We start from the raw sequence: 57,671 nt of genomic DNA on the forward strand, positions 1-57,671 counted from the left end.
AAATTGAAGATGTGTTGTAAAAAATCGAAAAAGTTATTTGTTTAAATATTCATTTAGCAATCGATTGTTGGTATTGAAGTATTTTTTTGGAGATTGATGCATAAATAATTTAAAATCTTTTGTAAAATGAGATCTGTCGTAGTAATTGTACATGAGAATTAAATCGTTTAAATCAATTTCCTGACTTTCATACCTTCTCATTAACTTTAAAAACCGATACAGTCGCGTGTATTTTCCAGGAGTTAAACCCACAATTTTTTTGAATTGATTTTCTAATGTTTTTTGCGAAATTTTTATTTCGTCTAAGATCTCTCGAATGTTTAAAAGGCCATCTTTTTGTTTGATGATTTCTATAGCTTTATCAATTTCATCAGTATTTTTATTACTGTATAAATTGATATTTTTAAACACATCATTTAGATTTTGAACTATAGCTTCTGAAGAATCTGAGTTTTTAATTATCGGTTTTAAGATCAGATATAAGTCATTATTATACTGAGACAGTTGAAGGTGTTTATTGTAAAGTTCTGAAATGTCAGTATTTAAAATTTTAAACAGAGCAGTTGGATGGAAACTAATTCCGAAAGAGTGGGAAGCTTTTAATGTTAAAAATTGATACGATCTGAAAAATTGACCACTAATTACAAGATCAGTTAAAGGGGTTTCCGTTTTGTGTGTTATCGTTTTTTGTTCACCATAAAACACACATGTTATATGTGTATTGCCGATAGGAAGCACAGTAGATTCAAATGGAACGCTTTCATTACTGAATTTCAATTCATAGTATTCTTCTATGATATTTGAAACTGGACTATGGTCAAAATAGTTGAGAGTCATTAATATGCTATTTGTAGGTAAAATAACACATTATTTTTGATTATAAATACTTTATTATTAGAAAATTAGTTATTTTCTATCCACTTTCTGGCATTTACAAAAGCTTCAAGCCATGGTGAAGCCAGATCCTTTCTCTTTTTTGGATAGTTGGCCCAATTCCACTGAAATGTTGAACGCTCAATATGTGGCATAGTCACTAAATGGCGACCAGTTTTGTCACATAGCATAGCCGTGTTAAAATCGGAACCATTCGGATTTGCAGGATAGTCAGCATAACCATATTTTGCTACAATGTTGTATTTGTTTTCTTCATAAGGCAAACTAAATTTACCTTCACCATGCGAAATCCAGACACCTAACGTGCTTCCGGCTAGTGTTGAGAGCATAATGGAGTTGTTGTCTTCAATAGTAACAGAGGTAAAACTACTCTCGTGTTTATGAGAATCATTATGAATCATTTTGCCATGCGTCTCGTGTTCTGGATTAATAAGATCTAACTCCATCCACAACTGACAACCATTGCATATACCAACCGATAAGGTGTCTTTTCTTTCAAAGAAATTCTTAATGGCTTTATTGGCATTTTCATTGTATTTAATAGCTCCAGCCCAACCTTTAGCTGAACCTAAAACATCACTATTTGAAAAACCACCAACTGCACCAAGGAATTTAATATCTTCTAGAGTTTCGCGACCAGAAATTAAATCGGTCATGTGAACATCTTTAACATCAAATCCTGCGAGATACATAGCATTTGCCATTTCACGCTCAGAGTTACTACCTTTTTCACGTAAAATTGCAGCTTTAGGTCTTGGTTTGCTATTATCAATTTCTGGAAGTTTTCCTGTAAAATGTTTTGGAAACTTATAAGTTAACGGTTGAATCGCATAATTTTCAAATCGTGTTTTTGCTAAACCATGGGCAGTCTGTTTCTGATCGAGCAGGTAAGAGGTTTTAAACCACATGTCTCTTAATCTGGAAATGGTCATGGTAAATACTTCATTGTCGTTAATAATGCTAAGTACATCGCTTGAAGTGACTTTACCTATGTTGAAAAATTCAATATTTGCTTCTGAAAGAATTGCTTCTACAGACTTATCTTTAGACTGAAAAACCAGACCTGAATTTTCAGCAAATAGTATTTTGAAAGAATCTTTTTCTTTCAAGTTGGAAAGATCCAATTCGGCTCCTAAATTAGTTTCAGCAAAACAAAGTTCCAGTAAGGTTGTTATTAAACCGCCTGAAGCCACGTCATGTCCAGCAACAATTTTATCGTCTTTTATGAGTTTCTGAATGGTATTGAAAACGGTTTTAACATATGAAGCGCTTTGCACGTTAGGAACTTCATTTCCTATGGTGTTTAAAATCTGAGCGAAAGAACTTCCACCTAATTTAAAAGCATCTTGAGAAAGATTAATGTAGTAGATGTCTCCTGCATTTTTTTGAAGTACAGGCTCAACAACTTTAGTAATATCGTTACAATTTGCAGCTGCAGAAATGATCACAGTTCCAGGTGCAATGACTTCACCATCAGGATACTTTTGCTTCATAGATAAGGAATCTTTCCCTGTAGGAACATTGATGCCCAAATCGATAGCGAATTCTGAAATCGCCTGAACCGCTTCATATAAGCGAGCATCTTCACCTTCGTTTTTGCAGGGCCACATCCAGTTGGCAGATAGTGAAACTGACTGTAAATTATCTTTTAATGGTGCCCAAATGATATTTGTTAATGCTTCAGTAATGCTATTTCTGCTTCCTGCTTTCGGATTTACTAATCCGGAAATAGGTGAGTGACCAATTGATGTCGCAATACCTTCTTTTCCTTTATAATCTAAAGCCATAACACCAACATTGTTGAGTGGTAATTGTAAGGCTCCAGCACATTGTTGCTTAGCAACTTTACCACCAACACAACGATCTACCTTATTTGTGAGCCAGTCTTTGCAAGCCACAGCTTCAAGCTGCAGGAGTTGGTCTAAGTAGTTGTAGAAATTATTAGAATCATAGGTAATTGCAACATAATCTCTGGTAACCGTTTTATCGGTCATTATAGTTTTTGGAGAACTTCCAAACATATCACCCAAAGCTAAATCCATGGGTTTATGACCATTAGTTTTAGATTCAAATGTAAATCGAAAGTCACCAGTAACTTCACCAACATCGTAAATAGGAGCACGTTCTCTATCAGCAATATCGTGTAAGATTTGTAAATGCTCTTTAGCTATAACCAATCCCATACGTTCTTGAGATTCGTTGCCAATAATTTCTTTATCAGAAAGTGTTGGATCTCCAACAGGTAATTTATCTAAATCTATATGTCCACCAGTATCTTCTACCAATTCACTTAAACAATTTAAGTGACCACCAGCACCATGATCATGAATGGAAACAATATGATTTTCATCACTTTCAACCATACCACGAACCGCATTTGCAGCACGTTTTTGCATTTCAGGATTAGAACGTTGCACAGCGTTGAGTTCAATTCCTGAAGCAAATTCACCAGTATCTGCTGAAGATACTGCAGCTCCACCCATTCCGATGCGATAGTTTTCTCCACCTAAAATCACCACTTTATCTCCAGGTTTAGGTGTGTCTTTTAGAGCTTGATCGGCTTTTCCGTAACCAATGCCACCAGCTTGCATGATAACTTTGTCGTAGCCTAGTTTTCTGTTTTTCTCTTCATGTTCGAAGGTTAAAACTGATCCGCAGATTAAGGGCTGACCAAATTTGTTTCCAAAGTCTGACGCTCCATTTGAGGCTTTGATTAAAATATCGATTGGTGTTTGATACAACCATTTACGAGCTTCGAATTTTTGCTCCCAAGGTCTGTCGTTTTCTAATCTTGAATAAGCAGTCATATAAACTGCAGTTCCAGCTAATGGTAAGGATCCTTTTCCTCCAGCCAATCGGTCACGTATTTCTCCACCTGAACCAGTTGCTGCTCCATTAAAAGGCTCAACTGTTGTTGGGAAATTGTGGGTTTCGGCTTTAAGTGAAATGACAGATTCAAATTCTTTAGTTGTATAATAATCAGGAATATCTGCACGTTTAGGAGCAAATTGTTCTACTGTCGGACCTTTTATAAAAGCGACATTATCTTTATATGCTGAAACAATATCGTTAGGATGTTGCTTCGATGTTTCTTTGATCATTTTGAAAAGCGAGGTAGGCTTCTCTTCGCCGTCGATAACAAAGGTTCCGTTGAAAATTTTATGACGACAATGCTCCGAATTCACCTGGGAAAATCCAAAAACTTCAGAGTCGGTTAACGGTCGGCCGATTTTTTTTGAAACACCTTCCAGATATTCAATTTCTTCATCATTTAAAGCTAGCCCTTCCTGTTGATTGTAAGCTGAAATATCTTCAATATTAAGAATCGCTTCAGGTTTGATTTCAATGGTAAAAGTGTTTTGATGTAAGCCTTTAAATTTTTCAGAAATCATAGGATCATAATCCTCGAAATCTTCAGTAACGTTGACAAACTCTTCAATTCTTACAATATTTAGAATTCCCATGTTTTGGGTGATTTCAACAGCATTAGTGCTCCATGGTGTGATCATTGCAGCTCTTGGTCCAACAAAAAAAGCATCGAGAGATGCTTGTTCTATTTTAGGCTGGTTGCCAAAAAGCCATACCAGTTTTGAGATGGCTTCAGTTGATAATTCTTTTGTGACTTGAACAGCAAATACCTTACTGTTTTGGTTTCCGAAGAAATGAATCATTATGTCTTAGTTTGTGTTGTGTTTTGTAAACTACAAATTTACTTTTTTTCGACGTATTTAGAGCATATTATTGCCTTGAATATTCTGAGTTATTCACGTTGTTATTAACTAAAAAAGACCAGAGTAATTAAATTATTCTGGCCTTTTTAAATCAAATATTTAAAACTTAATTTTTAATAAGTTTTTTGCTGATAGTGCTATTACCTTGTGTTACGCGTAATATGTAAATGCCATCAGTTAACTGTTCTGTGTTTAAGGTTGAAGAGTTATGTATAGTTTTAGAGATAACACGTTTACCTAATACATTATAGACTTCAATTTGTGTTTCTTTTGAAGAATTAAGATCAATATGTAATATATTATTTACCGGATTTGGATACACCTTAAATGCATTTAAATCAACTTCATCTAGACTTAAAGTTTGTGTATGCTCACCTAGGTCGTCACAGTTAGCCGCAATATCCCATTCGTTTACGATGTCAAAAGTTGTTGTTGGTCGATCTACTGTAGGTTTTCTGACTAAAATCGTGTTTTCAGCATAAACAGCTGAGTTTCCTAATTCACCAATGATATCAAGAAGCACATCATTTTTAAATAAACCAATAGCATCATTTCCATTAAAAGATGTCATATCGTTATTTAGATAGTTGTACTCGGCAGAACAATCATTTGCACCACCATTAGCAACTACATATACATCTCCATTTGTGATTGTTGCTCCATTTGGAAAAGGAAATCCTGAAGTCCAAACTCCAGAACCATTAGCACTTAGCTTGATTGTGTACACTGAAAGACTTACGGCTGAGCCAGTAAAATTAGCAATCTCTAATGCTTTGTTACTACCACTTCCTTCTAAATATTCAGAAAAGAAAATATCAATATCACCTCCTGAACTTCCGTTGTTGGTTGTAGTTTCGCAATCCTGGTTACTAAAATCTGATTCATTTCCAGAAGCGTCTTTAGCTTTAACTGTAAAGCAATAGTTTGTATCTGCTGTTAATCCTGTAGCTGTAAATGAAGTTCCAGTAGTATTAAAAGTATTAGTTCCATCAACATAAATATCATATGATGCTACAGCTATATTATCGGTTGAAGCCGTCCATGTTAAATCGATACTGTTATCTGTTGGGTTAGAAGCTACTAAGTTTGTTGGATCTGTAGGCGCTTCAGTATCTGGAGTGGTGTCCCAAATTAAAGCCACATACTCTGGATGATCTACAAACGGGTTTCTGTTATTTTGATGGTTGTAAAAAATGTTATTGTTTCGATCGATTTCTTTTTGCGACACAGGATCCATTTGATGCCATGTAATTAAGATGTTTAGAAACGGATCTGCTAATCCTTTATTAGGATCATTAACAAACATTGGATATGATGACCATCCTGGCACTTGATCTTCATAACGCGTAACAAAGTAAAAATAGATGCGAGCAATATCTCCTTTAAATTCATCTATAGGTTCAAAAACCGTGTTAGAATATCCTGCAGAATAGCCACTATTTAAATTGTTACCAAGTTTTGAGCCATTTTGAGTCGGATTTGTAATTCCTGACTGATTAGCCAATTGGCTATCATTAACACGGCCAAACGGGAAGTTTCCTCTGAATCCGTTAACACGACCATCAGCAGGAATTAAATGATGCGCATCGCTATACATTGGAGCTTGTGAACTAAACACCGATTGTGGAATCACATGTTCTTTGTTGTAACAATCCCCTTCACTATTGTAATTACCACATTCATCAGATCCAGGCGTAAAAGTGTATGGGTCTGAACCCGTTGGATTTTCAGAATACATGTCTAAAATGGTATTGTCACCATTTGTTTCGTAATAATAATCTCTTTCATAAGTTGAATTGAAATTATCTAATGCATTATAACTTTGTGGATTGTGCTCTTCTTCAACAGTATTACTTATCTCAGGATCATCAATGTCATTGATGATTTTTTTAAGTTGTGTTTTTAAGGTGTAACCTGTTCCAGTTGCATAATCGTAATATCCTGCAGGAATTTGTGCCGAAACAGTTAATGTAAAAAGTGTTATTAATATAGTGTAAAAATGCTTCATTGTTGTATTATTTTTTCTTTTCAAGCAATGCCATATAAAATCCGTCGAATCCAGATTTGTGGGCAAAAACGTTATTTTCTTTTACAAAGGTAAATTCTTTTCCGTGTTCAGATGTTAAAAAAGTGTCAACTTGTTTTCTGTTTTCTGAAGGTAATACCGAACATGTAGCATAAACCAATTTGCCACCAGGTTTTACAATGCGAGAATATTGTTGTAAAATCTCTTGCTGTGTCTTTTTAATATCTTCAATAAATTCAGGTTGCAGTTTCCATTTGGCATCAGGATTTCGTCTTAAAACCCCTAATCCGGAGCAAGGTGCATCAATTAAAACGCGATCTGCTTTATCATATAATTTTTTGATGACTTTAGTCGATTCGATGGCTCTGGTTTCAATGTTAAACGCACCATTTCGTTTCGCTCTACGTTTCAACTCATTGAGTTTGTTTCCGTAGATATCTAAAGCAATGACCTGACCTTTATTATCCATTAGAGAAGCCAAGTGCAATGTTTTTCCTCCAGCTCCAGCGCAAGTATCTACAACACGCATTCCTGGTTGCACATCTAAAAATTCAGCAACTAATTGAGACGATGCATCCTGAACTTCAAAATGGCCATTTTTAAACGCTTCCGTTTGAAAGACATTAGCACGTTCTATTAATCGTAAGGCATTTGGATAGCCTTTGATGGCTTCGGTTTCTAAACCAAGATCAAAGAGTTCAGATTGTAATTTTTCTTTAGTCGTTTTTAAGGTGTTTACTCTTAAAATAACATCAGCCTGTTCATTTAAAGCTGAAATTTCTTTCGACCAAACAGATTCTCCAAGCTCTTTAACTCCGAGCTCATCCATCCAGTCTGCAATAGACTCTTTATACTTTCTAGTTTTAGATAATTCGTCAAAACGACCTTTAATTTTTCGAGTAGGAGTCGATTCAAAATAGCTCCAATCTGGTAATTTAATGCCTCTTAATGTTGCCCAAACCGCGAAAATTCGCCAAATATTATCTCGATCATAAGGCGCTTTTACTTCCGCAATTTCTGAGTATAAGCGTTTCCATCTAACGATGTCATATGTAGTTTCTGCAACAAAGGCTCTGTCGCGACTTCCCCAACGTTTATCACGTTTAAGGAGTTGTTGTATGACTTTATCTGCATATTTTCCTTCATTGAAGATTAAGGTTAATCCATCAATAACAGCAAAACATAAATTTCTGTGTAAACGCATTATAAAAAATTAAGCATGCAAAGGTACATTAAAAGTTGAAATATTGAAGTGTTTCTAAGAAAGTGTTACCTTTTGAAAAAATAAAACCTAGCGCAAGTTTTTATTTTTAAACGCATCTAAATTTAACAACGTAAAATTTAGTTATTTTTTTTTGACAGACAACGAATTCATAGAAGCACTAAAAAGTAAGAGTCGAGCCTCGTACAGTAAATTAATTGATGACTATCAGCATAAGGTTTATGCAACCTGTTTGTCGTTTATTCCTAATAAAGAAGATGCTGAAGACATTGCTCAAGAAGTTTTTGTTGAGGTGTTTAATTCAATTTCTAAATTTAAAGGTGATTCTGCACTTTCGACATGGATTTACAGAATCACAACCAATAAATGCTTAGAATTTATAAGAAAACGTAACACTAAAAAACGTTTTGCTTTTTTACAATCGCTCACAGGAGAGGGATTTGAAATTGACAGGTCTAAATATTTTACCGAAATGAATCATCCTGGAATTATTTTAGAGAATAAGGAAAAAAATGAAACACTTTTTCTCGCTATAAATGGTTTGCCAGAAGCCCAACGTTTGGTTTTTACCTTGCATAAAGTCGATGGTAAAAGTTATCAGGAAGTCTCTGATATTACAGAAAAAAGTCTGTCATCAGTAGAATCCTTAATGTTTAGGGCAAAAAAGAATTTACAAAATACATTAGAAAATTATTATAAAAATGAACAGTAGCGCAAGTTTTTTAAAACTTATGCATCTAAATAATTAGTTATGAAATCTAATATTAAAATTAATAAAAAAGTTCAGGATACGTTTGATTCAATTGAATCAATACAAGACGTAAAAGCATCGCCTTTTTTTAAGGATAAAACCTTAGATTGTTTATTTGTTAAACAGGAAGAAACACAAAAATATTGGTCATGGTTTACACCTCAATTACAGTTAGTGACATTAACCTTTGTAATTGTTTTGAATGCATTTGCATTTACTAAGTTAAAAGAAACAACGTATAATGAGAATATAAACCAGTTTGCTGAAACTTACGGTTTAACTCCAACTACTGAAACCTCATTATTTAATTAAGTCATGAAGAAGAATACAATTTTATACGTCTTGCTTATCTTTCTTATTATAGTTAATGGTTTTTTCTTGTTCAATTACCTGAAAGGTGGAAACGATAATAAGAGAATAGAGCCAAAAAGAAATAGAGATTTTATTGTTAAAGAGCTCAATTTCGATGCAACACAGTTAGAGCAATTTAATGTAAAAAGTGAAGAACATCATGAAACCATGAAGCGTTTATCTGATGAAATAAAAGATCTTAAAGATAATTTATTTCCTAACTTATTTGATGAAACTATAAATGAGTCGGTCATAGATTCTTTGATGTCATTAATTTGTGTCAAAGAAAAAGAACAAGAAAAAGAAATATTTTATCATTTTAGAGCGATACAAGAAATTGCAAATGATAAGCAAAAAGAAAAATTTAAAACCATATTAATGGATGCTTTACGTCAAAACGATCATGGAAAAAGACCTCCACCTCCCAATGGTAAAGATGATCACAGACGGCCACCACGACGTGATTAATTTAAAAAAGAGACAATGACCTTCATCTTAACTGAAGGTCTTATTTTTTGTTTTATTTAACACTGTCAGGCACAAGTTATTTCAGTTTTCTACATCTAAATAAACATAACAATAAAATAATAAATGATGAAAAGTAGCCTATTTAAAACACTAGTGATTGTATTTGGAATGACAATATGTATGTCAACTAGTTCCTATGCACAAGCAAATGGTAAGGTTCATAAAAAACCACCAACATTTGAACAGCTTCTAAAAGAAATGGATGCTAATGAAGATAGTAAGCTTTCTAAAGATGAAGTCAAAGGTCCACTAAAAGACGAATTTGATAAAGTCGATACAGATGAGGATGGATTTATTACTGAAGAAGAATTTAAAAAAGCACCTAAACCTAAAAGAAAAGAGCGTAATTAAAATAAATCGTATGAGAACTACATTTAAAATAGCTTTTATCATTTTTACAGTACTACTCACTGCTAGTTTGCATGCTCAAGGTTCTCGAGGTGGTGGACAAAGAGGAGGAAGAGGTCAAGGTGGAAATCAACAAAGAAATAACAAACCTGATGCTACAGAAGTTTTTTCAAAATTAGACACTAACAATGATGGTGTTATTGATAAAGACGAAGCTTCAGCTGATGAGAGGGGAAAAATTGCTGAAGTTTTTGAAGAAATTGATACAAATAGTGATGAAGTAATAGATTTAGACGAGTTAAAGGCATCACTAAACGATAGAAAAAAGCCTAAGAAAATATTTGCAGAAAAAGTTCTTAAAGAAGTTGATGATAATGAAGATGGTAGTTTAAATGAATTAGAAATTGCAGCCAAAAATAAACGAGATTTAATTGAAAACTTTCAAAAAATAGATGCAAATCAAGATAGTGAACTTGATTTGGAAGAATTAAAAACGTTTTATAATAATATTGCCTCATCTAAGCGTAAAAAAAGAGATAATTAAGATAATTTGATTGGTTAGTAGTTTTGTTAAAAAGGCTTTGTGAGAAATTGCAAAGCTTTTTTTTATAAAAATTACAATCAAGCACAAGTTATTTTTTAAAAGCGCATCTAAAGACATAAGATTAATATATCAAACATAAATCGATGAAAAATTATTTTAAAATTTTAATGGCATTTGTATTAGTTGCTATCGCTTTTTTTGCTTGTAGTAATGACGATAATTCTGGAAATGATGGTGATGGAGTAACCACTAATCAAGCACCTTCAAGTTTTGCAGTTAGTGTAACTTCAATTACCGAAACAACAGCAAGTATTAACTGGACGGAAGCTACAGATGCTGACGGAGATACAGTGACTTATACAGTGACGTTACAAGGCTCTGAATTAGCTTCATCTTTATCGGTTTTAACGTTAGATGTAACGGCTTTAACGCCTTCAACTAATTATTCTGGAACTGTTGTTTCTTCTGATGGGAATGGTGGAAGTAGTTCAGCGCCTTTTAGTTTTTCAACGGCTTCAACAACATCATCATTGCATCTTGCTTTTGCAGAGTTTGATACCGACAATACAGACATTATGTTAAGTGGTTCTAATGTGGTTATTGAAAGTAACGGATTGCCCAATCATACGTCTCCATATTGGTCAAATACAACAGAGCGTACTGCTGTTGATCCAATGGGAAATACTTTGGTAACTCCTGCAGCTGCTGTAAATCACCCTTTATTTGTAGAGCCAACTGTTACATCTTATGAAATGATGGCACCTGGAAATATTGATGATTTCGTCGGAAGTTATACGCTTACAGTTTCTGCTAATCCACAATTGGCTGCAACATCTACTTCTACAGGATTGGGACCTATTGGTATAGCTGTTTCTGGATCGATGATTTATAATGATGAAGAAGGACCAAATATTCCCTTAAATAGTGCTGTTGGATCTCTTGATTATACAGCTGCACATACAGGACCGCAAAGTTATCACTATCATTTAGAAACTAAAGCGTGGTCTAATGATGATGATGCATTAATAGGAATTATTGCTGACGGTTTTTTTCTTTATGGAAGAAAATGCAACTCTAATAATGACTATCCTACAGATTTAGATGTTTCAGGAGGTCATACAAGTACAACGCAACATAGTGAAGGTGCTTCAGAATATCATTATCATATTCAAAATGAACCCTTTTTAAATCAGTTTTACATTTTATTTCCAGGCGATTATCAAGGCACTCCAAGTAATATTCAGTAAAACAGCACTACTTGTGAGTCTGTTGATAATGTCTTCTTGTCAAAAGGAAGAGCAGAAGACTATGGCTTACACTGAAGTTTTTAATCCTTCTGAAAATGAACGGGTAATTGATAAGAGCGAGTTAGAGCTGAAAGCCAATTTGGGGTTGATGTATTATCAAAATCAACGCTTTAGTGGAACTTCAGTAAAATACTATTCTGAAAACCTGAAAGCAGAAGTTATTGAATATGCCGAAGGTAAACGACATGGACATTACAAAAAATGGTTTCCTGATGGTACATTAAGTTTTGAAGCTTATTATGTTAACGGACTCCAACATGGAAAAGTACAATCATGGTGGAATAATGGCAATTTGCGTTCGGAAACTTATTATACAAATGGAGTTGTTAATGGCATTCAGAAACAATGGTATAAATCTGGAAGTAAGTTTAAGGAAATGACTATTGTCAATGGGAAAGAAGAAGGCTTACAAAGAGCCTGGCGTGAAAATGGAAAAATTTATAATAATTACGAAGCAAAAAACGGACGAATTTTCGGATTAAAACGTGCAAATCTATGTTATCAGCTTGAAGATGAAAATGTACAATATTAAATACATCGTTGGTTTGAGTCTAATTCTTAGTTGTTTGAGCTGTAGGGACAATTCAGCTTCAAAAAAGACCAGTAGAGTAGCTGCACTACCATTTTATAAAGAAGCCACATTTACACCGCATTGGTTAGATGTAGATAGTGAAGAAGCTGATATCATGCATAGAATACCAAGTTTTAATTTAGTAAATCAGCTAGGACAAGAAGTAACTGAAGAAACTTTCAAAAATAAAATTTACATAGCTGATTTTTTCTTTACGACCTGCCCAGGTATTTGTCCGAAAATGACAGCAAATATGATGGTCTTGCAAGAAGAATTTCTTGAAGATGATGATGTGTTGTTGCTTTCGCATTCGGTAACTCCTGAAACGGATTCAGTGTCTGCATTAAAGCGTTATGCCGAAACGAAAGGCATTATTAACAGTAAATGGCATTTGGTAACAGGAGATAGAAAGCAAATTTATGACCTTGGACGACAAGCTTATTTTGCAGAAGAAGATTTAGGTATTGATAAAACAGAAGCTGATTTTTTGCATACTGAAAATTTTGTCCTTATAGATAAAAACAGACACATACGTGGCATTTATAACGGATTAAATAAAACGTCTGTTCAACAATTAATAGCAGACATAAAAACATTACAAAAAGAAAATTAAATCAAATTATTAATCAAATGAAAAAAACAATTACAATTTTATTAGTATCACTATTTACTAGTAGTATTTATGCACAAGATTTGTATGATATTAATACTATTCAAACCATTGAGATCGTATTTGCTCAAAGCAATTGGGATGCACTTTTAGATGCAGAAAAAGCTGGTGACAATAATTATACTGAAGCAACTTCAGTAACTATTAACGGAACCGTTTTTAATCAAGTAGGCGTGAAGTACAAAGGAAATAGTTCTTACAATGCCAATCAAACCAAAAACCCGTTTCATATTGAATTAGATACCTATGTAGATCAAAACTATGAAGGAACGACAGATTTAAAATTATCTAACGTTATTTTCGACCCATCATTTGTTCGTGAAACTGTTGCTTATGATATTGTACGAAACTACATGCATGCACCACGCTCTAATTATGCTAATGTTTATGTTAACGGAACTCTTATTGGGCTATACACCAATGTAGAATCTATTTCTAAAAAGTTTGTCAATAATCATTTTGGATCAAACGACAATGCTTTTTTTAGTTGTAGTCCTCCAGATGGTGCTGGACCACAATCTACTAATTTGCCTAATTTGGTGTATTTAGGAACCAATAGTTCAAGCTATGATGATGCTTATGAAATTAAATCTGATGACGACACAGATCCAACAATAGCTGAAGCACATTGGGATGATTTAATCGAGTTAACATACATTCTTAACAATGATATTGCAAATATAGAAACTGTTCTAGATGTCGATAGAGCTCTATGGATGTTAGCTTTTGATAATGTTTTGGTGAATTTAGACAGCTATATCGGACAGTTTAAACAAAACTACTATTTGTACAAAGGTGATAACGGACGCTTTAGTCCTGTTGTTTGGGATTTAAACATGTCTTTTGGTACATTTTCTATGACAGGGTCAAGTGGAGGAGGACCAGGTCCAGGAGGAGGAAACTTAAACACGACAACTCAAAAAGCGCAAATGGATCACTTATTACATGATACCGATAACAATTTTCCTTTAATGTCTAAACTATTAGCGGTTCCCAGATATAAGAAAATGTATTTAGCGCACTACAAAACGATTTTAACAGAGCAAATCACAAACTCTAATTACCTAACTTTAGCTAATGATTATCAAAATATTGTAGATCTTTCGGTACAAGCTGACACGAATAAATTTTATACGTACGCTCAATTTGTTGGAAACATCAATACAGATTATAGCTTAGGTATGAATACAGCTTCTGGTTTAACAAACTTAATGAATGCAAGAGGAAGTTATCTTTCAGCTTTATCTGATTTCACGGTTACACAACCTTCAATAAGTAATGTTTCAGAATCTAATTCTACTCCGGAAATTGGCACTACAATCAGTATTACAAGTAACGTGGATAACACCAATACTGACGCTGTGTTTTTAGGATTCAGAAGTGATCAGCATGAGCCATTTACTAAAATACTTATGTTTGATGATGGAAATCATAATGATGGAAGTGCTAATGATGGTGTTTATGGTGTAGATTTAGCAATTACCGATGTTTATACGCAATACTATATTTATGCTGAAAACAATAATATTGGAGCGTTTTCACCTGCCAGAGCAGAGCATGAATTCTATGAAATAGATGCAACTTATGCTACTCTAAACGTCGGAGATTTAGTCATTAATGAAATTATGGCATCTAACACCACTACTGCAGTAGATCAGGATGGAGAATATGATGACTGGCTAGAACTATACAATAACTCATCTCAAACCGTTAGCTTGGATAATTTATACTTATCAGATGATCCAACCGACTTACTGGCTTGGCAATTTCCTTCCGGAATTACCATTGCGCCAAATGAATACCTAATTGTTTGGTGTGATAAAGATGAAGATCAGGTAGGATTGCATGCAGACCTTAAATTTTCGGCTGGAGGTGAAAGTGCTATTTTATCATATGCAGACGGAACTATTATAGAAGATATCACATTTGGAGAACAAATTGAAGATATGGGTTATGCACGCGTGCCTAATGGAACAGGAGATTTTGTGATTCAAGCACCAACGTTTGGAACCAATAACGAATCATTATCGGTTGAAGAATATCAATTTGGTAATAGTTTAAAATTATATCCTAATCCAACACATGGAATTTTTGTTATTGAAAACTCTAAATTTAATATCGATTCTGTAGCGATTTACAATATTCAAGGGCAATTATTATTTCAAAATAGCTTTCAAAATGCAAATCAGATAGAATTAGATTTATCGTCATATTCTAAAGGAATTTACATGGTAAATATTAATAAAAGTGAAGTGTTGAAAGTGGTAAAAAATTAATTTTTTTAGATGAAATAATAGAATTATTGATTAATAGTTTTTTCATTAAACTGAAAAACTCCTTGATATATCATCTTGGAGTTTTTCTATTAAATAACATTTGTTTGAAGCGTATAAACTTAATTCTTTTTAAAATTCTCTCGTCGCTTTTTCAATTCCTCAAGCATACTTCTTTTAAATTGATCTTCAACAACTTTTAAGAGAATGATTTTTTTTGCAGGAATGACTGTCAATAAGCTCTCAACTAAATCGGCTCTGAGTTCATGCTGTTCTTTTTCAAAAGCCAATAAATCTTGTAAAGCAATTTGGGCTTCGCTTTCAGAAATTGTTTCTAAGTTAATATTCCTGCGCTTTTCGCGACCATTTATCCGAAGCATTTCCATCTCATTTTCATGCGCATTGTATATAGGCCAGAACTTTTGAGCTTCTGTTTCGGTGAGTTCTAACTTTTCAGTAATTAGCGCAACTTTTAATGCTTTGATGCGTTCTTTACGTTCGCCTTTTTGCGCAAAAGAACTAAACGTCAAGGTCACAAATAATAAGGTTATAAATATTTTTTTCATGGTGTTCATTCTATGATTAAGTCTTCAATTGTCACGTGATTTAAAAGATAATCTTCAATGGAAGCTTCCGATATTTCTGTGTTTATTAAATTAAACGAATTGAGTTCGTCCTCGGTTAAAAGTGCTGCTAATTCGTAACTGGTGTAATCGCTATCTTCTAAATAATTTTCTATAGAAGCGGTTTCAACATCATTAATAGTTATGGTTTCCGAAGTATAAAATACATTAAGCATCAACACTAAGGAAGCAGCGATTCCAGCGACATAGTAAAAGGTGCGTCTCGATCTTAAATTAATGACTGGTGTGTCATTTTCTAAGCGATTTAGAATGTCTTGATCTACAGTATCAAAGTATTTGTCAGGAACCACAAAACCAGCTTTATCAACCTTATTTTTTAGGGAAGTTTCATTAAGGATTTGCTCTTCCACTGTTGAAAAGTAATCCTTTGGAGTTGTAAATCCTGAAGTTTTAATATGTTCTAATTTGCTCTTTTTCATTTTTTTAAATCCGTCTTAAACGAAAATCTCTTTTAATATAAGACTATTTTTCTACTGAAACGTTTAATCTTTTGTCAAAATAGCTTCTATTTTCTTTACAGCAATATGGTAAGATGCTTTTAATGCACCTTCACTGGTTTCTAAAATCTCAGCCATTTCTTTATATTTTATATCTTCAAAATATCGCATATTAAATACGAGTTGTTGTTTTTCTGGTAAAGTTGCAATCGCTTTTTGCAGTTGAAGTTTTATATCTTCACCTTCAAAATAAACATCGGCTTTTAAATTATTGATGGCCTGATTTTGATAGTCTTCAGAAGATAGCTGCATACGTTTAGAATTCTTATTAATGAAGGTAATCGATTCGTTAGTTGCAATGCGATACATCCAAGAATATAATTTGCTATCACCTTTAAAGTTATGAATGCTTTTGTAAATTTTGATGAAGGTATTCTGAAGCACATCGTCTGCATCATCATGCGATTTCACAATATGGCGAATATGCCAATACAAGCGTTCTTTATAAAGTTGTAGTAACTCTTTAAATGCAACGTCTTTAGTTTCTTCGGAATTTAATCGCTTAATAAAGTCTTCCTCTTCTTTCAAGAATTCATTTTTTATTTAGACCTATGAAAATAGTAAAAGTTTAATGAAAAAATATTTATAAATTAATTAGTTGATATATAAATAGTTATGAGGTTTTTAATCGATTAAGTGTATTAAAAATACGATGAAATACATATTTTTCTTGTTTGTACCAATTATTTATTCTATGTTTGCTTCAGCTTAACCTACAAATATATTACCAGTGTCCCCAAATCTGGTAATAGAAATGAAAAGGACGCAACTTATGTTGCGTCCTTTTCTGATTTGTACAATAGAGTTATATATTTACTCGAAACTTTGCATATCAACAAGTTTCTTATAAACTCCATTTTTGGCTATGAGTTCATTGTGAGTGCCTTGTTCAGCGATTTCACCTTTTTGCATCACAATGATTTCGTCAGCATTTTGAATTGTTGAAAGTCTGTGAGCAATAACAATAGATGTTCTGTTTTTCATCATTTTATCTAACGCATCCTGAACCAAGCGTTCGCTTTCTGTATCAAGGGCAGAAGTTGCTTCATCTAAAATCATAATTGGAGGATTCTTTAAAACAGCTCTAGCGATACTAAGTCGTTGTTTTTGTCCACCTGAAAGTTTAGTTCCAGCGTCTCCAATGTTATATTCGATACCACCTTTTAAGTCTTTTACAAACTCCCAAGCATTGGCTACTTTGAGTGCTTCAATAATTTCGTCGTCTGTTGCCACGATTTCGCCTAATAACATATTATTTTTAATGGTGTCATTAAAGAGAATGGCATCCTGAGTCACAATACCTAACTGACTTCTAAGAGATTTAATTTTTAAATCTTTAATGTTAATTCCGTCAATCGATATTGTTCCTTTATTCACATCGTAAAATCGCGTTATCAAATTAGCAATCGTACTTTTACCACTACCAGATTGTCCGACGAGAGCTACAGATTTTCCCTTTGGAATTTTTAGCGTAAAATTTTTCAAGACAAAATCATCTTTGTATTTAAAGGATATGTTATCAAATAAAACAAGATCATTAAAATCTGTTTTAGCAATGGCATCTGGCTTATCTCTTAACGGATTTTCAGTATCAAGAATTTCCTGAATTCGTTCAGCAGCAGAACTTCCTTGTTTAATATTATATAAACCTCTAGAAATTGCTTTAGCTGGAGTAAGTACATTATAAGCTAATCCCATGTAAATTAAAAAACTACTGCTGTCTAACTCAAGGTTAGGATCATTACTCAATACTAAATTGCCTCCATACCATAATAGCACTGCAATGACTAATATGCCTAAAAATTCACTCATCGGTGAGGCTAAATTCTGGCGATTTAATAACTTATTTGAAAAATGATAAAATCGAGACGTCGAATCACTAAATCGTTCGTAAAATTTGTCTTCAGCATTGAATCCTTTAATGATTCGTAAACCCGTTAATGTTTCTTCGAGCGCAGATAATAAAACGCCTTGTTCTTTTTGGACACGATCAGATTTCCGTTTTAAGCTTTTACCAATTTTAGAAATAATAATACCAGTTAATGGAATAAATATAAAAACAAAGAGCGTCAGTTTTGTACTGATGATCAGCATTGCTGTTATGGTGAAAATAATGGTTAATGGTTCTCTTACAATTAGTTCTAAGACAGGTAGAAAGGAATATTGCAAAGTAGAAACATCATTGGTCACTCTTGCCATGATATCACCTTTACGCTGTTCTGAGAAATAGGACAATGGTAAATCTACTGTCTTCTTATATACAGCATTTCTAATGTCTCTAATGACACCATTTCTCAAAAACACTAAAAAGTAATTGGCTAAATAGCCTGAAATATTTTTCAATAAAAACATAAAAATAATCAAGCCAATCACAAAAAGAAGCGCTTTAGAATTGTCGCCACCAGTAAAATTATTCATTTGAAAGGCTAAATAATCTTCCACATAACCACCAATCTCCATAATGCCAGACCATGTAGGTTTTTGAGAAGGAGGTACTTTGCCATTACCAAAAATGACATCAAGCATAGGTTTTAAGGCTATAAATGATAAGGTGCCGAATAATGCAAAAAACACATTAGAAATGATGTGCCCTAAGGCATAAGATTTATACGGTTTTGCATACCGCAGTATATTTACAAAGTGACCCATTAATTTAGTTTCATATCTTTTAATATGGCATCAATTCTAGTTTCCAATTTTTGTTCCGTTAATTGAAAAGCTGCCATATTGGCTAATGAGGTATTTACGCTGATATAGAATTTTATTTTAGGTTCAGTACCACTAGGACGCAATGCAATTTTACTTCCATCTTCAGTATAGTATATTAAAACATTAGATTTTGGAATATCAATTACTGACTCTTTTCCTGTGGTAAAATCTTTAATAATTGAGAGCTGATAATCTTCAACTCGAATAACCTTAGAACCGTTAACTTCTTCTAAAGGATTTTCGCGAGCATCAACCATCATTTGTTTAATTTCCTGTGCGCCTTCAATACCTTTTTTGGTAAGAGATACCAATCGTTCTTTGTAAAAACCATGCTCGATATACAATTCAATTAATTCTTTGTAAACTGAAATACCTTTTTCTTTAGCCTGCGCTGCAATTTCGCAAGCAAGCAGTGTAGAAGTTACAGCATCTTTATCTCTCACAAAATCACCAACCATGAATCCGAAACTTTCTTCGCCACCACCTATAAAATCCATAGTTGGAAAGTCTTTAATCATTTTAGCAATCCATTTAAAACCGGTCAGACCAATTTTACATTCTACATGATAAGCTTTGGTTAGAACAGACATCATTGGCGTAGATACAATAGTAGAACCTACGAATTGATTTCCATTAATTTTGTTGTTCTTTTGCCATTGTTTTAATAGAAAATTAGTCATTAGAATCATGGTTTGATTACCATTAAGAATAACTAATTCGCCTTCGAGGTTTCTAACTACGACTCCTAAACGATCACAATCCGGATCAGTACCAATTACAATATCACCATCTACTCTTTCGGCAAGTTCAATAGCCATTTTTAGCGCTTCAGGTTCTTCTGGATTTGGTGATTTTACAGTTGGAAAATCTCCATTAGGTTCGCGTTGTTCTTCAACAATATGAACCTTGGTATAACCAGCTCGTTTTAAAGTTTCTGGAATAGCTGTAATAGAGGTTCCATGTAAAGACGTGAAAACAATATTCAGATTTTTCTTTGCTTCAGCTGAGGTGTTGAAACTTCCGTTTTTTATAGATTCATTGATGAATACATCGTCAATATCTTTTCCTATATATTGGATTAAACTTTCGTTTGCTTCAAATTTAATTTCAGAATAGTCTAAACGATTAATCTCAGCAATAATTTCAGCATCTTGTGGAGGCACTAATTGTCCGCCATCTTGCCAATAGACTTTATATCCATTGTATTCTGGAGGATTATGAGAAGCTGTTAAAACAATGCCACAATGGCAATTTAAATGTTTTAATGCGAACGATAATTCTGGTGTTGGACGCAAATCTTCAAAAAGAAACACTTTAATTCCGTTAGCTGAAAACACATCAGCAACCACTTTAGCTAAGGTTTTACTATTATGTCTGCAATCGAAAGCAATAGCAACTTTAATCTCTTCAGAAGGAAATTGCTGGTGTAAATAATTACTCAGGCCTTGTGTGTTTTTACCAAGTGTGAATTTATTGATTCTGTTGGTTCCAATACCCATGACGCCTCGCATTCCACCAGTTCCAAACTCCAGATCTTTGTAAAAGCTTTCCTGTAGTTCTTTAGTATCGTTAGCGATTAGGTTTTTTATGTACGTTTTGGTGTCATTATCGAAAGTAGGTGTTAACCAGGAGTTTACACGTTCTAAAAGTTGAGGATCTATGTGTTTCATGATTTAAAATGTATGCTGCAAAAGTAAGAATTTCAAAATGTGTTCTTTGCAAATTTGATATTAAATTTGGTATTGTATTACAAGTTTAACTCTTGTTTAATCAAGTAGCGATGTTTGTTTTCTTTTGTTCTCAAAATAATTTCTCCTAAGAAACCTGCAACGAAAAATTGTGTACCAATAATCATTGTAGATAACGCAATGTAAAATTGAGGTCGTTGGGTGATGAGCCTTCCACTTGGATTTAAGAATAATTTATCAATACCAAGATATAGGGCAAAGGCAAAACCAATGGCAAACATTAATACACCCAAAGCACCAAAGAGATGCATTGGTCGTTTGCCGAATCTTGAAATAAACCAGATGGTTATCAAATCTAAAAATCCATTGATAAAGCGATCCATGCCAAATTTTGTTTCCCCATATTTTCTTGCTTGATGCTTTACAATTTTCTCTCCAATATTTGAAAACCCTGCATTTTTAGCCAATACAGGAATGTAGCGATGCATCTCGCCACTCACTTCAATGTTTTTAACCACTTTGTTGTTATAGGCTTTTAAACCACAATTAAAATCGTTAAGTTTAACCCCAGATGTTTTTCTTGCTGCCCAATTGAACAGTTTGGAAGGCATATTTTTTGAGAGAAATGAATCGTATCTTTTTTTCTTCCATCCAGAAACTAAGTCATATTTTTCAACCATAATCATGTGGTAGAGCTCTGGAATTTCTTCAGGATTGTCTTGTAAATCGGCATCCATAGTAATGACAACATCACCTTGAGCTTTAGCAAAACCTGCATGTAATGCTTGCGATTTTCCGAAGTTTTTCAGAAAACGAATTCCTTTCACATGCTCATTTTTTTGAGAGAGCTGCATGATTGTCAACCAAGAATCATCTGTACTACCATCATCTATAAAGATGATTTCATACGAAAAACGATTGGACTGCATAACGTTTGCAATCCAATCGTGTAATTCATTTAATGAGTCTTGTTCGTTAAGTAGTGGTATGACTACTGATATATTCATTAAGTAGATTTAAATATTCAATATTCAAAAGTACTGAATTTTTTTAAGCTTCGTTTGGATCTTTTTTCTTCATGATAAGCGCAACTAATAATCCGATAACAGTAAAAAATATAAGGCTTTGAGCTAAAGACCGTAATTGTGTGCCAAAAGCAAATGTATCCTGTTTTTCCATTTCAGCAAGCGTTAGATTAACTTGTTCACTTGGCGCTCCCATACGTTCCATTAATGCTTGGGTTTTAGTTATCACTTGCTCTTTCAAATATTCTGCAGAATCCGGATCAATAAAATTGAAAAGTATCACAGTAACAGCAGTACTAATAGTTACTCCAATTGCGATTGGTATAAAATAAGCAGTGAAGGCTTGTTTGAAACTCATGAAACCTCCTAACAGACTTTTAGCTTTTGCACTCGAAATAACTCCAAAAGCAATAATTACAATTGGCATGATGAGAAGATTTACCCAAAAGTTAACCAAGAGTTCTATATTAAAAGCGTAGAAAATCACAGTATATAAAACGAGACCTAAGGCCAGGTATAATCCATAGTTTACTGATGATGATTTTAATGTTTTTTCCATAATTGAGTTAATTGTTTAGTTGATATGATTGGTTAGTATTGGTTTACTTAAATTTGTTACAACAATTAGAGGAATAAAAAAAGAAATAAATTATTGGTAATTTACAAAAATTACTTAAATTTGCACCTCCAAAATAGTAAGGATTTTAAAGAATAAAGAGATGAAAAAAGGAATACATCCAGAAAATTATAGACTTGTAGCATTTAAAGATATGTCAAATGACGATGTGTTTTTAACAAAGTCAACAGCAGAAACAAATGAAACTATTGAAGTTGATGGTGTTGAATATCCAGTGGTTAAATTGGAAATTTCAAGAACATCTCATCCATTTTACACTGGTAAATCTAAATTAGTAGATACTGCTGGTCGTATTGACAAGTTCAAAAACAAATACGCTAAATTTAAAAAATAAGCGTTATAAAATTATATATTGAAAGCCTTCAGGATTTATCTCGAAGGCTTTTTTGTTATCTACAATTGCGTTACATTTGAAATAACTTATAATTTCAATCACAATCATGAACTACATTCTTTTTGATGGTCCTTCACGAAATAATTTATTACCATTTACATTCACAAGACCAGTTGCCGAAATACGAGTTGGGATTTTAACCATAAGAGAAAAATGGGAAAAGCATTTAGAAGCAACTACAACAACTTTAACCGAAGAATATCTTTCTGAAAGGTATCCTATGGTGGAAATGGATTTAAATGTGATGATTAATGCATCTTATTTGCCTAATAAAGAGTTGGTAGATAGAATTAAAAGTCTTGAAGAAAATCAGGCTATTTTTAAAGATGAGGATGTCATTGCATTCTATTCTAAAGACACTCAGGACGAAGTCAACTTTGAGACCTATGAAGCGATCGAATTTGATAACGACCTTATCAAGATAGCGCATACTTGGGATATTTTTTCCAAGAATGGTGATGCTATTCAGGAGGATTTTGAATTATTAACTCATAATCGTACATCGCAACCTATTCCAAATTCAAATAACTGTATTAATGCTGAAAACATTTTTGTTGAAGAAGGTGCAAAACTTGAGTTTACTACGCTAAACGCCAGTTCTGGACCTATCTATATAGGAAAAGATGCTGAAATTATGGAAGGAAGTTTAGTTCGTGGTCCTTTTGCTCTTTGCGAGTATGCAACTTTAAAATTAGGCGCTAAAATTTATGGACCAACCACTGTTGGACCTCATAGTAAAGTGGGAGGTGAAGTGAATAATTCCGTTATTTTCGGATTTTCAAATAAAGGTCACGATGGCTTTTTAGGAAATTCAGTCTTAGGCGAATGGTGTAACCTTGGCGCAGATACAAACAATTCTAACCTGAAAAATAATTATGCAGAAGTACGTCTTTGGAATTATGAAACTCAAGGGTTTGCAAAAACAGGATTGCAGTTTTGTGGATTGATGATGGGAGATCATAGTAAGTGTGGTATCAATACCATGTTCAATACTGGTACAGTTGTTGGTGTGAGTGCCAATATATTTGGAAGCGGTTTTCCTAGAAATTTTGTGCCTAGTTTTAGTTGGGGCGGAAGTTCAGGATTTACAACCTATCTTACAAAAAAAGCATTTGAAGTTGCTGAAGTAGTGATGTCAAGACGAGCTATTGAGTTTTCTGATGTTGATAAAGCTATCCTTGAGCATGTTTTTGAAGAAACAAAACAATGGCGAAAAAAAGACGAATAAACTTAAATAAGATGAAACCATACCTACTTACATTGGCTTTAGTTATTGCAACTTCAGTTAACTCCCAAAATGAAACCTATACCTTGAAGAACATTTCTCTTAATGATGAATTAAGCCAATATGGAGTTGTTCATGTTAATGATGGTATTGTGTATTATTCAAGATATAAGGTCAATAGTTTTGGTTCTGTAGAACGTAATAGTGGTAACCAACAAATTTTTACAGTCTATCATGGTGAAATGAATGAAAGTGGAGATATCATTAACACCAAAGAATTTAAGTCATCAGATCGATTTGTATTTAATAGTTCGACAGCTGGTTTTAGTAAAGATGGCAAATATATGTATGTGACCACCAATGAAAAAAAACGTGGTGATGTTTATAAATACGATGATAAAACAAGAAATCTTCGAATAGAGCGAGGTGAGTATGTTGAAGGAAAAGGCTATATGAATTTTAAGCCTTTGCATTTTTGTGATGAACGGTATTCGTATGGGCATCCTTCCGTAAGTCCAGATGGAAAATATTTGTATTTTACATCAAACATCCCAAGTGCTAAAGGTCCGACAGATATTTTCAGAGTTGAAATTTTAGGAAACGATAAATACGGAAAACCTGAAAATCTAGGCGTAAAATTAAACTCACCAAGAAAGGAAATGTTTCCGTTTATAAGTGCTGATAACACACTATATTTCTCTTCAGATCGCGCGAAAGGTATAGGTGGATTAGATTTATACAGAGCAGAAATGCAGCTAGATGGTACATTTGGAACACCAGAATTAATGCCAGCTCCAATCAACAGCGAAGCAGATGATATGTGTTTTGAATTGCTACCTGATGGAAAATCGGGTTACTTTTCTTCTAATAGAGAAGGCGGAAAAGGTGAAGATGATATTTACTACTTTACAATTAATAACTAAAAAATTAGTCTTTAATTTTCTTTACACGCTTTAAATCTAACAGGTTAATAGGATTAATACCTAAACCTGACACCTCTTTTCTGGTAAATCTTACCACTTCATCATAAAATAAAGGCACAACAGGTGTTTTAGCCATAACCAGACTATCCATTTTGGTGTATAATCGTTCACGTTTTTTGGTGTCTGTAATGGTAAATGCTTCTTCATACCATTGATCAAATACTTCACTCTTAAAATGGGTGTAATTCGGACCGTTAGGTGCAAAGTTTTTACTGTAATACAATGATAAATAGTTTTCGGCATCAGGATAATCTGCAACCCAACTTGCCCTAAATAGATTAAGTTTTCCGTTTGCCTTAGCGTCTTTTAGCGTTGCCGCAGGAATGACATCTACATTAACAGTAATGCCAATCTTTTGAAGTTCTCTTTGAATAAATTCACAAAAACTCAAATAATTACTGGTTGTTGTTATGGTTATTTCTGGAGTTGCAATACCAGTTTCAGTTTGAAATTCCTGGACCAGTTGTTTGGCTTTTTCTGGTTGAAAACTAAAACCAATAGCATCATCATATCCAGGAAGCCCTTTTGGAATAAAACCACCATGGGCAGGAATCCCAATGCCATTTCGCAAATAGGTCATCATTTTTTGACGATCAAATCCGTAATTAATGGCTTTTCTGAGTAGATCAGATTGTATTTCAGGTAATTCAGTTTCCATAAAAAATGCCAGATATTCGGTATTTAGATATGGACCACGAATCATGTTGATTTGAGTTTCATATTGTGATCTTAAGTTTCCATTTGCAGTTAATAGTTCATCTTTGTAGGAGGCGTCTAAGCCAGAAACAAAATCGATATTTCCTTGTGCAAATTGTAAAAATTCACTTTGTTTATCAGGTAAAAACGTAATGGCTACAGCTTCAAGATAAGGCAATTGATTACCGTTGGAATCACTCTCAAAATAGTTGTCGTTCTTTCTAAAAATAAGCTTAAGATTTTCTTCCCATCGTTTAAATTTAAAAGGTCCAGTTCCTATAGGATGAGATCTGAAATCTGACTTGTAATGTTCCACAATTTCCCTCGGAACAACAGAGCAATATTTCATAGTTAGGAGTCCGAGAAACGCAGGAAAAGCCTGATTTAACTGAATTTGGAAAAGCGTATCGTTAACTGCTGTAAAATGATCAACTTTATTGAGTGTCCAGCTTCCAGGTGAGGCTATGTTTTTATCTATTAAGCGTTTAAAACTATATTCAAAGTCACTCGCTGTTACAATTCTGGTTGAATCTTTTCCAAATAATTCATGCTTATGAAACTGAACATCATTCCGAAGTGAAAACGAGTAGGTGAGCGCATCTTCCGAAATACTCCAGGCTTTAGCTATACAAGGCTGTACATTTAAATTTTCATCCATTTGAACCAATCCGTTAAACAACTGATTGATGGCCCAAATGTCTGCATTATCTTTTGCAAATGCAGGATCTAAGGATCCAATGTTTTTATGTTCATTGTATTTAAAAACAAGATGATTTTGATAAGAATTACTGTTGTTTCCGCATGAAAAAAGAAAAAAACTACTTAAAACACTCATAATCATCATTAATAATGAATATTTACTAATCACAGGTTTTAAGATATTGCTCATTAATTGTAAATTTGCCCACTCTAAATTAGAAACAAGTAAATATAAATAGATTTCTGTCCTCACGGAAATTCAAATCGAGTTATGAGTAAAAAAGTCGCATTTTATACCTTAGGTTGTAAACTCAACTTTTCTGAAACATCTACAATTGCAAGAAATTTTTCTTCGGAAGGCTTCGAACGCGTTGATTTTAAAGACAAAGCAGATATATATGTGATTAATACCTGTTCTGTTACCGAAAATGCAGATAAGCGGTTTAAGTCGATTGTGAAACAAACTCAAAAAGTAAATCCGGAAGCATTTGTAGCAGCAGTTGGTTGTTATGCACAATTAAAACCTCAAGAATTAGCAGATGTTGAAGGTGTAGATTTGGTGTTAGGCGCTACTGAAAAATTTAATATTACAAGCTATCTTAATGACCTCACTAAAAATGATATGGGTGAAGTGCATAGTTGTGAGATTCAAGATGCCGATTTTTATGTTGGGAGTTATTCTTTTGGTGATCGGACGCGCGCTTTTTTGAAAGTTCAGGATGGCTGTGATTATAAATGTACCTATTGTACGATTCCGCTGGCAAGAGGAATTTCCAGAAGTGATACTTTAGATAATGTCATTCAAAATGCTAAAGCGATTTCAGAAAAAAACATAAAAGAAATTGTACTTACTGGAGTTAATATTGGCGATTATGGTAAAGGTGAATTTGGAAACAAAAAACACAAGCATACTTTCTACGAATTGGTTAAAGCTTTAGATCAGGTTGATGGTATTGAACGCTTACGTATTTCGTCTATTGAACCGAATCTGCTTAAAAATGAAACCATAGAATTTGTTTCTGAAAGTGATTCATTTGTACCTCATTTCCATATTCCGTTGCAGAGTGGAAGTAATGACATTTTAAAGTTAATGCGTCGTCGTTATATGAAAGAATTATATGTGGATCGTGTTTCAAAAATAAAAGAGACGATGCCTCACGCCTGTATTGGAGTTGATGTTATTGTTGGGTTTCCGGGGGAAACAGACGATTTGTTTTTAGAAACCTATAATTTTCTTAACGAATTAGATGTTTCCTATTTACATGTGTTTACCTATTCAGAGCGTGATAATACTGTTGCAGCTTCGTTAGATAATGTTGTTCCTAAAAATAAACGCGCTAAGCGCAGTAAAATGCTAAGAGGCTTATCTGCTAAAAAAAGACGATCGTTTTATGAACATCAATTAGGAAGCACTCGAACGGTCCTTTTTGAAGGTGAAAATAAAGAAGGTTATATTCACGGATTTACTGAAAATTATGTCAAAGTAAAATCGCCTTGGAATCCTGAATTAGTTAACACGTTACATGACGTTGAACTAACTAAAATTGATGAGGATGGCTTGGTACGTTTTGATTTTGTTAATGAGATTACACAATAAGAGTGAATCAAAATTGTGTAGTAAAAATCTTATGGTATATTTGCCAACAATTCAAAAATCAAAACCAAAGATGAAAAAATTTTTTTTAAGCGTATTTGTTGTTGCAATGTCTTTAGCAACAGTTTCTTGTAGTAAGGATGATGATAACAATACTCAAGATCCTGGTGTAAACCAACGAGAATTAGCAGTAACTATTGATGGTCAGCAGTTAAATTTTAACTCAATTATTGTGGATCGCTATAATTACGAAGGAGACATAGAATTAGACATAACTGCTACTATTGGTGGAGCAACAGAACGTATATTTACGTTTTATACTTTCGTAGGAGATACTGGTGCTAATGCCATATATAATTTTAGTTATACGCGAAATGGGGTGTATTATGGTGCATTTTCTAGTGGTACTAACTTTGTGTCTGTGACAAATGTTAATAATGGTTCAAGATTGGAAGTCAATTTTTCTGGAACTTTATCTGGTTATGATGAAGTTGCACAAGAAGAAGTTTTCATAACTCTTGAAAACGGGACTATTCGATTAGACTTATAATAGAATTCAAATTATAAAAAAAACCGAAGTTTATACTTCGGTTTTTTTTATATCATTTATTCATCTGGTATTAGATTCTAATACCAACTGGTAACATCTTTTTGTATTTGCGGTGTCTCCTAATAAACTTTGCAATTTCAGGACTTGTGGGTACAACGCTAATATTCCGTTCTGCAATATTTTCGAATACTAAAGTTAAAAATTCCTCCTCAAAACCTTCAGAGTTAATGGTATCTGGAATAATAAGTTTTGTTAAGAAAATTTTACGATCTTGGAGAGCGTATTCAATTTTAGCAAGTTCATCATCAACCTTAAGTTCAAATTGACGTAAAAAATCATTGTCAGTCAGTTCTGCTGCATCAATCATAATAATTCGTATTTAATTCAATGGTTGGTAGGGTAGAAACTATAGTTTATATAGTTTTGTAGTACAAATTTACAAAAAATTTAACAGAAACTAAAAATAACTGATTTATAAATACTTATGACCAAAGAGATCATACATATTTACCTCATGCCTGGTATGGCTGCTAACCCAACAATTTTTGAACATATCAAGCTGCCAGAGGACCAGTTTAAAATCCATTGGCTGGAATGGATGATGCCAGAACCGAAGGAGTCTTTAGAATCTTATGCTAAACGAATGATTGCTAAAATAGAGCATAATGATGTTGTTTTACTTGGTGTGTCTTTTGGAGGAATACTGGTTCAGGAAATGAGTAAGTATATGAAGCTAAGAAAACTTTTTGTGGTGTCAAGTGTTAAATCAAAACACGAACTGCCAAAACGAATGAAGATTATGAAGGCTACCAAAGCGTATAAAATCTTACCGACTCAATTGGTAAGTAATATTGATTTTTTGGCAAAATATGCTTTTGGAGAAACGGTTACCAAACGGGTTGAATTGTATAAAAAATATCTTTCTGTAAGCGATAAACGTTATTTAGATTGGGCTATTGAGAACGTTATTGAATGGGATCAGGAAGAACCAAATCCCGACGCTATTTATATCCATGGTGATAAAGATGCAATTTTTACACATTCTTGTCATGGTAATTGTATTGTTGTTAAAGGTGGAACACATATAATGGTGATAAATAAGTACAAATGGTTTAATGAAAATTTACCAAAACTTATATTGGAAGAGCCTTGAAAGGCATCATAATATTTTATACATTTATAAAAAAAGTAATTATGAAAACAATTAAAAATATATTAGCGACAATTGGCTTGATTGCAGTATCAGGACTGTTTATTTTTGCCATGCAGAAAGCACCTTCAGAAACTCATAATTCAGATACATCAAAATCAACAGAAGATTCCAGACCTTCTAATAGTTATAATGTCTATGCTTTATCTGTTCCTGAATCTTTAAATTTTGCAGGAGAAGCTTTGCCTTTGAATAATCCAGATATTTTAGAACGAATGGATAGAGAATTGCTAGTAAATACGTACTGGCAGTCTAACGGACTCTTAATGTTTAAACGTGCAGCTAAATATTTTCCAATTATAGAACCGATTTTAAAAAAGAATGGTATTCCAGACGATTTTAAATATTTGGCTGTTATTGAAAGCGGACTTACAAATGCGGTGTCACCAGCAGGAGCAAGAGGAGTGTGGCAAATCATGAAAACTACAGGAAGAGAAAATGGTCTTGAGATTAATGACAATGTTGACGAACGTTACCATTTAGAAATGTCAACTGAGGTCGCTTGTAAATATTTATTAAAAGCTAAAGAACAATTAGGTTCTTGGACCTTAGCTGCAGCGGCTTATAATGCTGGTAATGCAGGAGTTTCAAGACGCTTAGAAGAGCAAGGCGTAACAGATTATTACGATTTGTTACTTGGCGAAGAAACAGGTAGGTATCTTTTTCGAATTGTAGCTTTGAAAGAAATCTTAAACCATCCAGATACCTATGGCTTTAACTTTAAAGAAGATGATTTATACAAATCTGTACCAACCTACAAGGTTGAAGTCGATACTGCAGTTGCAGATTTTTCTCAGTTTGCCAAGAAGTTTGGAATCAATTATAAAATTTTAAAACTTCATAATCCTTGGTTAAGGGAACCTCATTTAAATAATAAGTCTGGTAAAAAGTACAGTATCGATATTCCTAAAGATGGCTACTATTCAGTAAAACTTTAAATGATAGCATTTGTCAAAGATAATGTTTGGTGGATATTGCTGGTTTTAAATTATCTACTGGCTGTTTCTGCTGTCATTACAATTCTTCTTAAAAATATAAATCCGTCAAAGACCGTTGCTTACATCATGGTATTGGTGTTCTTTCCTTTTTTCGGATTGATAGTGTATTATTTGTTCGGACAAGAATACCGAAAGAGTAAAATCTTCAACAGAAAAGATATTGCTAATACAAATATTATCAAATCTGTAGGTGACAACTTGAGAGTTGAAGAGAAAAAGTTTGATCATATCGACATTGATTTAGATGATAAAATCAAACTCATAAAATTGCTTAAGGCAAGCGATAAATCACCACTCACTTTAGATAATTCAGTTGATATTCTGAAAAATGGTGAAGTGAAATTTGAACGCTTATTTGAAGATTTAAAACAAGCGAAGCAATACATTCATCTTGAATATTACATCATTAAAGATGATGCCATTGGCACAGAGTTACTTGATATTATTTCGGAAAAAGCTAAAGCCGGAATTGAGGTAAAGCTGAGTTATGATGATGTAGGAAGTAAATTGTCTTCAACCATGAAGCATCAGCTTAATGAATGCGGTGTAGAACATTTTCCGTTTATGCCAGTAGCATTTTCAAGTTTAACAGGTAAATCGAATTATAGAAATCACAGAAAAATTGCCATTATCGATGGGACTATTGGTTATATTGGAGGTATAAATGTTTCTGATAATTATGTAAACAATTCTAATAAATCTAAATATTGGAGAGATACCCATCTAAGGATTCATGGAGAGGCTGTCAAAGTACTTCAGTTTCATTTTTTGACCACATGGGAGTTTGTTAGTGATACTAAATTAGATATAAAGAAGATCTATTTTCCAGAAGTAGATTCAAATTCAAATGTCGCTGTACAGATAGCTGCAAGTGGTCCTGACACAGATTGGGCAAATATTATGGAAGCCATTTTGACTGCTATCAATAATGCTGAAGATTATATCTATTTAACCACACCTTACTTTATTCCAAACCCACAAATTATATCAGCATTGCAGATTGCTTCTAAAGTTGGTGTTGATGTAAAGTTACTTATTCCGAAGAATTCTGATTCATGGGTAGCAGAAAATGCGACAAATTCATATTTAGATACTTTAATGGAAGCAGGTATTGAAGTGTATCGTTACTGTAAAGGGTTTATCCACGCCAAAACTATGGTAGTTGATGATGTGTTTTCAACCATAGGAACTTGCAATCTCGATAATAGAAGCTTTAATATTAATTTTGAAATCAATGCGCTTATCTACAATAAAAAACAAAGCGAAATACTAAAGAATCACTTTTTAGAAGATCTAAAAGATAGCGAGTGTATCGATTTTGAATCTTGGAAAAATCGTTCAAAATTTTCTAAACTGAAAGAGTCTTTCGCCAGACTTTGGTCACCTTTGTTGTAAAATTTAGCGTCTGCTTCGCTTATTTTGACGCGCAGAGGTAGGTTGACCATAATGCTGTTTCGGTATGCTGGTTTTTTTCATTTGCTGCTTGAACATTTTAATCTGGTCTGCAAGCATATCTCTTTTATCGAGTTTTTGAGCTTCAGCTAGAAGTTTTTGAGCTTCTTGTGGGCGACGTTTGCTAAATGCAATTCCGGCTAAGTTTAATTTAGCCATAGCCAAATCATGATCCATGGACAGTCCTAAACCAATAGCTTTTTTGAAATACTTTTCAGCAGCATTCATATCGGTTTGTGCTACCATAATACCATGGAGATAATTATAATAACCTTCCTGTTTCTTAACTAACGCACTTGAAGGGTTTTTAATCTTGTTCAACCAGTTTTTTGCACCTTCAAAATCTTGCTTTCTTAATTTTAAAAAGGCGAGTAGAATAAATTCATTCTTAAAATATAGGAATATAAATATGAGGGATAAAAATATGTACATAATCCCATTGCCTATATAACCTTCAGTAAATTCGTATATGGCGTAGGCAATAATTAAAAAAGCAATAACTAATTTTATGTTTTTGTTGAACATTTTTTCAATTTAAAATTTAGGCTGCAAAGTTAATAAAAACAATTGTAAATATTTTTAATAATCCGTTTGGCAAACTAAAAACTCTTTGTATATTTGCACGCAGTTTTAAGAACAGCTTAGAACAATAAAAAGAATATAAGTTTTTAAAAATATAAGACAATGCCAAAAAGAACGTTTCAGCCGTCAAAAAGAAAGAGAAGAAATAAGCACGGTTTTAGAGAAAGAATGGCTTCTGTAAACGGAAGAAAAGTTTTAGCACGTAGAAGAGCTAAAGGAAGAAAGAAATTGTCTGTATCATCTGAAACTAGACATAAGAAATAATGATTAACAATTGTTAATATTTAAAAGGTGTTGCTTAGGTGTAACACCTTTTTTTGTACCTATATGTTACCTATTTTTGCAACCATAAAAAAAAAGTCATGCCAAAAAACGAAAAATTAAAATCTATCCTCATTATTGGCTCAGGTCCTATTGTAATCGGACAAGCCTGTGAATTTGATTATTCTGGAACACAAGCTTTACGATCGTTACGTGAAGATGGAATTGAAACGATTCTTATCAATTCTAATCCAGCAACAATTATGACAGATCCCACAATGGCTGACCACGTGTATTTATTGCCATTGACCACAAAGTCAATAATTAAAATCTTAAAAGAGCATCCTCAAATCGATGCCGTGTTACCTACAATGGGAGGACAAACGGCTTTAAATCTTTGTATTGAAGCTGATGAAAAAGGAATTTGGGAAGATTTTAATGTAGATATCATTGGTGTAGATATTGATGCCATTAATATCACCGAAGATAGAGAGCAATTTAGAGAATTGATGCTTAAAATAGGTGTTGGCATGGCACCTCAAGCTACAGCAAATTCTTACCTGAAAGGAAAGGAAATTGCTCAGGAATTTGGTTTTCCTCTGGTAATTAGAGCAAGTTATACCTTGGGTGGAGCAGGAGCTTCTTTTGTCTATAAGGAAGAAGAATTTGATGAATTATTAGAGCGTGGTTTGGAAGTGTCTCCAATTCATGAAGTCATGATAGATAAGGCTCTTATTGGCTGGAAAGAATATGAATTAGAGTTGTTAAGAGATAAAAATGATAACGTTGTTATTATTTGTACTATCGAAAATATGGATCCAATGGGAATCCATACTGGAGATTCGATAACAGTTGCGCCAGCTATGACACTTTCTGATAAAACTTTTCAGAAAATGCGAGATATGGCCATACATATGATGCGTAGTATTGGAGATTTTGCTGGTGGTTGTAATGTACAATTCGCTGTGAGTCCTGATGAAAATGAAGATATTATCGCTATTGAAATTAATCCTCGTGTATCGCGTTCGTCTGCATTGGCAAGTAAAGCAACAGGGTATCCTATTGCTAAAGTTGCTGCAAAATTAGCAGTTGGTTATACCTTAGATGAATTGAGTAACCAGATTACAGGCTCGACTTCAGCATTATTTGAACCAACCTTAGATTATGTAGTCGTTAAAATTCCTCGTTGGAATTTCGATAAATTTGAAGGGTCAGACAGACGTTTAGGCCTTCAGATGAAAGCCGTAGGAGAAGTAATGGCTATCGGACGTTCATTTCAGGAAGCGCTTCATAAAGCCACACAATCTCTTGAAATCAAGCGTAACGGATTAGGAGCTGATGGAAAAGGCTACAAAGATTATCAGCAAATTATTGATAAATTAACCTATGCAAGTTGGGATCGTGTGTTTGCGATTTATGATGCTATTCAAATGGGAATTCCGTTAAGTAGAATTCATGAAATCACTAAAATTGATATGTGGTTCTTAAAACAATACGAAGAACTGCACGAACTGGAAAAGGAGATTTCAAAGTTTACAATCGATACTATTGAGCGCGAGTTATTGCTAGAGGCTAAACAAAAAGGTTATGGTGATAGACAAATTGCTCACATGCTAAAATGTCTGGAAAGTCAGGTATATAATAAGCGTGATGAATTTAATATCAATCGTGTTTATAAATTAGTGGATACGTGCGCTGCAGAATTTAAAGCACAAACGCCTTATTACTATTCTACGTTTGAAAACGAGGTGGAAACTCCAGATGGAAGCAAATTTTCTGCAAATGAAAGTAAGGTTTCAGAAAAGAAAAAGATTATTGTCTTAGGTTCTGGACCAAACCGTATCGGACAAGGAATCGAGTTTGATTACTGCTGTGTTCACGGTGTTTTAGCAGCTTCTGAATGTGGTTACGAAACCATTATGATTAACTGTAACCCTGAAACCGTTTCAACAGATTTCGATATTTCTGATAAACTTTATTTTGAACCTGTATTTTGGGAACACATTTATGATATTATTCGTCATGAAAAACCTGAAGGTGTTATTGTTCAGTTAGGAGGTCAAACTGCTTTAAAGTTAGCTGAAAAATTAGATCGCTATGGTATAAAAATCATCGGAACTACTTATGAGTCTTTAGATTTGGCTGAAGATAGAGGACGTTTTTCTAACCTTTTAAAAGAAAATAATATTCCTTATCCACAGTTTGATATTGCTACTACAGCTGATGAGGCTTCAGCAATTGCTGATGTGCTGGATTTTCCAATATTAGTTAGACCTTCTTATGTTCTTGGAGGTCAAGGCATGAAAATCGTCATTAATAAAGAAGAACTTGAAGAGCATGTCGTAGATTTACTTAGAAGAATGCCAGGAAATCAGTTGCTTTTAGACCACTATCTTGATGGTGCTATTGAAGCTGAAGCAGATGCTATTTGTGATGGTGAAAATGTGTATATCATTGGTATTATGGAACATATTGAGCCTTGTGGAATACATTCTGGTGACAGTAATGCAACATTACCACCTTTCAATCTTGGTGAATTTGTGATGCAACAAATTAAAGACCACACAAAAAAGATAGCTTTAGCATTGAATACTGTGGGTTTAATCAATATCCAATTTGCTATAAAAGACGATATGGTGTATATCATTGAAGCTAACCCTAGAGCATCACGTACTGTTCCATTTATTGCCAAAGCCTATGGAGAACCTTACGTAAATTATGCGACTAAGGTTATGTTAGGCGAGAAAAAAGTGACAGACTTTAATTTTAATCCTCAATTAGAAGGTTATGCCATAAAACAACCAGTATTTTCATTTAATAAATTTCCTAATGTGAATAAAAAATTAGGTCCAGAAATGAAGAGTACAGGTGAAAGTATCTTATTTATTGATAGTTTAAAAGACGACGAGTTTTACAACTTATATTCAAGAAGAAAGATGTATTTGAGCAAATAATCTATTTTTTCGATGAACAGCATGGTCTAGTTAACTAAAAATTACTAATTTAGCTCGATAAAAGCTATTCTATGAAAATAAAATTACTTATACTATCTTTCTTATTGTCATCTTCGGTTGCTAGTGCACAGGTTGTTGCCAATCAAGTGGATGATTTTGAAGACAATACACCTCAAGGATGGACTATTGGTAGTTCTACACTTGCTGGAATATTAATTACAACACCAGCAGATGGTGGACCTGATGGTGCTGGTGACGGTTATTTTAGTTATACGACTACTGGATCTAGTAATGGAGGTGGAAGTAAATGTCTAATTTTTTCAAGAAATGCACAATGGTCAGGAGATTTTATCGGACAAGGCGTGGTTGCTGTTAAAATGGATGTTAGAGCAACTTCTGGAGATATAAATTTAAGAATTGGATTGGCAGATCAAGATTCAAATTCGTTCCCTGTGACTCAAATGGTAACAACTAATCCTGTTGTGATCACAGCTGGTTCTGGATGGCAAGAAGTTACCATTCCTATTCAGCCTTCAGATTTTACAGTTTTACCAGGAGGTTCGGGTTTAACAGCTGCTCAAGTATTGGCTAGTGTTGTTGAAATGCGTATTCTCAGTAATCCATCCGCATCATGGATTGGTGAGTCAGGTTTGCGTGTCATGGATTTAAATGATATTACAGCTTCGACTACTCTAAGTACAAATGACGTAGTAGCTTTTGATGAATTTTCAATTTCGCCAAATCCAGCAACTTCAAAGTTAAATGTGTATTTACCTCAGAATGCCAAGAATACTACCATTTCTGTTTATGATGTTTTGGGTAAAAAAGTATACTCAAAATCAATTGATGCATTGTCCTCAACATCAGTGGATGTTTCTAATTGGAATAGTGGTGTTTACATTATCAGAATTTCCTCAGATAATTCGACGCAGACTAAGCGTTTTGTAAAACAATAAAACTTTCAAACTTATACAACATATAAAAAACCATCAGTTCGTTCTGATGGTTTTTCATTTTTTGACCAATTCAAATTGAAAAGTAATCGTTATATCTTCAGTAATTTTATTGCTTACGATTTTAGGAATTTCAATATTAAAATCGGATGCTTTAGTTAAAAACTCACCAGTCAATATAATTTTATCTCCAACGACTGAAGTTTTAACTTTAATATTTTCAATTGCTTTAGTTTTTCCTTGAAATGATAATTCTCCATTGAGAAGATAAGTGTTTTCATTTTTTTCTAAGCTGAAATCTTCTATTTTGCCTTTAAAAGTAGCTTTAGGAAACTTATCTGATTCAGCATAATTTTCGTTAAAATGCTCTTCCATTAATGCATTTTTAAATCGGAACCCTTTAACTAATGCTAATGCAGCAATCTCACCATTTTCGGTATTCACAATTGCTGTAACAGACGCGTTCGTTGCTGCAACTTCTTCAAATGAAGGCACAGATGCTTCAAAATTAATGACACCTGTTTTTGTGATAAACTTGTTTTGTGCAAAAGTACTTGAAAACGCAAGAAGTAATAAAAGAGTTATAGTTTTCATTTTTAATGTATTTAGTTATTTAACTAGTTTTCTAATAATCCATCTGCTTCCCATTGAATCACAATATTTATCAAATTCTGTGGAAGACGAGGACCTCCAAATGGCATTACAAAACTTAAATCCTCTGATGATATTCGGCTTATTAAGCCATTATTTTCAATGGCACTTTTAACCTCATTGTACGTTGTTAACGATATTGGAGCTCCATTGATAGGTGGATTACTATGACAGGAAATACAGTTATTGTCTATAATAGACTTAACATGAGATTGATATGTAACAATTTCTGTAATAGGTGTTGAATCGATTAAATCGTCTTCACTGACATTAGAGCAATTGTAGCTCAATAGTAAAACAAAGAGATAATATATAAATTGATGTTTCATAATCTAATGTTTTAAAATACTCGACTTAAATTAAATCCGAAATAGATGTTTCCATCACTCCAGTTTCCAGTAGCCTGACCTAAAAACCCATTCGTATTCATGGCTTGTGCATTTGAAAAATGCATTTGAAAGACATGACCTCCAGTTTCTAAATCCATACCAATAGATAAAGGGTTTCTAAAAGGAGAATTATCGGCTCTGTTGAGGTGTAAACCATAATCTGCGTTAAATGACCAGCGTTTGGTTAATTTGTATCGGAAACCTCCTCCTAGAGCAAACTGTGAGTTATCTTGGTTATTGAGTTGAACATAATTGTCATGAAAAAATGTTGGTGCTAATTCTAATGAAATATTTCTATTAACTTTCCTTGAAATGAGTAATTGCAAAGTATAACCAAGTCGGTCTCTAAATTTTAATTTTGGAAGATTGTCTTTTTCTAATGAGGTATTCACTAATATGGAATTAAAACCCACAATAGTACATGGAAATCCGTTTTCCTGTTGCCTCAATAGTCTATATTTTGCTGAAGCTTCATATATTTTTTGAAATGAACTTCTGGAAACACCAAAGTTTACAGCATCTGAAATGCCATAAACAAAGTTTAGACGTGTCACAGCATCATCAAGTCCGAAAAAGCTGTCAAATCCATTTTCTATACTTCCAAATCGATGAGAAACAATAAAAGTAAACTCTTTTTTTGCTACCAGTTTGGTGGATTCAAAATTAACAATTTTTAAACCTTTAAATGCCGCAGATGCGTATTGATTGTTGATCGTGTCGATATCAATTTCACCTAATAAATCATCCTGAGCAATTGCTAACAATGGTGCACAGAGACACATGAAAAGAACTTTTTTCATAATTGATAGATTAAAAAATTAATGAGTATTCTTTAAATAGTTAGTATTTGAACATAGGATTCCACCTCCAAATAATTTAGAATAACTATTGAAGTATAAATTAGCTTATAATTTGAGAAGCTAATGCTTTAAGATTTTAAAAATTTTAAGCCAAATGCTAATAGAGTAAGCATTTGGCTTATGTAAATTTTAGTTTTTGATGAAACGTTTCGTTTCGGTTGAATCACCAATTGTGAATTTAACCAGATACAACCCTTCTTTTAATTCAGAAACATCAATTTGAGCTAAATCAGTTGTGTTGATCGTTTTTTGGATTACTAATTTTCCTAGAATATCATACAGCTGAATACCTAAATTAGCTTCACTATTTTGTAAAGTGATATTCAATACATCATCCGAAGGATTTGGATATAACTTTAAGTTTAATCCAAGATTAAAGTCACTAATTCCTAATAAGGTATCCCAAAACTGAAATCCGTTTTGATTTCCATCGCCATTATATTGATAAGGCGGAGAAACATTAATAAAGCTTCCTGCAGTCCAGATACCTTTCATGGCTGCAATATTTTCGCGTCCTTGTCCGAAAGTTCCCCATTGCACGAAATCTTGCATTGAAGTTGTAGATCCAAATGAAGAGGTTTGGTATAATCCTAAATCTGAAGAAGCGTCATTAAAGTTTGACGATGCCGTTACAACAACATCTTGTCCTGGACCTAAATTTAGAGAGCCACTTTGAACGGTTCCAGAGCCTAATTGCGTGTATGTAAATAAATGGCAAAACCAATATGAGGTTAAGTCAACAGTTGTACTACCATAATTGCGAATTTTTACCGTATTAGTAGCTGGATCAACTTCAATCATTCTAATTTGAGCATCTGAAGTCTGTGAAGCCAAAGTAAAAATAGCAATGGCTAATAAAAAATTTAAAATGTAATTTGTTTTCATAATATGTAATGGTTTTGGTTAATACTTAATTTTTAATTTATGGTGCATTGATCTAACTTTACCTGCTCCAGTAGGTCATCATAGCCAATCACTCGTCCTTTTATCTTTACTGTCGTATTGCTTTTTAATGTTGTTTCTATAGCCTTAGTAAATTGACAAAACACTTTGTCATTTAAGGTGATTGAATTAGAGTTGACTTCTGTAATATTTCCATTAACTTCAATTGTTGTATTTAGATATTTGGTTTCAGCTAAACTTGTATTTTCAGAAAAATTAGATGCTATTTCAATGGCGTTCACATTAAACTCTGCATTTTCATATTCAATATCTCTATGACTTTGATTAATATAACTATAACCAATTATCAGTGCAATAACTATAACAGCCAAAATACCAATTCGTTTTCGCATCGTGTTAAATTTTTAGTTTGGGTTTAAACTGCTTCGATGTTTTAAGATCAAAGCAGTTTAATTTTAACAATGTTAAATCCCTAATTATTAATGACTAATCCAATTTTTCTTTTTCATAATATGGTGCGTTAATTACAACTATTTCTGTAGCGTAATCTGTCATTTAAATCAAGTATCAAATCAACTTTTGTTAACCCAGAAGTCGTATTAATCTCTTGTAATTCCCAATTATTATTACATAAAGTCAATGCAGGAATATCTATGTCCACTGTAATATCATTTGCTGTTCCCGTCATGGACCATGTGCCGTAAACAGTAGTAGAATTCCAATACACGGAAACTGTACCATTTGATAAAAAGTTAAAATCATAACCTTCATAAATCGCATTGTAATCTGTGCTTTCCCTCTTTAATTTATCAACATACCAATCTTGACAGCCAGTCAAGTACTCAGCAAGCAGTTCTTGAGTGCAGTGGTTGCAATCATCATCATCAAAATCAAAATCATCATCCTCATCACAATCGTTTTGATGATTTTCAATACTGGATTTTAATTCAAGCATTGAATTGATTTGTAGCTGTGTCGTATCAGAAAGTTCTATGAATATTGGAAAATCTATTGAAACAATATCTTCCGGTAAAATAGCCGTTATAAAATTGTAGAGCGCTTTATCACCTGTGAACACTTCAGTAGATAAAATCTCATTATTTGTATTGAATATTGAAGCCGAAATAGGATAGATAAAGTCTACACATTCAATATCGTCATCTATACTGTTTTCACCATTGCAAGTTGCTGCGAAACTAGTTAATTCGCTATTAGAATTGATGACAACTTCAGAATAATCACTTTGTATAATCGTAACTGGAAAAGTTATTTCTAAGTCATTTACATCGTCGTATTCTTCATCAAAAATAGATTCAACTTTATCATAATCTGACGTATTGTTAATGACGACTTCAGTAGCATTAGCAGTTACAGTAATTGGAAACTTTAAATTGAAACAATTGGCAGCATCTAAAATATTATCGTGAGAACCATCATTTGTAACTGTTCGAAGCATTAAATTTGCAATAGTAGAATTAGGCTCTAAAGTATCTTCAGGTGGTGTTTCGATGAATTCAGTTTCTTCTTTTCTGCATGATGTTAGAACAACAGCTGAAGCGAATAACAACACACATAGGAATTTAAAAGATGTTTTCATAAGGATGCATTTCTTTGAATTGTAATGCTTTTAATATATAACAACTGAAGTTTAAAAACTCCTGAAAAGAATAATAAAATAATTATATACCTTTAAAACATAAAATTTAAACCTTGCCAAAAGATCTAAAAGAGAATATCTGCGAAGCCAAAGTTTTTGAGCATGTTTATAATACATATTCAAAAGACGTTCACGATTTTTTATACTATAAATATGGTTCACAATTTAATCCGAAAGATAAAACGCAAGAAGCATTTATAAAGCTTTGGGATAATTGTAAGAAAGTGACTTTGAGTAAAGCAAAATCGTTTCTGTTTACAGTAGCCAATAATATGGTGCTTAACGATATCAAACACAGGAAAGTGGTCTTAAATCATCAAAAGTTAACACCACAATCTCACACCAATGAAACTCCAGAATTTATTTTAGAGCAGGAACAGTTTTACCAACGTTACACAAAGGTGCTTGCAAATTTAAGTGACGAACAGCGTGTTGCATTTTTATTAAATAAAGCAGAGGGTAAGAAACATAGTGAGATTGCCGAGATTTTAGGAGTTACTCAAAAAGTTGTAGAATACAGAATTTACAGTGCCTTTAGTATTTTGAAGAAAGAACTGGAAGGGTTTAAACTAAAATAGTAAGGAGAAATGCAATTGAAGTTGTTATATAATTAGTATATCGATTTATGAATAAAGAAGATCTAATCCGAAAATGGTTAAATAATGAGTTAACTCCTGCCGAAAAACAACTGTTCGAGCAAGGAGAGGATTTTAAGTTAAATCAAGCCATTACAGATGGTGCCAAACAATTTAAAGCTTCTCATTTTTCAAAGCCAAATACCTTTAAAGACTTACAATCAAATTATCGTAATGAAAATCAGAAGTCTAAACAGTTGCATTGGTTCAAACCAATATTAAAAATTGCCAGTGTTGTTATTATAACATTAGGTATCTATGTCACATTTTTTAAAAGCAATCAAGTGATGATAGAAACTCTAGTCAGTCAACAAACAACTATAGAACTTCCAGATCATTCGAGTGTGATATTAAATTCTGGTTCCCAATTGACTTACAATAAAAACGACTGGGAAAGCCAAAGGAAACTACAACTTCAAGGCGAAGCTTTTTTTAAAGTCGCTAAAGGAAATACCTTTGAAGTAATTACGAGTCAAGGCGTAGTCACTGTTGTTGGTACAGAGTTTAACGTAAAGCAACGTGAGAATTATTTTGAGGTACAGTGTTTTGAAGGCATCGTAAAAGTCTCCTCTCAAACTTACTTGGAAACACTATTAGCAGGAGACACATTCAGATTATTAAATAACGAATTTAGTCAAGATAACACTACTGCAAGTCAACCTGAATGGACACAAAATCAAAGTAGATTTAAAGCCGTTCCGCTTAAAGTGGTCATAGCTGAACTACAACGACAGTACGACATGACAATTATAGTTGAACACATCAATGAAGACCGTTTATTTACAGGTGGATTTGAGCATGATAATATTGAAAACGCACTACTTTCAATCACACAACCAATGGATTTAAGCTATAAAACCAATGCAGCAAATGAGGTTATAATTTATGGCAATAAAGAATAAACCATACTTTATATACCTAATCTTTTTACTTTTTTCTTTTGGACTACATGCTCAAAAGACTGCTGATAGATTGCCATTAACTGATGTGTTTTTAAGTCTTCAAAAACGCTATCATATTCAGTTTAATTATGCAGAAGATCAGCTAGAAGGAATCACTGTTGTTACGCCTTCTGAAAATTTTACTCTGGAAGAATTGTTACGTTATCTTGAGTCAAATACACCATTTTTATTCGAAAATTTAGATGGAACCTTTATTTTAGTGCGCTCTAAAAAGGACATCTTTGAGTTGCAACAATTATCTGAAGTTGTTTTATCTGAATACATCATCAAAGGAATTAATAAGCTCAATAATGGATCGTATGATATCGATTTTAAAGCATTTGATATTCTTCCAGGAGTAATAGATACTGATGTGTTACAGGCTGTTCAAGCATTTCCCGGAATACAAAGTAATAATGAAACGGTTTCTAATATCAATATTAGAGCAGGCAGTCATGATCAAAATCTTATCCTTTGGGATGGTATAAAAATGTATCAGTCTGGACATTTTTTCGGATTGATATCTATGTTTAATCCGCAAATAACCCAAGAGGTCAATGTGCTTAAAAATGGAACCAAAGTGTCACTTACAGATGGTGTTTCGGGTACTATTTCTATGGAAACGAGTTCAGAAATCAATAATACTTTTAAAGGAAGTTTGGGTGTTAATTTTATTGATGCCAATGGATTTGCCGATATACCTATTAGTGAAAAATCATCGCTTCAGGTTGCTGCACGAAAATCAATTAGTGCTGTTGCTGAAACACCGACGTATACCAATTTTTTCAAGCGAATTTCACAAAACACAGAAGTTGAACGCAATACAACTAATATTGTCAATTCTGATCAGGAATTTGATTTTTATGACACCGCATTGCGATGGATTTATAATATTTCAGATAGAGATCAACTTCAGGTTAATTTTTTAAACACTTATAATGAACTTCGGTTTAATGAAAATTCTATAAATAATCAATTTGAGACATCACGACAAAGTAATTTAAGTCAACATAGCATTGCTGGAGCCATACAGTACAATCGTATCTGGAATGATAAATGGCAATCTGCTATTGAAATTTATGAAACCGATTATAAACTTGAAGCAAACAACGCGAATATTCTTGAACAGCAACGCTTTCAGCAGGAGAATATTGTTTCAGAAACCAGTGTGAAACTCCACACAAGTTATAAGCTCAACGAAAACGTTCAACTTTTAAATGGCTATCATATTGTGGAGACAAAAATCACAAATCTTGATGATGTTGATAATCCACGATTCAGGTCTTTAGTGTCTGAAGTACTAACAACACATGGTCTGTTTTCTCAATTCAACTATAAATCTTTCAATAATAAAACCACTTTAAATTTCGGAGTCAGATATAATTACATGAATAAATTTAAGAAGCATATTGTTGAGCCTAGACTGACCTTTATTCATAAGTTCTTGAATGATTTTTCTTTTGAAGTTCTTGGCGAATTTAAACATCAAAATACTTCTCAGGTTATAAATTTTCAGAATGATTTTCTCGGTATTGAAAAGCGACGATGGCAATTATCAAATGACTTGGATATTCCTGTTATAAAAAGTAAACAGGTGTCATTTGGTGTTAGTTATAATAAAAAGGGTTGGTTGGCAAGTGTTGACAGTTATTATAAATATGTCAATGGAATTACAACTCAAAGTCAAGGATTTCAGAATCAATACGAATTTGTAAAAACCAGAGGCCATTATGATGTTTATGGGTTAGATGTTATTCTGAGAAAACAAATTCAGAATTTCAATACCTGGCTGAGCTATTCGTATATGAAAAGTACGTATAATTTTTCTTCATTACCTGAAAAGACCTTTCCTAGCAATTTTGATATCAACCATACCATTACCTATGGAATGGCTTATACAATGGAGTATTTAAAGTTGTCGGCAGGCTTTAATTGGCATTCTGGACGACCAACAACATTGCCTGAAGTTCTAAACGAAATTGACGATAATACAATTAATTTTGAACGCTCTAATTCCAGTCAACTAGCAGATTATTTCCGAGTAGATTTGTCTGTGCTTTACGATTTTAAAATAGGTAAACAAACCAAAGCCGATTTGGGTATTTCTATATGGAATATATTAAACCGAAGAAATGAGATTAATAATTTTTATCGAGTTAATAATGGATCGATACATGAAACATTACAGCGTTCTTTGGGAATTACACCTAATGCTATTTTAAGAATACATTTTTAATAATTCTCTGGAAGTTCAATTCTAACTCTATAGGATTTTAAGTCATCAAGGTAATCGGTATGTGTAAAATCTGCACTATTAAATTCAGTTTGTCTTGAAGCCTTTGTTTCCTTGCGTTTTAAAGCTTTCAAAAACCGTTTGATTTCAGTTTTATCATTAATAATTAAGCCAGGAACTTCAACTGATTTACCGTGATCATCTTTAGCAACCATCGTAAAATATGAAGAATTACAATGTTTGATGTCTCCAGTTCTAATGTTTTCAGATTCTACTCGAATTCCAACAACCATTGATGTTTTTCCAACATAATTGATCGACGCTTTTAAGGTCACCAGATCGCCAATTTCAATCGGATTTAAAAAATCGACCGTATCAACTGAAGCTGTGACACAATAGGTTTCAGAATGTTTTGAAGCACAAGCAAATGCAATTTGATCCATTAAGTTCAACAGGTAACCACCATGAATTTTTCCACTGAAATTTGAATGCGATGGCTGCATTAATTGTGACATACTGATTCGAGAAGAATCTATTGTTTTATAGTTCATAGAGCATGTTATTCGTCGTCGTCGTCATGAGCGCGTTTCAAAATCTTTTCTGGCAGCGACTTTTTAGCTTTGGCACCCATTTTTTTGAGTTTCTCAACACTGGTTATTAAATTCCCTCGACCTTCAACGAGCTTATTCATTGCTGAAGAATAATCTTTTTTAGCATCGTCAATCTTTTTGCCAACTCCAGTTAAGTCTTTTACTAAACCTTCAAATTTATCGTAGAGCGCTCCAGCTTGTCTGGCAATTTCAATGGCATTTCGCTGTTGTTTTTCATTGTTCCACATGGTATCAATGGTACGAAGCGTTGCTAAAAGGGTAGAAGGTGTTACTATGACAATATTTTGTTCAAAAGCTTTATTGTATAAGGAGTTATCTTCATTAATGGCTACTGCAAACGCAGGTTCTATAGGAATGAACAACAAAACAAAATCGGGAGATTCAATGTCGTATAAATCCTGATAGTTTTTAGCCGAAAGTTGATCAACATGTTTTCGAATAGAATTGATATGCGCTTTGAGATGGAAGGTTCTTTCTTCATCATCAGCATTCACAAAACGCTCATAATCGGTTAACGACACTTTACTATCTATAATCATTTTTTTGTTATCTGGAAGATGTAGCACCACATCTGGAAGCACTCGAGTACCATCAGGCAAATTAAAACTCTGTTGTACATAATATTCTCTATCTTTTTCTAGTCCAGATTTTTCAAGTACACGTTCTAATACCAATTCGCCCCAATTTCCTTGCATTTTACTATCGCCTTTTAAGGCTTTAGTTAGGTTAGTGGCTTCTTTGGTCATCTGCTGATTAAGATCTTTTAAACCCAGTAACTGCTCTTTTAAAGCAGAATGCATGCTGATACTTTCCTTTTGTGTGTCATCAACTTTCTTTTCAAAAATTTGAATTTTTTCCTGTAACGGATTTAAAATATTCTTGATATTTTCTTTATTCTGAAGCGTGAATTTCTCAGATTTTTCATCTAATATCTTCGTGGCCAAAAGCTCAAAGTCTTTCCTTAATTGTTCTTGACGCTCTTCTAATTCTTCATCACGTTTCAAATTTTGCTGCTGAAGATTTTCAAATTCTGTGTTCTTTCGGGTTAGTTCGGTATTTAAAAACTCTTTCTCACGTCTGATTTCTTCACGTTCAGATTCTAGTTTTAAAAGGTTTAGTTTTAAATCTTCAATTGTGGCAGACATCTGATTTTGCCGTTCTTCAAGTGTGCTTTGTTCGCTTTTACTTTTCAGTTTAATAAATAACATGCCGAAATAAGCGCCTACAGAAGCCGAAATAAGCATAGCTAGAATGAGAATGATACTGTCGTTCATTTATAAATAATGGTTTAAACCAAAGATAAATAATACAATTATTAAAATGTAGAAAAGAAAATTAAATAATGAAAAAAGCACTCTAATTAGAGTGCTTTTTCCTGAACGATTTAAGTTTTTGTTAGAATTAATACCAGCCTCTAACATTATACATTACAGTGCTTGGTTGGTTTTCTGCTCTTGCCATGCTCACTTCAAAAGCTGAATCATAATAAGATTTAGTTGCGTCTAAAACCTTGAGTTTGTAATTCCAGTCTCTGTCTTGTAGCTCTTTAGCTCTCGCTTCAATTTTACTAAACAAAGATTTTACAGAACTAAAGCAATCTGCCTCTGGTTGTACTGAAGATAAGATTCTTGCAGCTTCATTAGCCGCTTCAATATCTTGATTTGCACTCCATATCGCCTGAGCTTCATTTAATCTTATTTTACAATCTCTGTTGACAGCTTTGAGATAAAGGGCTTTGGTTTTGTTTTTTGTTGTATCGAAACATGAACTTGATGCAGGTATGCTAAGCATCAAGCCTAAAGCCTCTTCAACTTGACCTGAGTTTTCTAAAGCTCCAGCCTCTTTTTGTATTTGTGAACAGTTAGAATTGTAGTAGTCAATAATTTTATCTTTCCCTCTCGACATAAAAGCCTGCATGTCTTCATTTTTAGGCTTAAGTCGTTTTAAAGCTTGCATATAGGCTTTAGTTTCAGTTGTTCCTACGCCTTTAAGATTAAACGTTTCGCTGGCATATAAAGTTCCGGCTACACCATCACCAATATATAAAGTCACATCTAAAACCAAGACAACTTTTACTGGAGAGGTTGGCATCACCTCTTTTGTAGCGACGACTATATTTGGTGTAATGATAAATCTTGAATTATATCGATTGTCACTAATACCATTTTCAGTTACAATTTGTCCAAGTTTATTGATTAGCATCTTTTTTGCTGATGCTGGTACATTTTCAATTTGATCAGGAACATATGCTCCTAAGTTAATTGCGTAATCATTGTTTTGTCCAATTGCTACAATTGAAGCTAAACAAAATAGTATGGCTAAAGCGTTTTTCATTTTGTTGTTTTTATATTATTTACTTCCTAAAATTATTGTAGCCCTTCCAAGTCCTTTCATAACTAATTTATTAGGAATGGAAAATGGTGCATCATTTAAATACTTGCTTAATTCTCTAACAAATCGTCTTGCATCAATGGCTCTCCCTTTATCATTGTATAATGGAATTCGTACTTGCTCAAAGAGCATCATGCTTTCAGTTGCATCTGTAGTACTAAATCTACCTTTCACAGTATTATCTGCCATCCAGTCTTCAATAATATATGTTAGTTCTTCTCCATCATATTCTGTTTCTAAATCACCATCCCAATCATCCCATTTTTGGATTCTAACAATAATTTCGCGACCGTTTTCAAACATATCGTCAAAATGATTTTGTAACGATAGCGTAAAATTATCCATATGCGAAATCACAGCTTCAGAAAGTAATACTGGAGTTTCAGCAGAAAACGAAGGTGCCCCAGTTCCCGTTGCAGTAGCGACTTGTTTATCTGTGTAAGCATCTAAGCCTTGTAAGTTGAAGTTAATTGACTTTTTCGGACCAGTTTTATTGACCGTCCATGTTAATTGAATAATAATATCTGCTTTTGCAGCTTTTTTGATGGCATCTATCGGACTTTCATCAACGGCAGCTCCAGAATCTTTAGAACTTCTTAAGGCATCTTCCACAGCATTTGATTCCATAGTTTTGATAGCAGATTCCATATTTTTTAGTGGAAAACCTCTTTCTGCCATCATACCATTAATTTGACTAATGACTTGTAAAACTTCAGCATTTTCTTGAAACGCTCTTTTATAATCTGGAATTCTTATTGTTGAGCCTTGATTGTCAAATTCCATCATATATCCATTCTGGTTACACCAGACATCGCTAGGTACAACCATTAATGTAGGTTTCTTTGCCTGACTGAAACTTGAGAAACAGATTAGAGAGCATATGATAAGGGTAACTAAGTTATGTATTTTCATTGTATGGATGTTTTGAGTTAAAAACCAGAATTTAGTGATTTGATAATACCTTCAGATTCAAGAAGTTTTCTTAGTTGATCAGTAAGTACATTGACAACAATTCCTATCTTGTATTCACGTTTGCTGATTTTTAAGCGGTCTCCTGGAGCGATACTGCCATCAGTCGCTGAACTTACATAACGTAAATATGCACCTCCATCAGCAAAAAAACTATCAAAAAATTCTTTGTGTTTTTCTTCCATTGCAGGATCACTAACTAAAGCTGCAAATGGCGTACAACCTTGTCCACCACCAGCATAACCTTTAAATATAATTCCGTGAACAGCATTTTTCATTCCTCTGGAAATAGCGTGTTTAGGGTTTTTTGAGTACGACCAAACCTTAACTAGTTTTGATCCTTGTTTAGCAATACCTTCACATTCTAAATCATACCTCCAGATTTTGGTATCCTCATTGGCTTTGTTTTTTTTCCATTGCGCATTTACACTAGTGCAAAAACCAATAAAAAGTACTGATAATATTACATGTTTTAATTTCATAATAATGTGTTTTAATTAATTTGACGTATGAGCATTCCTGCATAAAATTTATTTTTCTTTCCACTAAAAACCGTGTATTCTAGAGATTGATCTGTGTTTTCTTCATCAGCATTGAATCGGTTATCCCAAATGTGATCTTTATCGACTTTAATAACGCCAACACGTTTGTATTCAGTTTTTCCTTCATCATTTAGCACCTGTTCAAGAACTTCATATTTATCACCTTTTTCAAGACCTTCTTTTAAACCAATTTTAGCAGATAACGGATCTGTACTTAATAGAGGTGTTTTTGTTCTAAAGACTTCATATTCTCTTTGCAGTTTTGCAGTTACAGCATCTGAAGCTTTTATAGTTGCAATCGTTATTAATTCTTCATCGGTTTTTTTGGTGAATGACGTGCTTTGTAAATCGGCCCAAGCCATTTGTGTTCCTATATATTCTAATTCAAAAATATTAGATTCGTCAAACGCCTTAACTTTATCGTCGTCAATCTGACCATCTTCTGTCCAATAATCATTATAAAAAATACTCGCGATTTCATCATTCCATTTTAATCTGTATAGATGAGCATCTGTTTTTATAACATAACCTTTGCCCAAAATTTCAGCACCTTCACCTGCAGCATCACTCGCTAAAGCAACATCGTCTGCACCTGCAAGAGATGCCACACTGGAGATAGACGACAACAATCCTTTTGCTTTTTGAGCAACTTCTTCTTTATCAGTGTATTTGAAATTATTGACTATAACAAAGGTGTTTTTAATGAGTTCTTCACCAGCATCAGCAAGCATAGCAGTTCCTCTTTCGCTGTTTTTTGCTATTTTGACGTCTAAATCTGTAGCATTATAAAAACCTCTTTCAGATATTAAATCCATATTAAATCCACCTTGTTCACTTCGGTTAAACCATTTTGCAACCATGGCTTTTGCAATATCATGAGTTGACAAATACTCTGTGATAGCGCTTTTTTGAGCTTCTTTTAATTCTGCCTTAGAAAGTGTATTGTCATATAATTTTGGAACAGTTCGTTCACTAACGATATGATTGTTGAATTTTTCGGGAATTTTTGAATTGATAAACGTGTCTTCAATAAGTTCACTGAAATTTCTAGTTGAATCGGAAACCATAAGTGTGTACAGGGAACTTCTTCTGTATTCAGCAGTTTTAGTGTCGTCTTGGGAAAATCCTGTGAATGAAATGCATACGCAGAATATGATGATGATTGGGTTGGTTAGTTTTATCATTTTTTTGATTGGTTAGTAGTCTGCAAATTATAACTTTTAATTTGCTTTTAAACTGTGTTTTATGTAGTATATCGAAATTGGTCTATGCAAATTGATCTATTTATTTTAATTCTAAGTAGTCTGTAAATGAGTTACTTTACTCTAAAGTTGCCTGTGGATTTATCGAAGCTAATTAAATCTTTCGGAAACAAAGTTTCGAAGACACTTTTTTCAATAAGGTTGCACGGAGAATCTATAATAATATCATGATTTGTCATTACAATCATCGTATCACATAGTTGAATTGCTAAATCAATTTCATGCGAAGAAAATAGAATCGTTTTATTAGTGTCTTTTGCAAGTTTTTGCAGCAACTTTAGTATGTACGCCTTATGGTACATATCTAAATGTGTCGTAGGTTCATCTAAAATAATGAGGTTGGTATCTTGAGCTAAAGCACGTGCTATCATTGCTTTTTGAAGTTGACCATCACTTAATTCGAAACATTTGCGATGTTTTAATTCGGAAAGATTGGTTTGATCAATGGCCTTGTGAATTACCGATAAATCATATTCAGATAGATTACCAACCCAGTTTGTATAAGGCTGACGACCAAGTGCAATGAGTTCAAAAACCGATAAATTTTTGGACATGAGTTGTTCTGTTAAAACTAAACTCATGGTTTTTGCTAATTCAATAGCCGAGTAATCTTCCAGATGCCTATCATTTAATTGAATGGTTCCAGCAATAGGTTGCTGAATTGAAGTTAAAGTTCTTAAGAGTGTCGATTTACCAATTCCATTTGCACCAACCAATCCTATGAGTTCACCTTGATTGAGTTCAATATTAATATGTTGAGCAACAACAGAAGTGGCTTTCTTTGATTGATAACCAATGGAAAGATTCTCGGTTTTAAGGATGATATGTTTGTTGTTTTCTTTCACTATTAATTTTAGAACACCATTTTTCGTTTTCTAACCAGTAACCAAACAACAACTGGAGCACCAATTAACGATGTAATTGCATTAATTGGCAATGTGTAATCACTCGTAGGTAACTGCGCAATACTATCGCAAATCAGCATTACTACAGCTCCAAATAGAAATACAGCGGGTAATAATATCTTGTGATTTGACGTGTTGAATAATTGTCTGGTCATGTGTGGAATAGCCAATCCGATAAAGGCTATAGGTCCTGCAAAAGCTGTAATTGTTCCAGCAAGTAGGCTTGTTGCCACAATAATAATTAACCGACTTTTTTTGATATTTAAACCTAAGCTTTTAGCGTAATTTTCACCTAATAGAAAGGTGTTTAATGCTTTAATAGATGTTATAGTTAATCCTATTCCAAAAAGATAAATACAGAAAAATATCAACACTTCATTCCATGATAAGTTTCCTAAACTGCCAAATCCCCAAAAAATGTATTGTTGTAATTGTTCAGCAGAACTAAAATAGGAGAGGACACTCACCATAGCAGCAGTAATGCTTCCAAACATCAAACCAATGATTAAAATAGCCATCGTATCTCTAACTTTTGACGACACCAAGAGCACTGCTAATAACACCAGAAAACTTCCTAAACTAGCAGCAATAACAATAGTCCACTTAGAAATTAGTGCTGTAGCGAATACACCTCCAAACAGTCCAGAGCCTAATATCACTAAAGCAACACCAAGGCTGGCTCCAGAGCTGATTCCTAAAACGAAAGGTCCCGCTAACGGATTACGAAACAAGGTTTGCATAAGAAGTCCGGAAATACCTAGTCCAGAACCTACTAATATAGCTGTAATAGCTTTTGGTAATCTGTAATTTTGAATGATATAGTTATCTGTAACACCTAGTAAACTACTAAAAACTTCTTTTATGGGAATAGAAGCAGTACCTAAACTAATGTTTGCTAGAAAGCATATTAATAATAGAATGGATAGTACTAAAAATGAATATGTTGGTTTTTTATTTGTCATTCCGTGGTGCGAGGAATCTCATATAATGAGTAAAGATAAACTAAAAAAGATTCTTTAGTTTGCTCTCAATCACATTATTTTAAAGGATTGAAAAATGTTGATTTGTAATCTGGTAACAAATCAGGATGGCATATTTTAATCATGTCTTTTAAAACTAAATCGGGTCTTGAGGTTCCAAGTTCATAATATAAAACGCCTCCAGTTTTACCAGTTGTATTAGAAAAAGTGTAAATACTTTTATTTTTAAAAGCATCAAATTGTGTGTAGTGAGCGCTAGATTCTTCAAGGTCTTTATAGCTTGTGTAATAAGAAGGGCTTAACCATAATTGGGCGTTTTTTGCCTTTTCAAAAACTGCTTCAAAGCTCAAGGATAGGCTTCCAGATTCTGTGGTGTCACTCCAAAGGTAATTAGTATTAGCGTCTTTTAGAAATTGGGCCTCAGGACTTGTTCCATTTGGTAAATACCAGACGTCTTTATACATAGCTCCACATAACACAGTTGGTTTTGATTTTGCTGCTGAAGCCAATTTTTTCGCTTCTAAGTAATCGGTTTCAATTTGAGTAAAAATGGCTTCAGCTTCTTTCACTTTGTTGTATAAAGCGCCAAAAAATTTAATCCATTCAGCTTTAGCCAAAGGTGATTTTTCTACCCAATCACCATTATAAATTACAGGAATACCAGATTTTTGTATGATTTCCAAACTTTTATTAGTGCCATCAACTCCAAAAGTCACAACGATATTAGGACGTAATTCTAGAAGTGCTTCAGTGTTTATACCTTCAGTATTCCCTAATTCTCGTATATCACCATCATCAATTCTTGTTCTTGTTTTTTCTGAAGAAATATAATCAGTTCCAGGAAAGCCAACTAAAGATTGTTCAACACCTAAAAGCTCAAGCGCAGGAATATGCGTGGTTGATGTTACCACTATATTTTGAATAGGAGTAATTATTATGCCATCAAAATCCTCTTTGTTTAAAGTCATTTTAGATGCTTCCGATTTAGAAATTAAGGCATAACGGTATGTTTTTTCAGCTTTAGGCCAAGGGTTTGAAATGGTTAAAATGTTGTAAGTTTTGTAATTAGTGACTTTGAATCCTTCAGCATAACTTAACTCTAATAGGCTAGGCGAGGTATTAGGAGTTTGGTCAATACTTTTAGACTTTTTACAAGCCATTAAGGTAAATAGACAAAGAATAATAAGGAGTAGACGCTTTTTATGTAACATTTGTAACTAATAAAATGAGATACAATCTCTAAATTTGGTTAAAATTACTGTTATGCATGATAATTCAAATTTAACAATATATATAGCAGGAGGAATAATATTACTTCATTTTTTAGCGGGTTTTATTTATCTCGTTTACAAAATGAATAAGAAAAAGTAAAAATTTCATTTCGATTCCAAAAAATCATTCTACTTTTACTGCGAATTTAGGTTCCATTCGGTTTGCCGTATGGATTAAAAGGGAATCTGGTGAGAAATGAATTTCAAGTCCAGAACTGTTCCCGCAACTGTAAGTTTATGCCGAACTTGTTTCGGTACTCATTATTTGAGTTATTATTTTCTTCAATACCACTGGTTGAAAGAACTGGGAAGGTGAAATAATAAATAACAAGTCAGGAGACCTGCCAAATTCAAACAAATAAGTTAAACTTTCGGGATAAAAGTTTGCGTATGATAATCCATGCGATTCCGAGTAATGATTAAATTACATGATTACAAAAACAACAGTTTTTGCGATGCTAGCTATTGGTATATCAACATTAAGCTTGGCACAGCAACAAAGCGATTCGTTAAAAGTTGAACAATTAGATGAGGTTGTTATTACCGATTCTAAATTCAATCTTAAACGAGAAAACTCAGGTAAAGTTATTACCAAAATCACACTACAAGATCTTGAAAATTTTCAAGGTAAATCTGTAGCCGACATCATCAATAATACAGTAGGTATTGAGATTAATGGCTCGAGAAGTAATGCTGGACAAAATTTAAATTATTTTATTCGAGGTGGACGAAATCGTCAGGTCCTCATTTTAATTGATGGAATTGCAGTCACTGATGCTTCTCAAATTGCAAACGATTACGATCTACGTTTATTAAATGCAGACCAAGTTGAAAGCATAGAAATTCTCAAAGGTGCTTCAAGCACACTCTACGGAACAGGAGCAGCATCTGCTGTTATTAACATTAAACTCAAAAAGGCGAGCAAAGATGCTGTTGCACTTAATCTAAGAAGTACGCTAGGAACCAATCAGTCTCAAAAGGATACGAATTATGCTGTTGAGAATTTTTTAAACAGCGTATCTGTTAATGGAACACTAGATAAATTCACCTATTTAGCCACTTTTAGTCATCAATATACAGATGGCTTGTCGGCCGTTTCTGTTGGACAGGAATCAGATGCCTTTAATACACATAATGGTTATTTGAAATTAGGTTATCAGTTTTCAGAACATTTTAAACTGAACACCTATGCGAGTTTTGATAAATTTAAAGCTGAATTTGATGACGGTTTTGATTTTGCTGATGCAGATAACCTGTCTATAACCAATCAATACAGAATAGGAATATCACCTGAATTAACTTATAACAACGGAAGTATTAATTTAAATGCAGCCTATAATAATGTGGAGCGCGAAATCCAATCCAGTTTTCCTACACAGTTTAAAGCCGAAAGTTTTATTGGTGATGTATTTAACAGGTATAATTTTAGTGATACCTTTTATACAGTTTTAGGTGTAAATGCACAGCAAAATGAAATTGAAAGTTTTTCAATTCCTTTTGGAGAAACAGATTTTGTACAAGATATAATTGCTGATGATGCTTCATTTACAATTATTGATCCTTATGCGAATGTGGTTTATATATCCGATTTTGGACTAAACGTCAATGCAGGATTGCGTTTAAATAATCATAGTGAATATGGTAATCATCTGGTATATAGTTTAAATCCCTCGTTTAAAAAGAAATTTAAATTTGGTTACATTAAAGGATTAGCATCTTACAACACTGCATTTATTGCACCTTCATTGTATCAATTGTTTGAGCCTACTTTTGGAAATATTAATCTTAAGCCTGAAGAAAACAGAACGATTGAAGTAGGAGCTGAAGTGCATATTAAAGATAAAGCAACAGTGAGTCTTGTTTATTTTAATCGTTTTGAGGAACAGTTTGTTGATTTTGTAGATCAAGGAAATTTTATGTTTCAGTATGCAAATACAGATGAAGATTTTACAGCCCGAGGTGTTGAATTGGTTGCTGATGTAAGTTTGACGAAAAAATTAAAGTTGATGCTGAATGGAACATATACAAATGTAGAAGAAAGTTTAAACCTCAGAATCCCAGAAATTAAAGTCAATGCTGGTTTAAATTATCAATTGAATGATAAAACGTTTATGAGTTTAAATTACCAATTTAATGATGATCGTAACGATTCATTTTTTAATAATACTTCGTTTATGAGTGAAACAGTTGCTCTGAAGTCTTACAGTTTAGTTGATTTTTATATCAGTCATAAAGTCGTTAATAATCAAATGACGATTTTTATGAATATAACTAACATTTTAAATGAAGATTATGAAGAACTATTGGGCTATTCAACCAAAGGACGAAATGTAAATGTAGGGTTTAATCTCAGTTTATAAATACAAAAAAGCCACTTTAACAGTGGCTTTTTTTATGTTCTAATTAGAAATTAATCAAATTGTAATTTTGAAATGGTTATGTCGTCAGGGTGTAAATACATGCCATCTTCAAAAGGTTTTAACTGCGTATTTTCTTTAATTGTTTTAAGTTCAATTTGCGGTTGTGGGTAACGACCTAATCCTTGAATATCTAATATAGCAGCTGCCAATAAAGGCTCGTTTATATCGCCAAGTGTTCCATAATTACGAGGTATTTCAAGTAATTCGATATCAGGAGTTAAGCCATTGGAAGGTACGGCTTCATCATTTACATTAATTGAATTAGCTACTAATGGTTGTATAGCGTAGGTGTGATTAGGATTAATATCGTTAGATCCAAAATTAGGAGAATCAAAAAGCGTTATTGAAGCCTGAGTTTTTCCAGTCGTGTTATCACCAATTTGCACCACATCAATATACTCATCTAGGCTGTTAATTACTAGTTCGCTTGCAGATGCCGAACGTGCTGTAGTTAATACATACATTTTACTGAGATTTAAACTGTTTATTGGAATCCCATCAAAACTATTCACAAAGTTAAAACTTGTGTTTGCAGCTTGTTGAGTTTCATTATATACCAATTTTGAATACACTTGACCGTTAAATTGTCCAGTAACCATGCTGCCTAACAAAGCTGCTGTATTTACAGAGCCTCCAGGATTATATCTTAGATCTAAAACCAAGTGCTGTACATTATTCGCTTGTAGTTGTCCGAATGCATTATTTAGAGCCTCATTAAAACTGCCATTAAATCCATTATAAACCAGGTAACCAACATTTTCACCATCTACATCAATGATGTTAACTTGATGTACTGGGTTTTCTGTATAAACTTGTTTCGTTAAGTTGATGCTATTTGAAGTAGATTCAATGCTGTCATCCTCAACTTCGGGTGTACCATTGTCATTATAATTCGCAAAATTCAAGGTGTAGGTGTTCTGATTGAGTAAATCACCCAGATTGTTTTCTGTTAAAGGCACGCCATTTACTGCATCAAAAATTTGTCCGCGTTGTAAGCCTTGATTGTCCGCTACACTATTGTTTAGAACAAGTCTGATAATACCAAATACTTCCGTTTCACTTCCAGGTTTAAAATAAAAATTAA

54 protein-coding genes and 1 riboswitch (1 of these 55 cut by a window edge) are annotated in these 57,671 nt (G+C 33.3%); of the genes, 24 read left to right on the forward strand and 30 right to left on the reverse strand.

The genetic code is table 11. The features are described from left to right. Positions 1 to 33: 33 nt before the first annotated feature. The 4 genes from TD18_RS13215 to TD18_RS13230 all read right to left on the reverse strand — a co-directional run bounded on the left by TD18_RS13215 (position 34) and on the right by TD18_RS13230 (position 7,855). Entirely contained in the window at positions 34 to 837 is an 804-nt protein-coding gene (locus TD18_RS13215) for a helix-turn-helix domain-containing protein (RefSeq protein WP_040253461.1), read from the reverse strand. A gap of 65 nt (positions 838 to 902) precedes the next feature. Beyond that, a complete protein-coding gene (gene purL / locus TD18_RS13220) occupies positions 903 to 4,565 on the reverse strand; it encodes a phosphoribosylformylglycinamidine synthase (protein ID WP_040253464.1) in 3,663 nt (1,220 codons plus the stop codon). A gap of 166 nt (positions 4,566 to 4,731) precedes the next feature. Then, positions 4,732 to 6,633 carry an endonuclease gene (locus TD18_RS13225; RefSeq protein WP_040254003.1) on the reverse strand — a complete coding sequence of 634 codons (1,902 nt, stop codon included), beginning with the start codon at positions 6,631 to 6,633 and terminating at the stop codon, positions 4,732 to 4,734. A gap of 7 nt (positions 6,634 to 6,640) precedes the next feature. Then, positions 6,641 to 7,855, reverse strand: coding sequence for an RsmB/NOP family class I SAM-dependent RNA methyltransferase (locus TD18_RS13230; RefSeq protein ID WP_040253466.1), 1,215 nt, complete (start codon positions 7,853 to 7,855; stop codon positions 6,641 to 6,643). 151 nt (positions 7,856 to 8,006) lie between these two features. Between TD18_RS13230 and TD18_RS13235 the strand changes: the two genes are divergently transcribed. The 9 genes from TD18_RS13235 (at position 8,007) to TD18_RS13275 (ending at position 15,219) form a co-directional block, all read left to right on the forward strand. After that, on the forward strand, positions 8,007 to 8,585 hold the full coding sequence (locus TD18_RS13235) for an RNA polymerase sigma factor (RefSeq protein WP_040253468.1): 579 nt from the start codon (positions 8,007 to 8,009) through the stop codon (positions 8,583 to 8,585). A gap of 39 nt (positions 8,586 to 8,624) precedes the next feature. Continuing rightward, positions 8,625 to 8,936 (forward strand): hypothetical protein, encoded by a 312-nt coding sequence (locus TD18_RS13240; RefSeq protein ID WP_040253471.1) that lies wholly within the window; start codon positions 8,625 to 8,627, stop codon positions 8,934 to 8,936. Between the two features lie 3 nt (positions 8,937 to 8,939). Then, entirely contained in the window at positions 8,940 to 9,443 is a 504-nt protein-coding gene (locus TD18_RS13245; protein WP_040253474.1) for a hypothetical protein, read from the forward strand. Positions 9,444 to 9,569: 126 nt separating this feature from the next. Continuing rightward, on the forward strand, positions 9,570 to 9,854 hold the full coding sequence (locus TD18_RS13250) for an EF-hand domain-containing protein (RefSeq protein ID WP_040254004.1): 285 nt from the start codon (positions 9,570 to 9,572) through the stop codon (positions 9,852 to 9,854). Positions 9,855 to 9,864: 10 nt separating this feature from the next. Further along, entirely contained in the window at positions 9,865 to 10,395 is a 531-nt protein-coding gene (locus tag TD18_RS13255) for an EF-hand domain-containing protein (protein WP_160289469.1), read from the forward strand. A 143-nt stretch (positions 10,396 to 10,538) separates the two neighbouring features. Next, the gene (locus tag TD18_RS13260) at positions 10,539 to 11,642 is read left to right on the forward strand and encodes a fibronectin type III domain-containing protein (RefSeq protein WP_152611381.1); all 1,104 of its coding nucleotides are present in this window, start codon (positions 10,539 to 10,541) and stop codon (positions 11,640 to 11,642) included. Between the two features lie 28 nt (positions 11,643 to 11,670). Further along, complete coding sequence (locus TD18_RS13265) at positions 11,671 to 12,234, forward strand: toxin-antitoxin system YwqK family antitoxin (RefSeq protein WP_241480677.1); 564 nt, start codon at positions 11,671 to 11,673, stop codon at positions 12,232 to 12,234. Between the two features lie 34 nt (positions 12,235 to 12,268). Next, positions 12,269 to 12,886 (forward strand): SCO family protein, encoded by a 618-nt coding sequence (locus TD18_RS13270; RefSeq protein ID WP_316931633.1) that lies wholly within the window; start codon positions 12,269 to 12,271, stop codon positions 12,884 to 12,886. A 17-nt stretch (positions 12,887 to 12,903) separates the two neighbouring features. Then, entirely contained in the window at positions 12,904 to 15,219 is a 2,316-nt protein-coding gene (locus tag TD18_RS13275; RefSeq protein ID WP_040253480.1) for a CotH kinase family protein, read from the forward strand. Positions 15,220 to 15,338: 119 nt separating this feature from the next. Here the strand turns inward: TD18_RS13275 and TD18_RS13280 are convergent, their stop codons facing one another. The 7 genes from TD18_RS13280 to TD18_RS13310 all read right to left on the reverse strand — a co-directional run bounded on the left by TD18_RS13280 (position 15,339) and on the right by TD18_RS13310 (position 22,338). Further along, complete coding sequence (locus TD18_RS13280) at positions 15,339 to 15,782, reverse strand: hypothetical protein (RefSeq protein ID WP_040254009.1); 444 nt, start codon at positions 15,780 to 15,782, stop codon at positions 15,339 to 15,341. A gap of 5 nt (positions 15,783 to 15,787) precedes the next feature. Then, positions 15,788 to 16,279, reverse strand: coding sequence for a hypothetical protein (locus TD18_RS13285; RefSeq protein WP_040253482.1), 492 nt, complete (start codon positions 16,277 to 16,279; stop codon positions 15,788 to 15,790). 63 nt (positions 16,280 to 16,342) lie between these two features. Continuing rightward, positions 16,343 to 16,885, reverse strand: coding sequence for an RNA polymerase sigma factor (locus TD18_RS13290; RefSeq protein WP_040253484.1), 543 nt, complete (start codon positions 16,883 to 16,885; stop codon positions 16,343 to 16,345). Between the two features lie 285 nt (positions 16,886 to 17,170). Further along, positions 17,171 to 19,006 carry an ABC transporter ATP-binding protein gene (locus TD18_RS13295; protein WP_040253486.1) on the reverse strand — a complete coding sequence of 612 codons (1,836 nt, stop codon included), beginning with the start codon at positions 19,004 to 19,006 and terminating at the stop codon, positions 17,171 to 17,173. Further along, positions 19,006 to 20,736: a phospho-sugar mutase gene (locus TD18_RS13300; RefSeq protein WP_040253489.1), complete on the reverse strand. Its 1,731-nt coding sequence runs from the start codon at positions 20,734 to 20,736 to the stop codon at positions 19,006 to 19,008. Before TD18_RS13300 ends, TD18_RS13295 begins: the two co-directional genes overlap by 1 nt. Positions 20,737 to 20,813: 77 nt before the next feature. Continuing rightward, positions 20,814 to 21,761: a glycosyltransferase family 2 protein gene (locus TD18_RS13305; protein WP_040253491.1), complete on the reverse strand. Its 948-nt coding sequence runs from the start codon at positions 21,759 to 21,761 to the stop codon at positions 20,814 to 20,816. Positions 21,762 to 21,804: 43 nt separating this feature from the next. Further along, entirely contained in the window at positions 21,805 to 22,338 is a 534-nt protein-coding gene (locus tag TD18_RS13310) for a DUF4199 domain-containing protein (RefSeq protein WP_040253493.1), read from the reverse strand. 160 nt (positions 22,339 to 22,498) lie between these two features. Between TD18_RS13310 and TD18_RS13315 the strand changes: the two genes are divergently transcribed. The 3 genes from TD18_RS13315 to TD18_RS13325 all read left to right on the forward strand — a co-directional run bounded on the left by TD18_RS13315 (position 22,499) and on the right by TD18_RS13325 (position 24,958). Further along, entirely contained in the window at positions 22,499 to 22,750 is a 252-nt protein-coding gene (locus tag TD18_RS13315) for a type B 50S ribosomal protein L31 (RefSeq protein WP_040253494.1), read from the forward strand. A 106-nt stretch (positions 22,751 to 22,856) separates the two neighbouring features. Beyond that, on the forward strand, positions 22,857 to 24,038 hold the full coding sequence (locus TD18_RS13320) for a GlmU family protein (RefSeq protein ID WP_040253496.1): 1,182 nt from the start codon (positions 22,857 to 22,859) through the stop codon (positions 24,036 to 24,038). An 11-nt stretch (positions 24,039 to 24,049) separates the two neighbouring features. After that, positions 24,050 to 24,958 carry a TolB family protein gene (locus TD18_RS13325; RefSeq protein WP_160289470.1) on the forward strand — a complete coding sequence of 303 codons (909 nt, stop codon included), beginning with the start codon at positions 24,050 to 24,052 and terminating at the stop codon, positions 24,956 to 24,958. Positions 24,959 to 24,962: 4 nt separating this feature from the next. Here TD18_RS13325 and TD18_RS13330 read toward each other — a convergent pair whose 3' ends face one another. Next, complete coding sequence (locus TD18_RS13330; protein WP_241480678.1) at positions 24,963 to 26,603, reverse strand: ABC transporter substrate-binding protein; 1,641 nt, start codon at positions 26,601 to 26,603, stop codon at positions 24,963 to 24,965. An 81-nt stretch (positions 26,604 to 26,684) separates the two neighbouring features. On the opposite strand from TD18_RS13330, the gene mtaB reads away from it, so the two are divergent. Together mtaB and TD18_RS13340 are read left to right on the forward strand one after the other, a co-directional pair. Next, positions 26,685 to 28,010: a tRNA (N(6)-L-threonylcarbamoyladenosine(37)-C(2))-methylthiotransferase MtaB gene (gene mtaB, locus TD18_RS13335; protein WP_040253498.1), complete on the forward strand. Its 1,326-nt coding sequence runs from the start codon at positions 26,685 to 26,687 to the stop codon at positions 28,008 to 28,010. A 70-nt stretch (positions 28,011 to 28,080) separates the two neighbouring features. Next, positions 28,081 to 28,557, forward strand: a complete 477-nt coding sequence (locus TD18_RS13340) for a hypothetical protein (RefSeq protein WP_152611382.1) — start codon at positions 28,081 to 28,083, stop codon at positions 28,555 to 28,557. A 70-nt stretch (positions 28,558 to 28,627) separates the two neighbouring features. On the opposite strand, the gene TD18_RS13345 is transcribed toward TD18_RS13340, so the two are convergent. Beyond that, entirely contained in the window at positions 28,628 to 28,924 is a 297-nt protein-coding gene (locus TD18_RS13345) for a GNAT family N-acetyltransferase (RefSeq protein ID WP_174435326.1), read from the reverse strand. A gap of 117 nt (positions 28,925 to 29,041) precedes the next feature. Here TD18_RS13345 and TD18_RS13350 point away from each other — a divergent pair, with 117 nt between their 5' ends. The 3 genes from TD18_RS13350 to cls are packed head-to-tail and all read left to right on the forward strand — an operon-like array spanning position 29,042 to position 32,160. Then, positions 29,042 to 29,710, forward strand: coding sequence for an alpha/beta hydrolase (locus tag TD18_RS13350; RefSeq protein WP_040253501.1), 669 nt, complete (start codon positions 29,042 to 29,044; stop codon positions 29,708 to 29,710). A 41-nt stretch (positions 29,711 to 29,751) separates the two neighbouring features. Further along, the gene (locus tag TD18_RS13355) at positions 29,752 to 30,705 is read left to right on the forward strand and encodes a lytic transglycosylase domain-containing protein (protein WP_040253503.1); all 954 of its coding nucleotides are present in this window, start codon (positions 29,752 to 29,754) and stop codon (positions 30,703 to 30,705) included. Beyond that, a complete protein-coding gene (gene cls / locus TD18_RS13360) occupies positions 30,706 to 32,160 on the forward strand; it encodes a cardiolipin synthase (protein WP_040253505.1) in 1,455 nt (484 codons plus the stop codon). It begins immediately after the preceding gene. Positions 32,161 to 32,163: 3 nt separating this feature from the next. On the opposite strand, the gene TD18_RS13365 is transcribed toward cls, so the two are convergent. Then, positions 32,164 to 32,742 carry a hypothetical protein gene (locus tag TD18_RS13365; protein WP_040253507.1) on the reverse strand — a complete coding sequence of 193 codons (579 nt, stop codon included), beginning with the start codon at positions 32,740 to 32,742 and terminating at the stop codon, positions 32,164 to 32,166. A gap of 159 nt (positions 32,743 to 32,901) precedes the next feature. Here TD18_RS13365 and rpmH point away from each other — a divergent pair, with 159 nt between their 5' ends. From rpmH to TD18_RS13380, 3 genes are all read left to right on the forward strand, one after another. After that, a complete protein-coding gene (rpmH, locus tag TD18_RS13370) occupies positions 32,902 to 33,063 on the forward strand; it encodes a 50S ribosomal protein L34 (protein WP_033961596.1) in 162 nt (53 codons plus the stop codon). Between the two features lie 98 nt (positions 33,064 to 33,161). Next, positions 33,162 to 36,014, forward strand: a complete 2,853-nt coding sequence (carB, locus tag TD18_RS13375) for a carbamoyl-phosphate synthase large subunit (RefSeq protein ID WP_040253511.1) — start codon at positions 33,162 to 33,164, stop codon at positions 36,012 to 36,014. Between the two features lie 71 nt (positions 36,015 to 36,085). Then, on the forward strand, positions 36,086 to 36,970 hold the full coding sequence (locus tag TD18_RS13380; RefSeq protein ID WP_040253514.1) for a T9SS type A sorting domain-containing protein: 885 nt from the start codon (positions 36,086 to 36,088) through the stop codon (positions 36,968 to 36,970). Between the two features lie 54 nt (positions 36,971 to 37,024). Here TD18_RS13380 and TD18_RS13385 read toward each other — a convergent pair whose 3' ends face one another. The 6 genes from TD18_RS13385 to TD18_RS13410 all read right to left on the reverse strand — a co-directional run bounded on the left by TD18_RS13385 (position 37,025) and on the right by TD18_RS13410 (position 41,367). Further along, complete coding sequence (locus TD18_RS13385; RefSeq protein ID WP_040253516.1) at positions 37,025 to 37,561, reverse strand: YceI family protein; 537 nt, start codon at positions 37,559 to 37,561, stop codon at positions 37,025 to 37,027. Between the two features lie 23 nt (positions 37,562 to 37,584). Continuing rightward, positions 37,585 to 37,947, reverse strand: a complete 363-nt coding sequence (locus tag TD18_RS13390; protein WP_040253518.1) for a hypothetical protein — start codon at positions 37,945 to 37,947, stop codon at positions 37,585 to 37,587. An 11-nt stretch (positions 37,948 to 37,958) separates the two neighbouring features. Further along, on the reverse strand, positions 37,959 to 38,807 hold the full coding sequence (locus TD18_RS13395; protein ID WP_040253520.1) for a DUF5777 family beta-barrel protein: 849 nt from the start codon (positions 38,805 to 38,807) through the stop codon (positions 37,959 to 37,961). A gap of 189 nt (positions 38,808 to 38,996) precedes the next feature. Continuing rightward, positions 38,997 to 39,752: a T9SS type A sorting domain-containing protein gene (locus TD18_RS13400; protein ID WP_040253521.1), complete on the reverse strand. Its 756-nt coding sequence runs from the start codon at positions 39,750 to 39,752 to the stop codon at positions 38,997 to 38,999. A 32-nt stretch (positions 39,753 to 39,784) separates the two neighbouring features. Next, the gene (locus TD18_RS13405; RefSeq protein WP_040253523.1) at positions 39,785 to 40,162 is read right to left on the reverse strand and encodes an OB-fold protein; all 378 of its coding nucleotides are present in this window, start codon (positions 40,160 to 40,162) and stop codon (positions 39,785 to 39,787) included. Positions 40,163 to 40,290: 128 nt separating this feature from the next. After that, positions 40,291 to 41,367, reverse strand: a complete 1,077-nt coding sequence (locus tag TD18_RS13410; RefSeq protein WP_040253525.1) for a hypothetical protein — start codon at positions 41,365 to 41,367, stop codon at positions 40,291 to 40,293. Positions 41,368 to 41,480: 113 nt separating this feature from the next. On the opposite strand from TD18_RS13410, the gene TD18_RS13415 reads away from it, so the two are divergent. Genes TD18_RS13415 through TD18_RS13425 form a run of 3 tightly spaced genes read left to right on the forward strand, consistent with a single transcriptional unit; the run spans position 41,481 to position 45,239 of the window. After that, positions 41,481 to 42,005: an RNA polymerase sigma factor gene (locus TD18_RS13415; RefSeq protein ID WP_040253529.1), complete on the forward strand. Its 525-nt coding sequence runs from the start codon at positions 41,481 to 41,483 to the stop codon at positions 42,003 to 42,005. A 47-nt stretch (positions 42,006 to 42,052) separates the two neighbouring features. After that, on the forward strand, positions 42,053 to 42,964 hold the full coding sequence (locus tag TD18_RS13420) for a FecR family protein (RefSeq protein WP_040253532.1): 912 nt from the start codon (positions 42,053 to 42,055) through the stop codon (positions 42,962 to 42,964). Next, entirely contained in the window at positions 42,948 to 45,239 is a 2,292-nt protein-coding gene (locus TD18_RS13425) for a TonB-dependent receptor plug domain-containing protein (protein ID WP_040253534.1), read from the forward strand. The genes TD18_RS13420 and TD18_RS13425 overlap by 17 nt, the downstream gene beginning before the upstream one ends. Here TD18_RS13425 and TD18_RS13430 read toward each other — a convergent pair. The 9 genes from TD18_RS13430 to TD18_RS13470 form a co-directional block, all read right to left on the reverse strand. Beyond that, positions 45,236 to 45,787: an acyl-CoA thioesterase gene (locus TD18_RS13430; protein ID WP_040253536.1), complete on the reverse strand. Its 552-nt coding sequence runs from the start codon at positions 45,785 to 45,787 to the stop codon at positions 45,236 to 45,238. The genes TD18_RS13425 and TD18_RS13430 overlap by 4 nt on opposite strands. Positions 45,788 to 45,795: 8 nt before the next feature. Next, entirely contained in the window at positions 45,796 to 47,121 is a 1,326-nt protein-coding gene (gene rmuC, locus TD18_RS13435; protein ID WP_040253538.1) for a DNA recombination protein RmuC, read from the reverse strand. Between the two features lie 127 nt (positions 47,122 to 47,248). Continuing rightward, on the reverse strand, positions 47,249 to 48,181 hold the full coding sequence (locus tag TD18_RS13440) for a hypothetical protein (protein ID WP_040253540.1): 933 nt from the start codon (positions 48,179 to 48,181) through the stop codon (positions 47,249 to 47,251). Positions 48,182 to 48,196: 15 nt separating this feature from the next. Continuing rightward, positions 48,197 to 49,150, reverse strand: a complete 954-nt coding sequence (locus tag TD18_RS13445; protein ID WP_040253542.1) for a DUF6175 family protein — start codon at positions 49,148 to 49,150, stop codon at positions 48,197 to 48,199. A gap of 17 nt (positions 49,151 to 49,167) precedes the next feature. Beyond that, positions 49,168 to 49,689 carry a hypothetical protein gene (locus TD18_RS13450; protein ID WP_040253544.1) on the reverse strand — a complete coding sequence of 174 codons (522 nt, stop codon included), beginning with the start codon at positions 49,687 to 49,689 and terminating at the stop codon, positions 49,168 to 49,170. Between the two features lie 11 nt (positions 49,690 to 49,700). Beyond that, positions 49,701 to 50,933 (reverse strand): hypothetical protein, encoded by a 1,233-nt coding sequence (locus TD18_RS13455; protein WP_040253546.1) that lies wholly within the window; start codon positions 50,931 to 50,933, stop codon positions 49,701 to 49,703. 131 nt (positions 50,934 to 51,064) lie between these two features. Then, on the reverse strand, positions 51,065 to 51,856 hold the full coding sequence (locus tag TD18_RS13460) for an ABC transporter ATP-binding protein (RefSeq protein ID WP_040253547.1): 792 nt from the start codon (positions 51,854 to 51,856) through the stop codon (positions 51,065 to 51,067). An 8-nt stretch (positions 51,857 to 51,864) separates the two neighbouring features. Continuing rightward, on the reverse strand, positions 51,865 to 52,878 hold the full coding sequence (locus TD18_RS13465; protein WP_040253550.1) for a FecCD family ABC transporter permease: 1,014 nt from the start codon (positions 52,876 to 52,878) through the stop codon (positions 51,865 to 51,867). A gap of 74 nt (positions 52,879 to 52,952) precedes the next feature. Further along, a complete protein-coding gene (locus tag TD18_RS13470) occupies positions 52,953 to 54,056 on the reverse strand; it encodes an ABC transporter substrate-binding protein (RefSeq protein ID WP_241480679.1) in 1,104 nt (367 codons plus the stop codon). A 241-nt stretch (positions 54,057 to 54,297) separates the two neighbouring features. Beyond that, positions 54,298 to 54,530, forward strand: a riboswitch (cobalamin riboswitch). A 65-nt stretch (positions 54,531 to 54,595) separates the two neighbouring features. Between TD18_RS13470 and TD18_RS13475 the strand changes: the two genes are divergently transcribed. Further along, positions 54,596 to 56,527 (forward strand): TonB-dependent receptor plug domain-containing protein, encoded by a 1,932-nt coding sequence (locus tag TD18_RS13475; RefSeq protein ID WP_040253555.1) that lies wholly within the window; start codon positions 54,596 to 54,598, stop codon positions 56,525 to 56,527. A gap of 50 nt (positions 56,528 to 56,577) precedes the next feature. On the opposite strand, the gene TD18_RS13480 is transcribed toward TD18_RS13475, so the two are convergent. Continuing rightward, positions 56,578 to 57,671: the 3' portion of a S41 family peptidase gene (locus tag TD18_RS13480; RefSeq protein ID WP_040253557.1), read on the reverse strand. The gene runs 349 nt beyond the window's last position; the window shows 1,094 of its 1,443 coding nt (coding positions 350-1,443); its start codon lies beyond the right edge, outside the window; its stop codon occupies positions 56,578 to 56,580.

Origin of the sequence: Psychroserpens mesophilus (genome assembly GCF_000826645.1) — a bacterium.
In the GTDB taxonomy this organism is placed as follows: Bacteria; Bacteroidota; Bacteroidia; order Flavobacteriales; family Flavobacteriaceae; genus Psychroserpens; species Psychroserpens mesophilus.

Excerpts from the sequence above, each read along its gene's own strand:
- TD18_RS13245 (WP_040253474.1), top strand. The coding sequence starts at position 8,940 with ATGAAGAAGAATACAATTTTATACGTCTTGCTTATCTTTCTTATTATA.
- TD18_RS13330 (WP_241480678.1), bottom strand. The coding sequence starts at position 26,603 with ATGAGCAATATCTTAAAACCTGTGATTAGTAAATATTCATTATTAATG.
- TD18_RS13310 (WP_040253493.1), bottom strand. The coding sequence starts at position 22,338 with ATGGAAAAAACATTAAAATCATCATCAGTAAACTATGGATTATACCTG.
- TD18_RS13445 (WP_040253542.1), bottom strand. The coding sequence starts at position 49,150 with ATGAAAATACATAACTTAGTTACCCTTATCATATGCTCTCTAATCTGT.
- TD18_RS13305 (WP_040253491.1), bottom strand. The coding sequence starts at position 21,761 with ATGAATATATCAGTAGTCATACCACTACTTAACGAACAAGACTCATTA.
- TD18_RS13240 (WP_040253471.1), top strand. The coding sequence starts at position 8,625 with ATGAAATCTAATATTAAAATTAATAAAAAAGTTCAGGATACGTTTGAT.
- rmuC (WP_040253538.1), bottom strand. The coding sequence starts at position 47,121 with ATGAACGACAGTATCATTCTCATTCTAGCTATGCTTATTTCGGCTTCT.
- TD18_RS13280 (WP_040254009.1), bottom strand. The coding sequence starts at position 15,782 with ATGAAAAAAATATTTATAACCTTATTATTTGTGACCTTGACGTTTAGT.
- TD18_RS13340 (WP_152611382.1), top strand. The coding sequence starts at position 28,081 with ATGAAAAAATTTTTTTTAAGCGTATTTGTTGTTGCAATGTCTTTAGCA.
- TD18_RS13455 (WP_040253546.1), bottom strand. The coding sequence starts at position 50,933 with ATGATAAAACTAACCAACCCAATCATCATCATATTCTGCGTATGCATT.
- TD18_RS13345 (WP_174435326.1), bottom strand. The coding sequence starts at position 28,924 with ATGATTGATGCAGCAGAACTGACTGACAATGATTTTTTACGTCAATTT.
- TD18_RS13430 (WP_040253536.1), bottom strand. The coding sequence starts at position 45,787 with ATGAACTATAAAACAATAGATTCTTCTCGAATCAGTATGTCACAATTA.
- TD18_RS13260 (WP_152611381.1), top strand. The coding sequence starts at position 10,539 with ATGAAAAATTATTTTAAAATTTTAATGGCATTTGTATTAGTTGCTATC.
- cls (WP_040253505.1), top strand. The coding sequence starts at position 30,706 with ATGATAGCATTTGTCAAAGATAATGTTTGGTGGATATTGCTGGTTTTA.
- TD18_RS13380 (WP_040253514.1), top strand. The coding sequence starts at position 36,086 with ATGAAAATAAAATTACTTATACTATCTTTCTTATTGTCATCTTCGGTT.
- TD18_RS13405 (WP_040253523.1), bottom strand. The coding sequence starts at position 40,162 with ATGCGAAAACGAATTGGTATTTTGGCTGTTATAGTTATTGCACTGATA.
- TD18_RS13300 (WP_040253489.1), bottom strand. The coding sequence starts at position 20,736 with ATGAAACACATAGATCCTCAACTTTTAGAACGTGTAAACTCCTGGTTA.
- TD18_RS13395 (WP_040253520.1), bottom strand. The coding sequence starts at position 38,807 with ATGAAAAAAGTTCTTTTCATGTGTCTCTGTGCACCATTGTTAGCAATT.
- TD18_RS13390 (WP_040253518.1), bottom strand. The coding sequence starts at position 37,947 with ATGAAACATCAATTTATATATTATCTCTTTGTTTTACTATTGAGCTAC.
- TD18_RS13385 (WP_040253516.1), bottom strand. The coding sequence starts at position 37,561 with ATGAAAACTATAACTCTTTTATTACTTCTTGCGTTTTCAAGTACTTTT.
- TD18_RS13450 (WP_040253544.1), bottom strand. The coding sequence starts at position 49,689 with ATGAAATTAAAACATGTAATATTATCAGTACTTTTTATTGGTTTTTGC.
- TD18_RS13350 (WP_040253501.1), top strand. The coding sequence starts at position 29,042 with ATGACCAAAGAGATCATACATATTTACCTCATGCCTGGTATGGCTGCT.
- TD18_RS13285 (WP_040253482.1), bottom strand. The coding sequence starts at position 16,279 with ATGAAAAAGAGCAAATTAGAACATATTAAAACTTCAGGATTTACAACT.
- TD18_RS13355 (WP_040253503.1), top strand. The coding sequence starts at position 29,752 with ATGAAAACAATTAAAAATATATTAGCGACAATTGGCTTGATTGCAGTA.
- TD18_RS13255 (WP_160289469.1), top strand. The coding sequence starts at position 9,865 with ATGAGAACTACATTTAAAATAGCTTTTATCATTTTTACAGTACTACTC.
- TD18_RS13315 (WP_040253494.1), top strand. The coding sequence starts at position 22,499 with ATGAAAAAAGGAATACATCCAGAAAATTATAGACTTGTAGCATTTAAA.
- TD18_RS13325 (WP_160289470.1), top strand. The coding sequence starts at position 24,050 with ATGAAACCATACCTACTTACATTGGCTTTAGTTATTGCAACTTCAGTT.
- carB (WP_040253511.1), top strand. The coding sequence starts at position 33,162 with ATGCCAAAAAACGAAAAATTAAAATCTATCCTCATTATTGGCTCAGGT.
- TD18_RS13425 (WP_040253534.1), top strand. The coding sequence starts at position 42,948 with ATGGCAATAAAGAATAAACCATACTTTATATACCTAATCTTTTTACTT.
- TD18_RS13365 (WP_040253507.1), bottom strand. The coding sequence starts at position 32,742 with ATGTTCAACAAAAACATAAAATTAGTTATTGCTTTTTTAATTATTGCC.
- TD18_RS13230 (WP_040253466.1), bottom strand. The coding sequence starts at position 7,855 with ATGCGTTTACACAGAAATTTATGTTTTGCTGTTATTGATGGATTAACC.
- rpmH (WP_033961596.1), top strand. The coding sequence starts at position 32,902 with ATGCCAAAAAGAACGTTTCAGCCGTCAAAAAGAAAGAGAAGAAATAAG.
- TD18_RS13440 (WP_040253540.1), bottom strand. The coding sequence starts at position 48,181 with ATGAAAAACGCTTTAGCCATACTATTTTGTTTAGCTTCAATTGTAGCA.
- TD18_RS13215 (WP_040253461.1), bottom strand. The coding sequence starts at position 837 with ATGACTCTCAACTATTTTGACCATAGTCCAGTTTCAAATATCATAGAA.
- TD18_RS13250 (WP_040254004.1), top strand. The coding sequence starts at position 9,570 with ATGAAAAGTAGCCTATTTAAAACACTAGTGATTGTATTTGGAATGACA.
- TD18_RS13420 (WP_040253532.1), top strand. The coding sequence starts at position 42,053 with ATGAATAAAGAAGATCTAATCCGAAAATGGTTAAATAATGAGTTAACT.
- TD18_RS13275 (WP_040253480.1), top strand. The coding sequence starts at position 12,904 with ATGAAAAAAACAATTACAATTTTATTAGTATCACTATTTACTAGTAGT.
- TD18_RS13400 (WP_040253521.1), bottom strand. The coding sequence starts at position 39,752 with ATGAAAACAAATTACATTTTAAATTTTTTATTAGCCATTGCTATTTTT.
- TD18_RS13225 (WP_040254003.1), bottom strand. The coding sequence starts at position 6,633 with ATGAAGCATTTTTACACTATATTAATAACACTTTTTACATTAACTGTT.
- mtaB (WP_040253498.1), top strand. The coding sequence starts at position 26,685 with ATGAGTAAAAAAGTCGCATTTTATACCTTAGGTTGTAAACTCAACTTT.
- TD18_RS13265 (WP_241480677.1), top strand. The coding sequence starts at position 11,671 with ATGTCTTCTTGTCAAAAGGAAGAGCAGAAGACTATGGCTTACACTGAA.
- TD18_RS13295 (WP_040253486.1), bottom strand. The coding sequence starts at position 19,006 with ATGGGTCACTTTGTAAATATACTGCGGTATGCAAAACCGTATAAATCT.
- TD18_RS13320 (WP_040253496.1), top strand. The coding sequence starts at position 22,857 with ATGAACTACATTCTTTTTGATGGTCCTTCACGAAATAATTTATTACCA.
- TD18_RS13475 (WP_040253555.1), top strand. The coding sequence starts at position 54,596 with ATGATTACAAAAACAACAGTTTTTGCGATGCTAGCTATTGGTATATCA.
- purL (WP_040253464.1), bottom strand. The coding sequence starts at position 4,565 with ATGATTCATTTCTTCGGAAACCAAAACAGTAAGGTATTTGCTGTTCAA.
- TD18_RS13470 (WP_241480679.1), bottom strand. The coding sequence starts at position 54,056 with ATGGCTTGTAAAAAGTCTAAAAGTATTGACCAAACTCCTAATACCTCG.
- TD18_RS13465 (WP_040253550.1), bottom strand. The coding sequence starts at position 52,878 with ATGACAAATAAAAAACCAACATATTCATTTTTAGTACTATCCATTCTA.
- TD18_RS13410 (WP_040253525.1), bottom strand. The coding sequence starts at position 41,367 with ATGAAAACATCTTTTAAATTCCTATGTGTGTTGTTATTCGCTTCAGCT.